Raw genomic sequence first — 57,671 nt, forward strand, 5'->3', positions numbered from 1 at the left:
CGGGGCGCTCCATTCGTTGAGTTCACAGCAACGATGGTGCCACAACCCTCGCCGCCGCCCCATAGCTTCTCTCCCCCACTTTCGTGGGGGCGAGGAACCGAGCGCCTCGAAAATGACGAACAAATCAATTTGCCTGTGGCAACACCCCCGCCTATCGTCCCACCCCATGACAACCGGAGCCATTGATGACATCTCAGGCTGAATGGCTGCGCGGAACGCTCTTGGCGCTGGCTCTCGTGATGACCGGCCCGGTTCTGGCCGACAACAAGCCGGACGACGGCAAGGTGACGAATTTCCTGCTCGACAACGGCATGGAGGTCGTCGTCATCCCCGATCACCGGGCGCCGATCGTCACTCATATGGTGTGGTACAAGATCGGCAGCGCGGATGAGCCGCCGGGCAAGTCCGGCATCGCCCATTTCTTCGAGCATCTGATGTTCAAGGCGACGACCAATCAGGCGGCCGGCGCGTTCGACCGCGCCGTCTCCGCCATCGGCGGTTCGAACAACGCTTTCACCTCTTATGACTACACCGCTTTTTACGAGACGGTGGTGCCACAGGCGCTCGAGCAGATGATGGATTTCGAGGCCGATCGCATGCCCAACCTCATCCTCAACGACAATGTCATCGCCACTGAGCGCGACGTGATCCTCGAGGAACGCAGCTCGCGCATTGACAGCAATCCGCAGGCGGTGCTCGGCGAGGAGGTCGATGCCACGCTCTGGCAGAACCAGCCCTATCGCATTCCGGTGATCGGCTGGATGCAGGAGATGGAGAAGCTGAACCGCGCCGACGCCAAGGCTTTCTACGACAAGTATTACACGCCCAACAACGCCGTGCTGGTGGTCGCCGGCGATGTCGACCCGGAGGTGGTCAAGGCGCTGGCCGAAAAGACCTATGGCAAGATTGCGCGTGGTCCGGACCTGCCGCCGCGCATCCGTCCGGTCGAACCCGAGCAGAACACCAGGCGCACGGTGACGCTCACTGACGCGCGTGTCAGCGTGCCGAACTTTTCCACGCAATGGGTGGTTCCCTCCTATCACACTGCAAAGCCGGGCGAAGCCGAAGCGCTGGACCTGCTGGCGGAGATCCTCGGTGGCGGTAGCCGCAGCCGGCTCCACCAGCAGCTTGTCGTCAAGCAGGGCATCGCCGCCGAGGCCGGCGCCTTCTTCCAGGGCACTATGCTCGATGCCACCAACTTCACCGTCTATGGCGCGCCGCGCGGCGACGCCAAGCTGGCCGATGTCCAGGCGGCGGTCGAGGTTGAGGTCGCCCGCATCGCCAGGGACGGCGTCACATCAGGCGAGTTGGAGAAGGCCAAGGATCGTTTCGTCCGCTCGATGATCTTCGCCCGCGACAAGCAGGATTCGATGGCCAACATCTACGGCGCGACGCTCGCCACCGGCGGCAGCGTCAGGGACGTCGAGGAATGGCCGGGCCGCATCCGCAAGGTCACCGCCGACGAAGTCAGGGACGTTGCCGCGCGCTATCTCAATCTCAACCATTCGACATCAGGCTATCTCTTGCCGCAGACGCAGGCAGGGAATTGATGTGATGACGAGCTTGAACGTTGGCGCTGCCCCTCACCTGCCTGCCGGCATCCTCTCCCCGTATAGTGACGGGGAGAGGGGCGCTGTCATCGACGGTTTCGCCAATCACCAGCGTTCGGAAGAAGGGCGCCGGCGTCGCGGCCAGCCCCTTCTCCCCGTCACTATACGGGGAGAAGTGCCCGGCAGGGCGGTGAGGGGCAGCGCCGACTTCGGCAATCATCCGTCTCGAACCGAAGTTAGAACCAAAAATTTGCGTGAGGGGAGTTATGCAAGGCGCATAGCCCCTTTGGCCATCCTGCTCCTCTCGCTGCTCTTCCTCGTCCTGCCGGCGCTTTCCGCTCGTGCGGCCATGAGCATCCAGGAGGTGACGTCGTCAAAGGGCATCACCGCCTGGCTGGTCGAGGACTATTCCGTGCCGCTGGTCGCCATCCGCTTCGTCTTCGACGGCGGCGCGACGCAGGATCCCGCCGGGAAGGAAGGGCTTGCCAATCTGATGAGCGGCCTGTTCGACGAGGGCGCCGGCAATCTCGACAGCGAGGCCTTCCAGATAAAGCTGGACGACGTCGGCGCCGAGTTGAGCTTCGAGGCGGCGCGCGACGGCACCTACGGCTCGATGCGCATGCTGGCCGAGCAGCGAGACGCGGCGTTCGACCTGTTGCGGCTGGCGGTCACCGAGCCGCGTTTCGACCAGGCGCCAATCGACCGCATCCGCGCACAGGTGCTATCCGGCATCATCGCCAACGAGCTTGACCCCGACACGCTCGCCCAGCGCAAATGGTTGGAGGCACTATACGGCACTCATCCCTATGCACGGCCCGAGGAAGGCACCAGGCAAAGCATCGCCACGATCACGCCGGACGATCTTATCGCCTTTCACAGGGCGAACTTCGCCCGCGATGGCCTGCATGTGGCGGTGGTCGGCGCCATCGATGCCGAGACGTTGAAGCAAAAGCTCGATATGGTCTTCGGCGGCCTGCCGCAACATCAGGCGCTCGCGCCCGTCGCCGATGTCGATCCGAAACTCAACCAGCAGCTCGAGGTCAATTACGACCAGCCCCAGACTTCGCTGCAACTGGCCTATCCCGGCATCAAGCGGAGTGCGCCGGATTTCTTCGCCGCCGTGCTGATGAACGAGATCCTCGGCGGCAGCGCCTTCACCTCGCGGCTGTTCGACGAGGTGCGCGAAAAACGCGGCCTGGCCTACAGCGCCAGCTCCGACCTGGTCGACCACGAGCACGCCAACGCCCTGGCCATCACCACAGCGACCCGCGCGGACCGGGCGGCCGAGACGTTGGCTGTCGTGCGCGAGGTGGTGAAGCGCATGGCGCAAGAGGGGCCGACCGAAGCGGAACTGGCGGCGACCAAGAAATACTTGATCGGCGCCTATGCCATCAACAATCTGAATTCCTCCGGCGCCATCGCCGCGACGCTGCTCGAACTGCAGCTCGACAAGCTCGGCATCGACTACATGCAGCGCCGCGCCGCCCTCATCAACGGGGTGACGCTGGATCAGGTCAAGGCGGCGGCGAAAAAACTGCTCTCCGCCGAGCCGGCCATCATGATCGTCGGGCCGAAGCACGGCGAGGCCAAGGAGGAATGAGCCCAAATGGGGGGCAAGGGATGAGCCCGAGCTTCGGCATCGCCTTCGGCGGCGGCGGCGCGCGCGGGCTGGCGCATATCCATGTTATCGAGGCGCTGGACGAGCTGGGTATAAGGCCGGTCGCGATATCAGGCTCATCGATCGGCGCCATCATGGGCGCCGGCATGGCTTCGGGCATGGCCGGCAGCGACATTCACGACTACATGCGCTCGATCCTCGGCCGCCGCGCCGAGGTGGCGGCGCGCATGTGGCGGGCTCGGCCAGGCACCTTTGCCGAGGCGCTGCAGGGCGGGCTGCGTGTCACCCAGTTCAATGTCGAGCGCATTCTCAAGGCATTCATGCCCGACGCCATACCCGAAAATTTCGCCGAACTGAAAATACCGCTGAAGGTGACGGCGACGGATTTCTTCGGCCATAAGCTCGCCGTGCTTAGCGACGGCGACCTGCATTCGGCGCTTGCCGCCTCTGCGGCTATTCCCGCGGTATTCCGCCCGGTGATGCGCGACGGCAGGCTGCTGATCGACGGCGGCATCTACAATCCGGTGCCGTTCGACCTGATCGAGCACGACGCCGACATCATCATCGCCGTCGACGTCGTTGGCGCGCCGACCAAAGGCGGGCGCAAATACCCGACCTCCGTCGACCTGATGTTCGGTGCCACGCAATTGATGATGCAGTCGATCATCGCCGCCAAGCTGAGGCAATGCCAGCCGGACATACTGGTCAGGCCGGCGGTGTCGAAATACCGCGTGCTCGATTTCATGAAGATCGACGCCTTGATGGCCGAAACGGTTGATATCAAAGACGAGCTGAAGCGGGAGATCGAGAAGGCGGTGGAGGCGCGCGCCAAGGTCGACACGGGCAAGCGCACCAAGCAGGTCGGGGGCGTGGCGCGGAAAGTCTGACGCCTGGCGGCCCTCAAGCGCAAGCGTCTGAACATCTGGAACATCCTCACTCCGATAAGCCCAGCAGACCTTCTGCGGCATGACTATTTCGTCGCGGCCTGAACCGTTCGCCGGTCGATCGAACGGTTGAGGATCAGCGCCCCGGCACGGCTTTCGCACGCTGTTCGCGGCTGTTGCCGCACGCCCGGGCAGATCGCCGCCAGTCCCTCCATCGTGAGCACGTCGGGTATTCTGGTGTGGCTGACGCAAAGCGCACCGCCGGCACCCCACGCCGCCTGCACGCCCCAATGACGACAATTGCCGTGCACACACGGCTCGACGACACAAAGGAAACCTTCAGCCGGCAAATCGGCAAATCCGCGCAACATCCCTGCCTCATCGGTGACGCCAGAAACGAGGAGATTTCTGGCGATGCAACCTCTGCGAAAAACCAACGACCGATCGAACGGCGAGGCGACGGCGGCGCGGACCGCACGCCTGGCGGTGCTGGCGGGCACTCCGGGGCTTCTCTTGACGGCATACGCGGCGGCGACGTCGACGTCGCTGACCATCCGCGCCGATCTCGCACTGACGCTGATGGACATGCTGGTGCTGGTCACCGTCGCGATCGTGGCTGGCGGACGCAAGGGCGAGGGCATCGGTCGCAAGCGTCAGGCGGCCTTGGCCGAGACGCTCGCCAACGCGTTCGCTGCGCTGGGCATGTGCCTTTCAATGGCTGTCGTCGCCAGCATCGCGGTCCAGCGGATCGCGGCCGGCGGTGTCGAACCCCACGGCCAAGGCGTTTTTCTCGCCATGAACCTGAACCTGGCCTATGCGGTGGTCAATTTCTGGATCCTGCGCCGATGGAAGGCCCGCAACAGGCTTGCCGCCTCCGCGCTGGCCCGCGCGCAAATCTGCCTGTTCTCGGACAAGCTCTCGTCGAACCTGCTCATCGCCGCGTCGCTCGCAACAGCCATGATTTGGCAAGGCACGATGGTTGCCCGCGTCATCGATCCGATTGCCGGGCTGTTGATCGCGACGATGACCGCGCGCTGGACCATTCCCGTCGTGCGGGACACTGTCCGAAGCCTGCGACGGGAATATCGCCGGGCGCGCAAGCCGATCGCGTAAGGCGAGGCAATGGACGGCTCTGATCCGTCCTGGCTGGAGGCCTTAGCCTCTTCTGTTCTGTTGAGATTCAGGTCGAGCCAAGGAATGGCGCGCAATCAGTCGCCGGATCGCTGCACTCCTCGGCCACTGTAACGGCATGGATCGATCCATGCTGTAACATTCGGGCGCTTCTGCGTTGAACAGTAGGGCAGCACCTCACTTGGCCCTTTTAGCCCTCACCGTCCTCAGTGAGCATCTTCTTCTAGCGGCGCCGTGCCTCATCGTAAGCGGGCTCGTAGACATAGCCTTCGCCGCGAACCGTCACCAGGACGGTCGGAGTGTCGGGTTCGGTCTCGAATTTCTTGCGCAGTCGGGTAATGCGGATGTCGATGCTTCGGTCGCCTGGCTCGAGGTCGCGGTTGTGGGCCAGCCTGCACAGCTGGTCGCGCGACAATATCTGCCGGGGATGGCGCGCGAAGACGCACAGCAGGTCGAATTCCATGGACGTCAACTGCACGTCGGCGCCGTCAGGGTCGACCATCGTGCGGCCGTCCATATCGAGGATGCAGCCGCCGAAACGGATGCGGTTTTCGGGCGTCCGCTCTTCCTCGCCCAGGCGCCGGATGACGCTCCTGACACGCGCCAGAAGTTCGCGTGGCTCGAACGGCTTGGCCATATAGTCGTCGGCGCCGGCGGCAAGACCCTCGAGCCGATGCGGCAGGTCACCGACGGCGGTCAGCATCAGGATGCCGGCGCGGCTCTGCCTGGCGATTTCGCGGGCGAGGTCATAGCCGCTTTCGCCGACGAGATTGACGTCGAGAATGACTAGGTTGGGACCAAAGCGGTCGAGTTCGGTGTGCATTCCCGCTCCATCCGCAACGGATCGGACATCGAAGCCGTGCACGAGCAGGTAATCCGACAGCATCTCGCGCAACGGCGCCTCATCATCGACGATGAGCAATTTCTGTTTTGTCACGCTTTAGCCCCTTCGATTGCGCTGGTCTCCATCGCCCTTAGGCGTTCCATCACCAGCCTGCGAAAGGTCTGTGGATCGAGCGGTTTCTCGATCACCGGCGCGCCCGTCTCGCCGATGAAGCGGTCGATCTCGGGTGCCAGTGTGTCGCCGGTCACGAATAGCAGCCGGCGAGTGAGCCCGGGGCGCAATTGTTCCAGCGCGCGGTAGAGACCGGGGCCGTCGAGGCCGGGCATGCGTATGTCGCTGATCAAAAGGTCGATCCCATCCTCGCGCACAGCCTTGAGGGCGGCATTCGCGTCGTCGGCGATTGTGACGTCGTGGCCATCGCGGCGCAGCATCTCGGCGATCATCGAGGCAATGTCGGAATCATCGTCGACCACCAGAATTCGTGCGGCTGAGGGCACAGGCGGCATCCTACCTGCAGCATCGGGCGGAGCAGCCGTCTCGGCTCGACCGCTCGGAAGCCTGATCGTAAACCGAGCACCGCCGCCCTCCGTCGAATCCAGCTTTATGCCGCCGTCGTGGGCTGTAACGATGCCCTGGCAGACAGATAGCCCGACGCCGGTGCCTTCGCCGGCCAATTTGGTCGTGTAAAAAGGCTCAAAAGCACGCGCGCGGACCGTCTCAGGCATGCCTGGACCATTGTCGGCGACAACGATCTCGACGGCATCGCCTTCTCCGGTGGTGACAATGGTCAGCCGCCGCGGGTGCGGGACCTGCAGCAAAGCCTGCTGCGCGTTCACCACCAGGTTGGTGACCACCTGATGAAGCTGGTCCCTGTCGCCCCAGATATTGGGAAGCGGTTCCGCCAGTTCGGTGCGGATCTCGATCCCGGCCGAGCGCAGGCTGTAGGCGGCAAGTTCCAGTGAAGCCACGACGACTTCATTGATGTCGACAGCGCCCCGTGTCGGCGGCTTCTTGCGGGCCATCGCTAGAAAGGTCCGGACGATGCGCGAGCATCGCTCGGCGGCCGCGTGGATCTTGTCGGCGCGTCCCACGGTCGCCTCGTCCGTCGAAAATTCCTTCAGCATCGAACTGTAGCCGATGACCACGGACAGGGGATTGTTGAGTTCATGCGCCACGCCGGCCAGCAGCGAACCGAGAGCGGCGAGTTTTTCCGACTGGTAAAGCGTCTCGCGTTGGCTTGCGATCTCCGCCTCGGCCTCGCGCTGGCGGGTAATGTCGGTGACGGCGGCAAGCATGGCCGAACGGCCAGCCTGCCTGATCAGCCGCGCCGAAACCAGCGTATCGATTCTCGACCCCTGCATATTGGTCATGCCGGCTTCGAATGCGTCGACGATTCCATCTCTCAGCAAAAGCCGCAGCAGATCGTCTCGCCGCGACAGATCTTGCCAGGTCGACGTCGCTTCGGCTCCGATCTGGCCGACCTCGATGCCGAGCACCTTGCGCGCCGGTTCGTTGACGAACAGGATTTCGGGGCCTTCGATTGCCGAGATGGTGATCGGCAGCGGCACGCCTTCGGCGATGGCGCGAAACTGCGCCTCCCTTTCGGCCAACAGCTTCTCGGCTTCCAGTCTGGCTTGCTCGGCCAGGACGCGGTCCGAGATATCGCGGCCGACGGATTGCACTTCGACAAGGCGCCCGTCGCTGTCGAAAATGCCGTGATCGTTCCAGGCGAGCCATCGCCGCGCACCATCCGGCATCGCATTGACCAGTTCCATGCTGGCATCCGGCGCCTGCGGGGTCAGGCGGGCAAGGTGGTCCAGGAACCTGCGCCTTTCGTCGGGCGGCAGCACATCGAGTTCGCACCAGGACGGGTCGAGAAGCTCTTCGCGCGTCATCCGGCATGCTCGGCAATAGGCGTCGTTGACGAAGCTCAAATGACCCTCCGGCGACATCCGGACGACGAACTCGGTCTGCAGCTCGACCACGCTGCGGTAGCGCTGCTCGCTGGCCTCGAGTGCCTGACGGGCGAGTTTCTGCTCGGCAACATCGCGTCCGATCGACTGTATTTCAATGAGCTTGCCGCTTTCGTCGAAGATGCCGCGATCGGTCCAATGGATATGGACCTCGCGGCCATCACTCAGGGCGCCGGCCTCTTCCACTTCGCAGACAGGCCTTTCGGGGGTCACGCGACCGATGATCTCGTCGAAGCTGCCGAAATCGGCGGAAAACGAGTTGAAATAGTGCCAGTCCGGGCTCAGCAACTCTTCGCGTGTCTTGCCGACAAGGCGGCAATACGCGTCATTGGCGAAGCTCATGCGCCCATCCGGCGCGACCCGGATGATATATTCCGTCTGTGCCTCGACAACATTGCGGTAGCGCTGTTCGCTGTCGGCCAGTTCGCGCAGAGCCGTGCGGTTTTCGGCAAAGATGCTCGAAGCCATGTCGATCCAGGGCTGCCAAAGTGCTGAGGTTTTGACGGTGGCCGCGGGCTCGCCGGCGGCGCCGGAGCGGATATGGTCGACGAGCGAGATCGCAGGTTCGACGATCTCTCTCAGAAGCACTCCGTGCAAAGCGAATACGCAGACAAGCGACCCGACCAAAATGAGCGCGTAAGGAACAAACGACTGCTGCAGGGCGTAGGCCTGGTAGAGGCCGATGCCGGCGACAAGCACGAGCAGCGGCAAAACGCAGGCCGCCATCAGCAACGCGTAGTGCCTGGACAGCTTCGAGGAGGTCGGCACGGCGAGATCTCCACAGACGGATGCGCCGTCACGACGGTTGCTGTTCCCGTGCGGCTAGTGGACTGAACGGCCCACGGCCTGTCAAGCCAGCCCGCCCGGCCATCTGCCCGACGTCGTTGAAAGATAGCCGGAGGATGTTTCACGATGATGCCGCACGCCCGATTTCCCGGCTTCTATTGTTTCAATTGTGTCGAACTCGCCCGAAATCGGCAGACGCGCCCGATTGACCCGGGGCAAATGCGCCCTGTAGGTTTGGGCCGTCGCTCGCCGCGGGGGAACGCATGGCCGACATCATTGTCGTGGACGACGAGACCGACGTGGCGTTCATGATCGCCGACTATTTGCAGGCGAAAGGCTACCGCATACGCATGGCATCCGGCGGCGCCGAATTGCGCGAGGAGATCGCGGCGGCGAAGGCCGATCTTGTCGTTCTCGACCTCAACATGCCGGGCGAGAACGGCTTTAGCCTGGCCCGCTGGCTGCGCGAGCATCACGACACCGGCATCCTGATGCTGACCGGTGCCGATTCAGTCTTCGACAAGGTGGCGGGCCTCGAGGTCGGCGCCGACGACTATCTGGCAAAACCGTTTTCACCGGTCGAGCTGGAAGCGCGGATCGCCGCGGTGCTGCGCAGGCGCAGGCCGAAGGGATCGGACAATGCCGACGCTTTGCCGGCCGGGCATTTCGCCTTCGGAACCTATGTGTTCGAGGCCCGCGCGAGAAACCTCATCGACGCCGACGGCGTGGCCATTCCGCTGACGCCGATGGAGCTCGATCTGGTGGCCGCCTTCGCCACCCGGGCCGGCCAGGTCATCGGGCGCGACGAATTGCTCGATCTTGCGCCGCCCAGGGGCGACGAGCCCTTCGATCGCAGCATCGACAGCCGCATCACCCGGCTGCGCCGCCGGCTCGAAAAGGACCCGGCCAAGCCGGAACTGATCAAGACGATTCGCGGTGTGGGATACCTGTATCCAAGACGGTGAATGAGTGCGGTTCAGGGACCAAGCTGCCCCGCGGGCGGAACGATCTGCATGACAAGGCGCATCAGATCGGCCTGGCGGGAGGCGCCGGTCTTCTGGAAGATATTGTCGAGATGCGTCTTGGCGGTCGCGTTGGCAATGTGAAGGCTGGCGGCGGTCTCGGCCAGGGTGTGCCCGGCCACAAGGCTGGCGAGCACGCGGGTTTCGGCCAGCGTAAGCCCAAAGGCTCGCGCCAGCATTCCGGCGGCGTCATGCTCGTCCGGTGCATTGCCGATGAACACCGCGGCTACCGCCGCGGGTTCCATGCCGGCGCGCAGGTCGCCGCCGGCCATCGGCAGCACGCGGGCGAAGACGGGCGGCAGGCCGGATTCGCTGAGGAGGACGGCAAGCCCTGTCTTGCCGATGCTGACCTCATCCTGAGCCGCAAGCATGATGGCGCTGTGAAGCTCCCTGGAAGCCGACGGGATCTTCGCCTGCAGAATGCCCCGGACATCCTGGATCGGGCCGCCGCTCCGGAGCATGTGCTTGGCCGAGCGGTTGGCGTGCAGGACGGCGCCACGTTCATTTGTCAGGACCACGGCGCATGTGAGGGCATCGAGCGCCTCGGCCGTCCGTGCGCGCTCGATCGTGCTGATGTCCAGCATGTTGCTGATCATCACCGAACGGCGCACATGCGGCAGCAACAGTCCGCCAAGCTTGATTTCACGCTCGGTGATAATGCCTTGCCGCTCATGTCGGGCAACGGCGAGGCCGGCAAGGCGGGTAGGGGTGTGGATCAGGAAGAACGACATGACGTCGATCAGGCCTTGCGGCTTCAGCCACTCCTGAAAATATCGCGAGGTCTCCCGATAGGTTTGAGGGATATCGCGCGAGGCCACATGCGGCATTTCGAGCGAAGGCCATGTCGAGAGGTCCTCGATCAGCCTGGCATGGATCTCGGGGATATGTTTCGCCTGCTGCTCCAGCCAGTATGGCTCTATTCCAACGGTCCTGTAGATCAGCAGCCGGTCGTTGGCGAGGTCGTCAAGGTGCAGGACCGCAGTCTGGGCATCGAGCGCATCCCTGATCCCAGCCAGCGCGTGCTCCCATCGCCCCGGGTCGAGTGCGCAATCGTAGATCGAGCCGATCAGCTTCGACAGTTCATGATGCGACAATGCCTTGGCCATCGACGGCCCCCCCGCATGTCGACAGCGCGCCCGACGCGGAAAGCCGCGCGCTCTCACCGGTGCTCTCGCCTCTCCAAACTTTAGCGATCGCTTAAATTCCAATTATCTCCCCCAAACAGGGGATGCGCAAGGACCCGGGCGGTGAAATACTCGCGCCCAAGAAGATAAGGTCACACTTAACTGTGACTACCAGTGGGGTTCAGCGCGTTCTCGGCTCGCGGGCCTTCGCCACTGTGATGCAGCCGGGGGCACTAATCAAGAATTTTGCCTGCGTGCGCCGACTATCACGGCGTGAGCGCCTATCGCTGAAACTTAAGCCGGGCTCGGCCCGGACAATTCGGGATGGAGCAGCATTATGAACAGGTACATTGCTTTTGCAGCACTTTGCATGGCGGCGATGCCCGCCCATGCCGGCGAGCTTGGAGCCATGAAGGCTGAAAGCATCGATCTCGCCGGCTTCCTTGGTGTCGTCTATTATACGCCCGAGGAGGACGGTTATCGGGTGGTCACCACAATCGCGCAGGGCGAGGCTGGCCTGCCTGTGCGTTTCGTGGCGATACTGACCGAGAACCAGAAGGTCGCGCTCTCCGTGCCGGGAAAACTGGGAGAGTCGGACCAGATCGTCGAGATATTGCGCGTTGGCGGCAAGCTTGTCGTCAGCCCGCATCCGATAGACGGGATCGTGGTTTCTTCTCCGAAGCCCGCCGTCGACTGATCCAAGTCGAGTGATCCAAGGTCGAGTGATCCGGGGGCATGCGCGTTGCGGCGGTCCTGGATGAGCCTGCAACGTGGGCGACAGACGATGCCCCTATGGCTCGTCCTCCCGTCTGTCGTCGTCTTTACCGTCGGCGCCGGCTTCGCCGCGTCTTCGCAAGCTGAGCTGGCCACGGGCAAGTTGGCCACGGGCAAGTTCTACGAAATTGTCGGCGGCAAGGTCGATGCGCGAACCTATAACGGCTTCCGTCGCTACCATGGCAGCTGCAATCACTGCCATGGTCCCGATGGCATGGGCTCGACGTTCGCCTCTGCCCTTGTCGACCGGCTGCCCGGCATCGAGGACTTTCGGCGCAATGTTCGCGACGGCGTGCGCAGCGGCCCTTCGGTCATGAAGGGCTTCGCCGACGACCCCAACGTCGCTCCTTACATCGACGACATCTACGCCTACCTGCAGGCCCGCGCCGACGGTGCGCTTGGCCGAGGACGGCCTGAGCGGCTTGAAAATTAGTGCCGCTGGCTGCCGCTTCACCAAACGACAGTGAGACGGTTATCGACCGCCACATGCGTGCCGAAAGGCGAGCACTCGCGCTCAAGCATGGCCGCGAGCCAGGCGGCATCTTCAGGCAAGGCGCGGTCTAGCCGGAACTTGGCGAGCTGGAACGGCACGAGGTCGAGCGAAACAAGCGTACCGTCCGGTATCGCGAGCCGCGGCAGGTACATCAGCGCAAGCTCACCGCGAAAGGTTTCGTACCCTGTTATCCCCTCATAGTCGGTGAGGAAGTCGCCGCACCCATAAAGGATCAGCCGGCCGTTGTGGACTTCTATCGGCTTGGGATGATGGGAGGAGTGCCCATGCACGACGTCGAAACCTGCAACATCGATGAGGGCATGGGCAAGCGCGCGTTCTTCCGCCGGGACTTGGTAGCCCCAGTTGCCGCCCCAGTGGATCGAGGCCACCGCAAGGTCGCCAGGCTGTTTTATCGCCTCGACGGATCGGGCGATCTGCTTGAGCGACCGGGCCGAGAGATCCGCCAGCAAATTGACGCCTGGCTTGTAGGCTCCGGCTGCCCATGAAGCTGGAATGCCGCTCGTCTCGAGCGCGAAGCCGAAGACCAGCACGCGGCCTCCACCTGCCAGTTCAATGGCGGCAGGCGCCGCCGCCTCATCCGCGTCAAGCCCGGCCCCGGCACAGGCGAGGCCGGCATGCCGCAGCGTGTCGAGGGTTTCGACGAGGCCGGGCTCATCCCAGTCGAGCACATGGTTGTTGGCGAGCACGCAGCAGTCTACCCGTGCCGCCGCCAGGCAGCCGATGTTGGCCGGGTTCATCTTGTAATTGATCCCCTTGGGCGCCAAGGACAGGCTGGTGGTGATGCTGGTCTCGAGATTGATGATCCGCGCATCGGGCGCTTCACGATCCAATTCGGCGAGCGCATCGCCCCAGACATACGCATCGTCGACCTTTCTCGGGATCGGGCCGTTGATGCGTTCGGCAAGCTCGACATAGGTCGTCGCCGATTTGACATAGCGCTCGCTAAGGTGCGGATCGCCCGGACTGGGGAGGATCTGGTCGATGCCGCGCCCGAGCATGACGTCGCCGCACAGGAACAGTTTTGCGCTGCTTCGAACGGGCCGTTCAGATCCTGCGGCGGCGTTGTTCGCGATCTGCGCCATCCCAGACCTCCTTCCCCGCCAACACCCAGTGATGCCGACGGTTCCAGCCCAATTTGCGCGGATCGGATCGCGCGCCCAGTCGTTAACGCAGGGGAACCGATGTTAACGCAGGAGAACCGACCGCCGAGGCCTGAAATGACCGACATAGCCTTCTCCTTCATCCCGCGCGCCGCGCGCTCAGCCAAGCCGCGCCAGACCGGCCTGACCGAGATTCGCGGGCCCTACTACAGCGCCTATGGGCCGCGTCATCTGGCCGACGTCCTGGAAATCATGGGCAACTGGATCGACGGCATCAAATTTGCCGGCGGATCATTCGCCCTGATGCCGCCCGAAGCGGTGAAATCGATCAACAAGCTGGCGCACGATCACGATGCCTATGTGTCGACGGGCGGCTGGATCGAGAATGTCCTCCGCTTCGGCCCCGACGCCGTCGACCGCTACATCGAAGAAGCCAAGGCGCTCGGGTTCGACGTGATCGAGATCTCCACCGGCTTCATCAGCCTGCCGACGGAGGCGCTGCTGCGCCTGGTCTACACCGTAAAAAAGGCCGGGCTCAAGGCCAAGCCGGAGCTCGGCATCCAGTTCGGGGCCGGTGGCGACACGTCGGCCAAGGAGCTCGAAGCCGAGGGCACCAGGGATGTCGGCTGGCTGGTCGCACAGGCCCGGAGGGCCCTCGATGCCGGTGCCGACATCATCATGATCGAAAGTGAAGGGATCACCGAAAACGTGACGTCCTGGCGCACCGACGTGGTGGCCCGCATCATCAACGAGCTCGGCCTGGAGGCGGTGATGTTCGAAGCGGCCGACCCGGCGGTCTTCGAATGGTACGTCAAGAATTACGGCAACGAGATCAACCTGTTCGTCGACCACAGCCAGATCGTGCAGCTCGAGGCGCTGCGCTCCGGCATCTGGGGAACCAAGAGCACCTGGGGGCGGATTCAGAATGTTGGGTGAGGGGCGTTTGAGACGACTGCGATGGCAATCGCTCCAGGTTTGCGCTGCCCCTCATCGCCCTGCGTTCCAGCGTTGGTGGTTGGCGAAAGCCGAAGCGACATCCGATCTCCCCCCTTGCGGGGGAGATGTCCGGCAGGACAGAGGGGGGTGGGAAGGATCGCTGACTTCAGCCATTCCTAACCGGGAGTCAGCGTGAGAACGTGGCTGTGACTGGTTGATAGGTCGGCGGGACAGCACCCCCTCTGCCCTACCGGGCATCTCCCCCGCAAGGGGGGAGATCGGCAGTTTCGCCGACGGCGCTTCTGCGGATCAGATCGAGATTGGCGCCCTCAGCCCCACTTCATCTCGCCGGTGGCGACCTTGGAGCCGATGTCGAGCGCGACGCCCATGCCGAGGCCGGGGAAGCGGGCTTCCATGGCGCCCTTGAGCGCGGCCGCGTCCTTGGCCTTGGCCAGCTCTTCCTCGAAGGCAATGAGATAGGCCTTGGTGTCTCGACGCCCGAAAGATCGGTGGCGGCCTGCGGCGTCATGTGGCCGGGCACGACGATTTCAGGCTTGGCGGCGGCGATCTTTTCGAGATTGGCGAGCCAGGCGGCGCGCTGTTCCTTGGTCGACGTGTCGGCGGTCCAGACATGCACGCCCGAAAAAATCATCACCCCGCCGAACACCGCATTCAGCGACGGCACCGAGAGATAGCGCCGGTTGGCAAGGCCTTCCGCGTCGACGATCTCGATGGTCTCGCCATCGACCTTGAGCGTCTTGCCGTCGAACACTTCGGGGATGACGACGTCGGCGAGCGCCTGCGGGCCGTTCACCTTAAGCTGCGGCCCCCAAACGGCGATTTTCTTGTCGACGTTGCCGTTGATGGCGGTCACCGTCTCGGCTGCGGCGATCACCCGTGCCTGCGGGAACGCGTCCTTGATCGGCTTGAGGCCGAAATAATAGTCCGGGTCGGACTGGCTGACATAGATGGTGGTGAGCGTCTTGCCGGTCGCCTTGATCGCGTCGGCCACGGCTTGGCCGTCGGAGTAGGTGAAACCGCCATCGATCAGCAGCGCCTCGGAGGCGCCGGTGATCAGCACGGGGGCGCGAAAGAAGCCGTTTTCGCCGGCAGGGAAATGTTTCCAGGAAAGGCCCGCGGCCGCATGACCAAGCCCGGCGGGAGCGAAGACGGCAGCGGCGCCGGCGGCGAGGGTGGTTTTCATGATGGCTCTCCGTGGGAACATTGATGTCTCCTGGGGCTTTAGAATGCGGAATTCGGGCGGGCGCATCTCCCGCCCAGCCGCGATGTCCGCAAGATGGCAAAGGTAGAATGCGTATTGAAGACCAACAAAATAGACGTAATGTATGTCATCGCCTGACAATGAGGCCGCACTTGCCATGAGCCGCGCATGAACCTGAACCGGCTGGCCTATTTCGCGGCGGTGGTCGATGCCGGCTCCTTCACGCGGGCCGCCGAGCGGCTGGGCATCACCAAGGCGGTCGTCAGCCAGCAGGTGGCGCGGCTGGAACGCGATGTCGGAACGACGCTGCTGATCCGCACGACGCGCCGCGTCCATCCGACCGAGGCCGGCCGGACATTCCATGCGCGGTGCCTAAAAATCCTGCAGCAGGCTGAGGATGCCTTCGACGAGCTCGCGCAGGCGGCCGCCGAGCCGACCGGCACGCTGCGCATCGCGGCGTCCAATGACTACGGCACCTCGGCGGTGGTGCCGGTGGTCGCCGCCTTCAGCACGCGCTATCCCGCCTGCCGGGTCGAGCTGACGCTGGGCGACGAGACGATCGACCTGGCTTCTGGTGGAATGGACGTGGCGATCCGCGTCGGCTGGCTGGCCGATTCCAGCCTCCAGGCGCGACGGATCGGCACCTTCCGGCAATTCATGGTGTGCGGCGCCGACTTTGCCGGCCGCCTCACGGCCGGCGAACCGCAAGACCTTGCCGGGCTGCCCTTCGTCGCCAACATGGCGCTGCGCGAACCGCTGCTATGGCAATATTCGCGCGGCGACGACGAGCACCGCGCCGTGCGCATGCAGGCAACTATCGCCATCGACGCAACGCCGGCAGTGCTGGCGGCCGTCCGCGCCGGCGCCGGCCTGTCGGTCCTGCCGGACTTTTTGGTGCGGGACGAGCTGGCCGCCGGGCGGCTCGTCCACATCCTGCCCGAGTGGCGGCTGCCCTCCGGAGGCATCTACACAGTCTACCCGGCCGCACGTTTTCGGCCGCCCAAGGTGACGAGGTTTGTCGAGATGCTGGTCGCGGCTGAGCAGGAGATGGGGTGAAGCGGGGGAGGGACGGGCCGGCGGAGATGACGCCGGAGGTCACGGAAATCCATGACCGGGCGCGCGAAAAGCTCAGCGGCATTGGAAAGGGAGGACCGAACATGGCATCTGTCGCGCGGATCGCCACATGGACGACCAGCACGAAGTGCTGTGGTGCGCTGCAAGTATGGATTTTCAGAGAGCTGCAGCGAGCGTTTCCAGTAGATTTGTGTGGTGTGCGGACATATCCTGCAACTTTAGGACCGAATGCGGGAGGACCATCATGCCAAAGAAGGACGTAAGCTTTTCTCGACGCACATTTCTCGGCGGCAGCGCCCTGGCGCTTGCCAGCGGCACGATTTCGATGCCGTTCGTGCGGATCGCGCGCGCCCAGGCGGCGACTTTCAAGGCCGGCGTCATCACGTCTCTGTCGGGCGAGAATATTTCGGGCGGCAATTTGACCAAGAACGGTTACGATCTCTGGGCCGACGCGGCCAACGAGAAGGGCGGCGTCGAGGTCGGCGGCGAGCGTTTCATGGTCGAGATGTTCTATGGCGACGACCAGAGCAATCCGGCTACCGGCGCCGACGCCGCCGAACGGCTGATCGTGCAGAACGAGGTCGATTTCCTGCTCGGCCCCTACACCAGTGGCTCGACAATCGCCGTTCAGCCGATCTGCCAGAAATACCAGGTGCCGATGATTTCGGGCTCGGCCGAGTCGCCCAATGTCTGGTTGGCCAAGCCCGAATTCAATTTCGGCATCATCCCTTCCGTCGACACGACATCCGGCCAGTCGCTGGGCGTGCTGGCGGCGCTGTCAAACCCGAAGGCGAAGACGATCGCGGTGATCGGGGTCAACGAACCCTTTTCGAAGGAGACCGGCGAAGGCTTCCAGCGCGGCGCCAAGGAAGCGGGGCTCGAAGTCGTCGCCTACGAGCTCGTTCCGGCTTCCGGCGATCTCACCCCGGTAATGTCCAAGATCGCCGCCCTCAACCCTGACATCGTCGCGGTGGGCGGGCATGAAGAGCCGCTGATAAATGTGATCAAGACGTCGAAATCGCTGAATTATCGGCCGAAGGCCTTGATCATGCATTACGGCGTGACCAATCCGGCCTTCGCCGAAGCGCTCGGCGCTGATGCGAACGGCACCTCCGGTGTCGCCGTATGGCTGCCTACGGTGCCCTACAAGGACGACCTGTTCGGCACCGCACAGGACTATGTCGCGCGGGCCCAGGCTAAGTTCGGCCATGAGCCCGACTACACGGAAGCCGCCTGCTCGGCCAGCGGCCTCGTCTTCGCCGACGCGGCCAAGCGACTGGGCAAGAAGCCTTCGCTCACCCCCGAGGATCGCGTCGCTCTCAAGGATGCCATCGCCGACACCGACATCACGACTTTTTACGGACCGATCAAGTTCGAGAAGGAAGGCGACCACTATCACGACAACATCCAGCCGGTGCCAGTCGTGATCCAGATCCAGGATGGAAAGACCGTCGCTGTCGGCCCGAAGGAAGCGGCCGCGGCCGAGTTCATCTACCCGTTGCCGTCCTGGAAATAATCGCGACTTGAGGCGGGCGGAGGCGCTATTCGCCGTTGCCTGCTACGGCAGCGGCAGCATGATGGCGGCCGGCTCTTCCAAAGGCCGGGCTGTAGGTTGGGCTTTATACTGCGGGCGTCAATTCGCACTCGCGCCAAAAGCATGTTGCGGATTTCTTGGACTGACGGACAGGTTTGCCATTGGATCTTTTTCTTCAAACCCTGCTCAACGGCCTGCTGATAGGCGGTGTCATCGCCACGTTTTCGATCGCCTTCCAACTGACCTTCGGCGTGCTCCATGTCATCGACTTTGCGGTCGGCGCGTGGGTCGTGCTCGGCGGCTACTTCGCCTACTACATGGCGGCCCTTCTCGGCATAGACGGGTTCCTCGCCATGCCGATGGCCTTCGTCCTGTTCGGCGCGATCGGCTATCTCATGGGGCCGATGATCTACAATGTTCGAAACAGCCGCACGGCGCGACCCGAACTGATGGCGCTCGCGCTGACCTTCGGCATCTTCACCTTGCTGCGCGGCGGAATGCTGACCGTCTGGGGTTTCAATACGCATAGCGTGCCGACGGCGCTCAGCGGTCACAGCATCATGATCGGCCCGGTCACTGTGCCCCTGATCCGGGTGGCGGCGGCGGCGTTTGCGGTACTCATCGCCGGCGGGCTGTTTTTCTTTCTCTTTCGCACGCGCTACGGGCTGGCGATCCGAGCGACGGCCGAAAACCGCCAGAACGCGGCCTTGATGGGGGTCAACATCCGGCGTCTCAGCGCCAATGTTTACGGGCTCTACGCGGGGATCACGGCGATGTCGGGCGTTCTGATGGGAGGCATCTATTCGGTCAATCCGGAGATCGGCCTGCGCTATACGCTGTTCGCCTTCTTCGTCGCCGTGCTGGCAGGGCTGGGCTCGCTGGGCGGCGCGCTTGTGGCTGCCCTGCTTCTGGGCGTCATCGAAGCCTTTGTCGCGACGTATGGCGGAGCCAGCTACTCGCATCTCGCGATCTTCGCAACGCTCTTCCTTGTCCTGTTGGTTTCCCCGCGCGGCATCCTGCGGCGCGGACTGTGAGATGGCCCAGACCATGAAAAATCGTTGGGCCGGCCTGCTTCTCCTCGTCGTCATCCTCGTCGTGCTGGCGTTGCTGCCGGTGCTGGTCAACAATTACTGGCTGCGCATCGCCACCGGCGCGCTGATGTGGGCGGGGCTCGCCTGTTCCTGGAACATGCTAGGCGGCTATGCCGGCTACATCAATTTCGGCCATTCGGCCTTCTTCGGCATCGGCGCCTACGCCACCGCCCTCCTGATGGGCGCGGATTTCGCTGTGCCGTTCCTCGCCACCATTCCCATCGGCATGATCGTCACAGCCCTGTTTGCGGTCGTCATCGGCGCGCCGACATTGCGGCTGCGCGGCGCTTATTTCGCCATCGCCACCTGGGCCTTCGCCGAAGTGCTCATGCAGTTCGCCACCGTCGTCGACTTCACCGGCGGAACCGGCGGTATCGGCCTGCCTCCCTTCCTCAACGAGCGCTTCTTCTATTTCGCCATGTTCGCGGCCGCCGTCCTGACCTATTTCCTCACCTGGTTGCTGTTCGAGCGCTCCCGCTTCGGCTTGAAGGTCAAGGCCTTACGGGACCACGAACCGGCGGCCGAAGCCATGGGCATCAACACCTCGCTGGTCAAGTTGCAGACCTTCATGCTCAGCGCCGTCGTCGCCTCCGTGTTCGGCAGTATTTTCGCCTACTGGGTGACCTTCATCAATCCAAAGAGCGTGTTCGGCGGCGACATCACCGACCAGATGGTCGTCATGGTCCTGCTCGGCGGGCTCGGCAGCCTGTGGGGGCCGGCCATCGGCGGCGTCGCGCTGTTCTTCGTCAACCGGCTTATTTGGATGTACTATGGCGATACCGCCTTCTATATCGCCATTCTCGGCGCCGCCATCATCCTGGTGGTGCTGTTCCTGCCCAACGGCATCGCCGGCCTGTTTGCGCGGCGAAGCGGGAAATCAGGCAGCGTGCTCGACACGGTGCTCGGACGCCTGCTCGGCTCCCGCCAGGGAGGACGCTCGTGAGCATGACGGCGCAAGCGCCCGCGCCAGGCGACCAGCCCATCCTCTTCGTTCGCGACGTGCACAAGCATTTCGGCGGCATCCAGGCAGCCGCCGGCGTCGACCTGGAGGTCGGACGCGGCGAGATCGCCGGCCTCATCGGCCCCAACGGCTCGGGCAAATCGACCCTGTTCAACCTCGTGGCCGGCATGGAGACGCCCGATCGCGGGCAGATCCTGTTCGACGGCCATGAGATCGGCGGCAAAAAGGCCTATACGATAGCCCGCCTCGGCCTCGCGCGCACCTTTCAGATCCCGGCGTTGTTCGAGAACATGACAGTCAGTGGGAACCTTCTGGCCGCTGCTGCCGAGGGTCATTGGCATGGCGCGCACCAGCGGGCGGACGAGACGCTGTCGCTGCTGCATCTCGAACCGGTCGCCAACAACCGCGCGTCCGACTTGTCCGGCGGCCAGCAGAAACTGCTCGAATTCGGCCGCGTGATCATGCGCCAGGCGTCCCTCATCCTGCTCGACGAGGTGACGGCCGGCGTCCACCCCAACATCCGCAAGATCATCTTGGAAGCGATCGCCAGGCTGCGCGAGCAGGGAACCAGCTTCTTCGTCATCGAGCATGACATGGAAATGGTGCGCAATGTCTGCGACCGCATCATCGTCATGGATTCGGGGCGGGTGGTGACCAGCGGCGCGTTCGAGGACATCGTGCAAAATTCCGAAGTCATGCAGACCTATCTAGGGCGTCCGCAATGAGCACGTTGGTCGCAGACAGCGTCGTTGCGGGCTACGGCAAGCAGGAGATCGTCCATGGCGTCTCCCTTGTCGCGGAAGCCGGCAAGATCACTTGCATCTTCGGCCCCAATGGCTGCGGCAAGTCGACCTTGCTGAAAGCGATCGCCGGCGCGCTGCCGGTATGGGGCGGTACAATCGGGCTCGGCGGCGAAACGATCAGCAATTTGCCGGTCCATGAAGTCGTGCGCCAGGGCCTTGTGCTGATGCCGCAGGGCGGCGGCGTGTTTCCACGGCTGACGGTGATGGAAAATCTGCGCATGGGCGGCTACGCCATTGCCGACCGGAAGCTGGTGGACAGGCGCATCGAGGTTCTGGTCGACCAATATCCATCGCTGGCGCGGCGGCGCAAGACCACGGCCGGAGCCCTTTCGGGCGGCGAACAGGCGATGCTGGCGCTGGCGCGCGCGCTGGTGTCGGAACCGCGTTTCATCCTGCTCGACGAACCGTCCGCCGGCCTTTCGCCGGCCATGGTGAGCGAGACGCTGGAGCGCATCAAGGTGCTGACCGCGCGCGGCATCGGCATTCTCATGGTCGAGCAGAACATTCGCGAGGCCATGCCGATCGCCGACCGGCTCTATATCCTGGCCGCCGGAGAAAAGCGCTTCGAAGGCACGCCCGGAGATGTCCGCAACGACCGACAGATCATGGACATCTATATGGGCGGCGCCTGATGCGGCCGTCCGCGCCGGCGCAGTAAGGTTGGGACGAAGCGCTGATGGCCGAAACGGGCGAGCTTGAAGCGCCGAGGCCGAAGCTGCCAATCTCCCCCCTTGAGGGGGAGATGGCCGGCAGGCCAGAGCCGACGGCGCCGGGATAGCTGAGGAGCCTGATGCGGTCGACCAGGCCGTGGCGCAGCAGCTGCTGGGCAATGCTCAGGCTGCCATGCACATAGATGTTGCCGCCGCTGCCTTGCGTCAGTTCCCTGACCGCTTCCGGCAAGGCGCCCTTCAGCAGCTCGGCCGGTTTCCAGTCGAGCACCTTCAAGCTCGACGAGGCGACATATTTCGGCAGCGCGTTGAACCGGTCGGCGAAGTCTCCGGTTTCCTCAGGCCAGGAGCCGGCAAAGATCTCATAGGTCGTGCGCCCCAACGCATGGCGCCGCTGTCGGCAAGCTCGTCCTCCTTGAACCTTTGCATTTCATCGTTCCAGGTCACGCCGGGCAGCTTCTCGACCTCGGCGATGCCATCGACGCTGATGAATTCGGTGACGATAAGTTTTCGCATGGGGTTCTCCTTCTGTCGGAGGACGGGTCGCGAGGGCCTTTTGCGACAGGCTCCGTGAAAAAGAGCGCGGTCGCTTGTTAGGGGCTTTCCCTACCAGTTTCCTGGGGCGGATTCAGAATATTGTGTGAGGGTCGGGCCGGGCCAATTTTTTGAATTGCCGTGACGGGCCACGCGTCATATCCAATTTAGTTTTTTATACTGTAGTCTCGGTCTACCATCGATCATGTGCCGAGATGATGTTCTCAGCACCATGGATTTCGCGAGATAGCATAAGATCAATTGTGTCGAGTATCTTCCTCCTAGCGTCGGGACTCCTCTCGGACGAAACATATTCTCGTTTCAACATGTCCTGTAGTTGGTGTAGGTCAGTGCCACGCCTACCATTTCGATCATTATCAGTCAGGTCAGTCGTCGCACGTTCAGCAGCCTCGACGACCAGATCAAGAACGTCACATGTTGCACCCGCTAGCATATGTAATACAGCAAAGCCGCTATCTGCGAAGGCCGGGGATCTCAGGAACTCCAGAGTCAGGCTATGATAACGTTCAACCTCATTCGGTTTGACTTGCCTGAATGCATTCGCTGCTTGGTTCCGAACATCTTTATCGTCGTCGAAAAAAAAGACTTTTAATAAGTCTTCTGCGCGATTCGAATTCTCAGCCCATGTCAGAGCATCGCCAGCAACATCTGCCAAAAGCTGTCGATGGTCGATGCTCAAGTTGCTTAGCCGATCTGCTTCATCAACAAGTTCCGAATGACGGAAGCTTTCACCGAAAACAAACCACGCAGCTATCAACTCTTTGGTTCGATCGCCGCTGCAAAGAAGCTGGTCAATGAGCTCTCTTCCGAACCCGGGCAACCAATGCAGAATGTATGGAAACAGATGGACCCCTGTGTGGCTGACCAACGGAGAAAGCCTGTTGGAATGGGACTCGACTGGCGAGCCTGGCGCCATCCCGAGGAGTTGTCTGAGTAAAATTTCGAACCGCTTTTTGTCTCTATTGAAGAGCGGCGTAAGTGGTTTCATCATGCAGCATCGCACGCTGATCAACTTCTCTCGTTCAACCGCGAGACTCAGTGCCGCCCAGATGGAAGCTTCCGCCTCCGGTAATCTCCACAAAACTGATCCCAGTGCTTCCCAAGACCATCCCCGGACGCCATTAACTCCCCGAATATGAAGGCCGCCCCCTCGCTGGATCAAATGCTCGATCGTCAATGTCTCGCGGCTGGTGCTGCTTTCATCGGCTTCTTCATTCTCGTTTGCCTCGCCGTACACAGCATACCAAATCAATGCATCTGCAATGTCAGGCGTGGAGGCAAGATGCGGGTGCCGTTCAACAAGCCGAGCAATCTCCTTCCCAAATGGCCTGTTCACGAACTGATGAGAATGTCGAATGGCGCTGATGACGGTTTCGGCTAAGGCATCCTCGGCCTCGGCCAATCCCCACAGTATGTGCTCAATATAGGTTGTGTGAGCTGCGGCTGGAATTCGCCGCAGCAGCGCCGAAAATCGCTGAGGATCCTTCTTGGTTGCCTCCTGAAGCTCACCCGCTAGTTGCCTGGCTCCACCGTCGATAAATCCTGGCCCCCGTCGCCTATCTTCATCATTGTCATAGCGTTCAATCGCCGAAAGCCAATGCTGGTCGGACATACGCTCGCATTGTTGTCGCTTGATCGGAGAACCCACCCAGTGGGCTTCGATCTCGGTTGGGTTTTCAATTTTCCATCCGAGAAATTTCCTTCTAAGTTGGAAGAGATGGGACCTTGCGGTTTTGCTGAGGCGATCCTCGCCGATCGTCTCCAAAATGCACCACTGTTTGTGGCCAGAACGGCCGAGTGCACGTACTTCGCTTTTTTTTGTCCAGAAAGGACCAACCTGGCCATCCTCCTTGATACGCCGCAACAGAAGCGAGGCATACTCGATTTCCTCGTTCTGCCGGAAGATGCGACCTTCAATCAAGGATTTTTGATCGGTGGAGAGGTAAGGAAAACATTCACGACAGGCAGCCGCGAATGACATCCAATCCGCTCCCTCCCAGCCGGATTCAAATGCAAGGTCGCCGACTGCAAGGGCTTGAAGGCGCCCTGCCATGGCGCGAGGATTCGCCTGAATAGTTTCCAAATGAATATGCATGAAGCACTCATGCATAGTTGGATCCAACTTGGCGAGAAATTCACCTGCGCTGACCGGCTCCTTTTCAGCGACTTTTTTTGAGGGCTGCAATGTATGTACCGAGGAATTGATCAAAGCCGAAACGGTGACCTGAATAGCTTCTGTGATTAAAGAAGTACCAGTTCGGCCCTTCGCGACCTCGCGCAATTACCTGGTCCACAGCGCGAACCAAAGCGTCTGTCACGCCGAGCACGAGCGCTTTCGGAGCTTTTTTCAACAATTCGTCTAGCGAATGTCCATCGATCACTTTTTCGCCGTCGCGATCAAATGGGTTGTGGCCAGGATGCAGGGCGTACCAGGCATCGAAAATGGCCTTGAGGACGTGTCCGCATTTCTCGGGTGATTTTTCTCCCCAGGTGTGCAGCATCATCATGATGCGATCGCTCCCGCGGTCCTTGAACAGTTCAAGGGGCTGAGATTCGATGACGTCGCAACATAGCTTTAGTAGATCATCGTCTTCGTGCTTTCGTCTTACAAATCCGAACCAACTGACCAGTTGCTCCGCTTTCGCCGGATCGCCAGCCCACCATTTGCGGAGCAACTCTGCGGTTTCACGAGGCCTTTCTCCAGCGATGGCGGACAACCACCAGAGAAGAGAATCGGTATGTTTCTCTGATCCACGATCGAGTTGCGACTGTATCCACTTCTTGTGATACAGGAAGTCGAACCAGCCGTAGTTTGACAAAATGGCACGACGAAAAAGCTGGCTGTACCGTCCAGCGGAATCGTCCAGCTTTTCAACAATCTCGAATTCACTATCTCTAGGGTCTTCTATAGTTGCCAGCCACTGGCAAATCGCGAACTTTATGTGAAAGCGTATTTTCTTACTGGCCAACAGAGATGACAATTCGTCCGTATATCGCAAGAAATCGTTCTGCCGCAGTGAATCAAGAATTTGTCGCACTTGGGTTCGTCTGAATAGATGTTGCTCAGTTTCAAGAAGTAAAGAAGTCAATCGTTGATCTTGTAAAATAAACGACCTCGCAAAGACATGATCGAAAAAGCTCTCGTGGAAGAAGTTTACTCGATTGCGCGATAGGACAATGAGTCCTTCTGAGCTTAGAGTGTCCGCTGCTCCGGGGAATGGGTCAAAGACCGAGATCGGCGCGTCGAGCTGCTGACGCTTGCTCATCCATTCGCACATTGCTGCCAGAGCTTGAACGACCGTCCATGAAGGGTTCAACGTTCTGGAAATGACCCGTTGTTTCTTTTCTATCAGTTTTTCATGCAAGCTCGATCGTGACTGGAAAACCAACGCGCTCTCATCGATCTCCAGGAAGATCGCAAGATTGATTGGAAGCACCAAAAGTCGACGTTGATGATCGGTCAGACGATCAACTGGAACGCTCTTTCTAGCTAATATAGGCTTCACATCAATGCTCCAATCGAGCAGTGGAACATCAATCTGCTTGGCTCGTTTTATTTCCTTAAGGCGCTTCAGTCGTTGATCACTTTTCAAGGTCGAAAGTTCTACAGACCACTACAACTTTGATGCCCTGAAAATTGTGAGCGTCGTTAATCAGCTGAAATATAACTTCCCTGACCGCTCCGTCTCGACCAGAGACTTCGCTGACTGCATCGACTTGATCAATTACCAGAACGGATTCTGTGAGCGGAAAGGTGCCCTTCAATGTGCTTGTCGGACCTTCCTCACGACCAAGGAGGTGTTTACCGAGCTCTTTCCTAGTGCCGCAGTTAAGGCATTGATCCACTCGAAATGCCAAATGCGGAACATGGCGCGACCTTAACTCCGATATCGCTGAGCGGACGATTCCGGACTTTCCTGAACCCGCCACCCCTGTCAGCAATATCAACTCTGCGCCGTCATGATTGAGGATTTCGTTCATCAACAGCTGAGTCTCGCGTCGATGGATCGTTTCGCCGCCTGCGCCGAAAGGAATATAAGTGCCTAAGTATTCTTCTGTTTTTTCTCTAAGTCTGTCTCCGATCGTTGGGTCAAGCGCCCAATCCTTGATCGTCAGCGCCCTTTTTGCCTTTATTGATGAGCGCAGAGACGCGCTTGTAAGTGGCGTATTAAAATTCTCCTCGGCAATGTCTCGTAAGTTTGCATAAACTCCAGCGCCACCATTCAAAAAATACAAGTCGCCAAACGACTGGATCATCCATTCCAGGGCCGATTCTGAAATTGTTGCGATGTGGCTTCTTTGTAGCCAGTTATGTGCTATCTCTGGAGATATTGCCCACCTTGCCAAAATCTGTTGAAAAGCGTCGTTTTGTTCTTCTGAGAGAATATCTATGAACTGCGCCGGGCTGATTGCAATGCGAGCCTTTTCCGCAAGCCTATGAAATTGACTGGCATTGTCTTGAGAAACAAAATGGCAGTGAGCCTCGGGGTCCTTCGAAAAACGGGTCGCAAAGGCGCTCAGTACGCCTTCGCGAGCAAGCGCACCGATTGTCCAATTTCCTCCTGGGGATGACACCTTCGTCTGATGCCATTCAATCAAATTGTTTCGTTGTATGCTGAACTCAAAACCCTGGAATTGAGTTTCTACGCTCTCGAACTGAAGCCATTCGGCATTGCCGGCAAGCACATCCAGCAGAGTGAAAAAGAGCCACTTTGCTTCGTATCGATTTCCGAGCTTATCAGCGATGCCGCCGGGTATCATATGTCTGCAACCACAAGGGCGTCTGTACTGTAAATGTTATGTAAAACATAGAATCAGAGACATCCCTGGAATGGTAGTCATCCTTATCGAGAAATGTCCATGCAGCGGAACGGGCTGCAAGTCTAAATGTGAATAGCCTGTTTATCTTCTCCCGGCCGAATGACCGCTTTGCGATCCGCCGAATCGTCGGTCCTGCAAAACCCGGCCACCTCAGCACATACGCGAGACCTGCTCGACCCTGACGCTGGAACGGCGAAACACGCCGATCACGGGCATCGCGCCCATCCAACTACCAAACCCGCTTGCATATCCCGCATCTTCGTCCTAATCTTCCCTTGAGAAAACCTTTTCCCAAGCTTTCCACCCGCCGTCGACCACCAGATCGACACGCTACCGCTCCCTAAGAGAAAAGCTTTTCCCAAACTGAAGGACCGCACCCGAATCATGGCTTCCGACGCGCAGCCAGTCTTCACCAAGCCAGTCACCCTGCGTGAGGTGGCCGCGCTTGCCGGCGTCAGTGTCGCCACGGCCTCGAAAGCGCTGAACGGGCAGGGGCGGATGACTGCCGAGACGCGCGAGCGCATTCGCGAGACGGCGCAGCGGCTGGGCTTTCGGCCGAACAGCCTGGCGCAGAGCCTGTTGCGGCGGCGCTCCTTCACCGTCGGGCTGTTGACCAACGACACTTATGGGCGCTTTTCTCTGCCGGTCATGTCGGGCATCTCGGATGCGCTGGTCGACAAGGGCGTCTCGGTGTTTCTCTGCAATGTCGAGGACGACCAGCGCCTTGGCCAGCTGCATGTCGACGCCATGCTCGACAAGCGCGTGGACGGCATCATCGCCACCGGCAAGCGCATCGACCGCCATCTGCCGGTCGATCTGTCCAATCTCGGCGTTCCCGTGATCTATGCCTTCACCCAGCCCGATCTCGGCGCCATCGCCTTCGTGTCGGACGACGCCGGCGGCGCGCGCCTAGCGGTCGAGCACTTTTGGCGGCTGGGGCGGCGGCGCATCGCCCATGTCACCGGACCGGCGAGTTTTGCCGTGGTGCACGCGCGGGCCCAGGCCTATCGTGACGTGCTGACCGAGAAAGGCCTGCCGGTCATGGAACCATTGCTCGGATCGTGGTCGGAAGCGTGGGGTCACGAGGCGGTGAAGAAGCTCTTCGACGGCAAGCTGTCGAAGAGTGGGGACGAAAAACCCGATGCCGTCTTTTGCGGCAACGACCAGATCGCGCGCGGCGTCATCGATGCGCTGCGCGAGCGCGGGCTTGGCGTGCCGGACGATGTCGGCGTCATCGGTTTCGACAATTGGCAGATCGTGGCCGAGGCGACCCGCCCGCCGCTGACCTCCGTCGACATGAACCTGGCGGCACTCGGGCGCGAGGCCGGTCTTACCTTGCTTTCGCTCGTCGGCGGCGAACCCGCCGAGCCGGGCATCAGAAAACTGCCGTGCCGGCTGGTGGTGCGTCAGTCATGCGGTCGTCCGCCGGGCGGCTGAGACTATGCATGTCGCCCAAAAGTGCGCAGCGGTTTTGGGATAACGACATGCATCAAAGCGAAAGGTCGCGCGCGCCTGCAGGGCAGCGCGGCCGAATGAGGAGAAAAACATGAGGAGGAGAACCATGAGAACTATGATTACCGGGCTCGCCTTTGCCGCGAGCATCTTTTCCACACTGGCAACACTCGGGCCGGCGGCCGCCGCCGAGACCGCCAACATCTGGGTTCGCGCCGACGGCTCGAACTTCATGCCGCGCATCGTCGATGCCTTCAACAAGGGACATGAGAACCAGGTCAAGCTGGACATCATCCCCAATGCCGAAATCATCCCGAAATATGGCGCCGCTGCCGCCGGCGGCACAGCACCCGACGCGCTCTCGCTCGACCTGATCTACACGCCGTCCTTCGCTGCCGCCGGCCAGCTGGAAGACATCACCGACTGGGCAAAATCGCTGCCTTATTTCAACAGCCTGTCACCGGCGCACGTCAAAACCGGCACCTACAAGGACCGTATCTACGGGCTGCCGTTCTCCGCCGATAGTTCGGTGCTGATCTGGAACAAGAAGCTGTTCAAGCAGGCCGGCCTCGACCCTGAAAAAGGCCCGACCAACTGGGCCGAGATCGAAGCCTATGCCGAGAAGGTCGACGCGCTTGGCGGCGACACCAAGGGCTTCTATTTCTCTGGCAATTGCGGCGGCTGCAACATCTTCACCTTCACGCCGCTGATCTGGGCCTCGGGCGGCGACATCCTCACCGAGGACGGCTCGAAGGCGACGCTCGACAGCCCGCAGCTGCGCGGCGCGATCGACCTCTACCGCTCGATGGTCAAGAAGGACCTCGTGCCGGCAGGCGCGCAGACTGACACCGGCTCCAACTTCTTTGCCGCCTTCGCCGCCGGCAATATCGGCATCTCGCCGTCCGGAGCCTTCGCCATCGGTGCGCTGAACACGCAATACCCAGACATCGACTACGGCGTCACCTTCCTGCCTGGCAAGGATGGCGGCTGGTCGTCCTTTGCCGGCGGCGACAATTTCGTCGTCACCAAGGGCACCACCAAGATCGCGGTGGTGAAGGAGTTCCTCGACTTCGCCTACTCGCTCGAAGGCCAGACCATCCTGGCGAAATACGGCAGCCTTCCGGTGCGCGGCGACATCGCCAATGAGGCGCTGAAAGACCTCGACCCGCGCTACAAGATCGCCGCCGAGGCCATGGCCAAAGGCCGCACGCCCTATTCGGTGGTGTTCAACGACCTGATCAACTCCGCCAACGGTCCGTGGAACCAGATGGTCAACGAGGTTCTCTTTGGCGAAGACGTCGACGGCGCCATCGCCAACGCGCAGGAAACCATGCAGTCGATTATAGATTCGGCGCCGCAGCAGTAGGCGCCGGCTTTAACCTCCCCCTTGAGGGGAGGTCGGACCGCAGGTCCGGGTGGGGTCGTTGCGGCAGTGCTCGACGTTCTTTTGCGTCGGCGCGCTGCACAGGCGACCCCACCCCCGGCCTTTGGCCGGACCCTCCCCTCGAGGGGGAGGGGGACGTCACGCTAACAGCAAGGCTATCGCATTGAGAAAAGACCCCCTCATCCAGCCGCTTCGCGGCCACCTTCTCCCCGCTGGGGAGAAGAGGCTGGCGTCAACGCTGGCGACCTCCTCTCCACTCGGGGAGAGGTCGAATTGCCCCGAATTGCCCTTTGCAATTCGGTTGGCAATCCGGGTGAGGGGGTCTTTTGCCGTTGCGGTTGCCCTGAACCCAGTGAGCGGCCAGGCATGACCTCCATCGCAGCAACCTCCGCACCCGCCCGCCGCCGCAAACTGGTCGGCGCCGGCCGTCGGCAGTGGATCGGCCTGCTCTATGTCGCGCCGGCCGTCGCCCTTGTCGTCGTCTTCTTCATCATCCCGCTTTGCATGACGGCGTGGATGTCGCTGCACAACTGGCCGCTGATGGGCGCGCACTCCTTCATTGGCCTCGACAATTACTGGGCGATCCTGCGCGATACCAGGTTCTGGAACGCACTGCGTTTCACCGGCTACTACACGGTGATCGTCACCATCGCGATCTTCGCCGTCGCCTTTCCGCTGGCGCTGTTCATCGAAAGGCCGCGGCCGCTGACCGGGTTCTACCGGACGTCCTTCTTCATGCCGGCCGTCATCGGGTTCGCCTCGACCAGCCTGCTGTGGTCGTGGCTGCTCAATGTCGATTCCGGCCTGTTCAGCCCGGCCGCCTTCGAACTCGGCCTGACCGAAAGGAAGGTCAATCTGCTGGCGACGTTCCAGCCGGCGTTCTGGTCGATCATCGCCATGGTCGTCTGGAAGGTGGCGGGCTTCACCATGATCATCCTGATGACCGGCCTGCAATCGATCCCGCCGGATCTGCAGGAGGCGGCAATGATCGACGGGGCAGGGCCGCTGGCGCGGTTTCGCGCCATCACCCTGCCGCTGATGCGCCGCACCCTGGCGCTGGCGCTGATCCTGTCGGTTGCCGGCTCGGTGCTCGCCTTCGACCAGTTCTACATCATCCTGCGCGGCGGGCCGCGCAATCAGACGCTGACCGCCGTCTACTGGATTTTCAACCAGTCGTTCGTGTCGTTCAAGCTCGGCTACGGCGCCGCACTGTCGATGTTCCTGCTGGTCATCCTGGTCGCGCTCAGCCTCATCCAGCTGCGGCTGCTGCGCCAACCCGAGGGAATTGAATGATGGCGCAGGCACGCAGCCGCAAAAGACGCATCGGCATGCAGATTGCCGAGCACGCGACGGGCATCATCGCTTCGTTGCTGTTCCTGGCGCCGATCGTCTGGACCGTGCTTTCGGCGTTCAAGCCGGCGCAGGAGTCGCGCCAGCCGCCGCTGCCGCCCTGGCCGACGACGGGTTTTTCGGTCGAGAACTATGCCACGCTCAACACCTTCGGCGACGGCCTGTGGCTGCCGGCGCAAAACAGCATCTATGTCTCAGTGATGACGGTGGTGCTGTCGGTGATCGTCAGCGTGCTGGCCGGCTACGGTTTCTCGCGCTTCCGTTTTCCGCTGAAGAACCTGCTCTTCGTCCTCATCCTGTCGACGATCATGATCCCGTTCCAGTCGATCCTGACGCCGATCTTCCTGGTGCTGACCAAAATCGGTCTGCACAACACGCTGACCGGGCTGGTCTGCGTCTATGTCACGCTGCAGCTGCCGTTCTCGATCTTCATGATGCGCAACGCCTTCGACGCGGTTCCGCGCGAGATCGAAGAAGCCGCCCGTATGGACGGCGCCAACAATGTCACCATGCTCTTGAGGGTGATGCTGCCGCTGGTCTGGCCGGGCATCGTCACCATCGCGCTGTTCGCGTTCCTCGGCGCCTGGAACGAGTTTTTGGCGGCGCTGGTGCTGATGACGGACCAGTCCAAATTCACGCTGCCGATCATGATGACGGCGCTTCAGTCCGGCCGCTTCGGCGCCATCGACTGGGGCGCGGTGCAGGCGGGCGTTACCGTGATGATGGTGCCATGCCTGGTGCTCTTCCTGCTGCTGCAGCGCTTCTACATCCGCGGCCTCATGGCAGGGGCCGTGAAGTGACCAATCGAACGGAGTAAATTCATGACCGCATCGCAATCGGCCCTTCAGGGCACCACGCCAGGCAAGCCGAAACTCGCCTTCCGTCCGCTGCCGGTGCCGCAGGTCGATGTGCGCGGCTTCTGGGGCGACCGCGTCGATGCCGTCGCCACCAGGACCGCCGGCATCCTGTATGACCGCTGCGTCGAGGCGCGCATGCTGGAGCAGATCGATCCGGACCGGCCATCGCCCGGCGTCGTCATTCCGTTCCACTCACCCTCGCCGGACGAGGCCGCCACCGCCGGCAACGAGTTCACCGGATCGACGGTGACGACCCAGATGTTCTGGGACAGCGACTGGGGCAAGACGATCGAGACCGCCGCCTACTCGCTCTACCGTCGCCGCAACGACGAACTGGAGAAGAAGATCGACGCCGTCGTCGACATGTACGGCAGACTGCAGCAGCCCGACGGTTATCTGTCGAGCTGGTACCAGCGCATCCAGCCTGGCTTGCGCTGGACCAATCTGCGCGATTGCCACGAGCTCTATTGCGCCGGCCATCTGATCGAAGGCGCGGTCGCCTACTTCCAGGCGACGGGAAAACGCAAGCTGCTCGACATCATGTGCCGCTATGCCGACCATATCGCCGAGACGTTCGGTCCCGAGCCCGGCAAGAGGAAGGGCTATTGCGGCCATGAGGAGATCGAGCTGGCGCTGGTCAAGCTCGCGCGCGTGACCGGCGAGCAGAAATACATGGACCTGGCAAAATACTTCATCGACCAGCGCGGACAGCAACCGCATTATTTCGACGAGGAGGCGCGTGCCCGCGGTGCCGACCCGAAGGCCTATCATTTCAAGACCTACGAATACAGCCAGTCGCACAAGCCGGTGCGCGAACAGGACAAGGTCGTCGGCCATGCGGTCAGGGCGATGTATCTCTATTCGGGCATGGCCGATATCGCGACCGAATATGGCGACGACTCGCTGCGGGTGGCGCTCGACCGGCTGTGGGACGATCTCACCACCAAGAACCTCTACATCACCGGCGGCATTGGACCGTCGTCGCACAATGAGGGTTTTACCGCCGACTACGATCTGCCCAATGAAACCGCCTATGCCGAGACCTGCGCTTCGGTCGGACTGGTGTTCTGGGCGAGCCGCATGCTCGGCATGGGCCCCAATGCGCGCTATGCCGACATGATGGAGCGAGCGCTCTACAACGGCTCGATCTCCGGCCTGTCGCTCGACGGCTCGCTGTTCTTCTATGAAAATCCGCTGGAAAGCCGGGGGAAGCACAACCGCTGGAAATGGCATCGCTGCCCGTGCTGCCCGCCCAATATCGGCCGCATGGTCGCTTCGATCGGCAGTTATTTCTACGGCCTGTCGGACGATGCATTGGCGGTCCATCTCTATGGAAACAGCACGGCTCGTTTCGATATCGCAGGGACGCAAATAGAGCTGACCCAGGCCAGCAACTATCCATGGGACGGGACAGTCTCGATCGGCGTCGAACCCGAGGCGCCGACGACATTCACCTTGCACCTGCGCCTGCCGGCCTGGTGCCGCAAGGCGGCGCTCAAGGTGAACGGGGAGGCGGTCGATCTGGATGATGTCACCAGCGACGGCTATGCCGCGATCCGGCGCGAATGGCACAAGGGCGACCAGGTCGAGCTCGACCTGGAAATGGCCGTCGACCGGCTCTATGCCAATCCGGAGGTGCGGCAGGACATCGGCCGCGTCGCGCTTGCCCGCGGCCCGCTGATCTATTGCGTCGAGGAGACCGACAATGCCGGCCAGCTGCACCGCATCGCCTTGCCACGCACGGCAAACATCGAGGCGCATAAGCAGCCGAACCTATTGGGCGGCGTCGTGACGCTTTCGGCTCTGGCCAGGAAAGAGGCGTTTGAGAGCTGGGACAACGGCCTCTACCGCACCGAACCGCCGGCGGTTGAGGAAGCAAAAGTCTCCGCCGTTCCCTATTTCGCCTGGGACAACCGCGATCCCGGCGAGATGCTGGTCTGGCTGAGAGACTCGTGATCCGGGGACGAAGATGATGCCGCCGACGAAAGGGGTGTCTTGAATTTGCCCCGGCGGCGCTAATTTTAGAGGGGGAGAGTGGCGCCAGCCACTCGAATGGGTGGAGGCAGAGTTGGCGCTCGAAGATGTCGCGCGTCCGAGCGCTGGCGCTCGCGCCATTGTCCTGACCGTCGCAGCGGTGCCGTTGCTGTTCGTGCTCAGCGGTCTGGCCATTCGCTATGCGGCATTTGCTTCGGTGTCGGAGGAACCAGGTTTCGCGGCCTATGCCCGCGCGCTTTGCCGGTGGGATTGCGCCTGGTATATCGGCATCAGCGAACAGGGTTACGAGCGCTTTCCCATTCCAGACCACAGCAATGTCGGTCGCTGGGGCTTCTTCCCGCTCTATCCGATGCTGGTGGCGGCGATCCGGTCTGTTTTCCCTTTCCCTACGATACTGGTCGCCACCATCACTTCCATTGTCTGCAGCTACGCCGCCTGTCTGGTCGCATGGCCGCTGCTCGAGAAAAACATGCGGGCCTATGTGCTGTATTGCGCATTTCTGCTCAGTGGCCCGTTCTCCTTTCACTTCACGACCTTCCTGAGCGAACCGCTTTTCGTGCTCCTGACCTCGTGCGTTTTTCTGGCGCTCAAACGCTCCAGCTATCTCGCCGCGGGCGTTTCATCTGCGCTCCTGTCGGCGACCAGGCTCGTCGGGGTCTTCGTCGTATTTGCGACCGTCATTCAAATGTTCAGGGAGCACCGCCAGCAGGGCGGATCGACGCTGTCTTTCCCGCGTTGGGTGCTTGGCCGGCCGGATCTGCTGGTCGCTGTCCTCATCTCGCCCGCCGGTTTGTTCGCTTACATCCTGTTTCTTTACCTTACGGTCGGGGACGGCTTTGCGTTCCTGCATGTCCAGCGCGCGTTCGGACGGGTGGCCGGCAATCCCCTGGTCTTTCTATGGGACGGGCTCTCAGCGGTTCCGACCACCGGATGGCTGCCCACGGCGCCGCAATGGAGCGCGCTCGCCGCGATCACCGGATTGGCGCTGTCGGCCGTTCTGGCGGCTCGAAGGCAATATGGCGCGGCACTCTTCTGCGCGCTCGGTATTATCCTGCCGCTGATTACCAACCTGGCCTCGATGGTCAGATATGTCGTTGGGCTTGCACCTCTGACAATGATGCTCGTCGTCCTGTTGTCGGCGTCGAAGCTCATTTGGCTCGCGGCTTTGGTTCTCTTCCTGGGCGCCTGCTATTTCATGACTGTGGCGTGGATCGGAGGCTACCTTGCCCTGGTCTGACATTTGGGAGCCTTTCAGACGCGCCGCCTCGATCGGCGGCTACGCACTTGTGGCAGTTCTGGCCGGGTCCGAGACCGTCATCCTTGCGTTTGCTCTCAATCCAAACGTCAATGCCGATTATCGCGCCTATTACATCGATCGGACGACCACCTGTCTCAATCGCGATGCCGTCGGCAGCTACACACTTGGCCAGACGATATCGTTCCGGAACGACGGCGCCAAACTGGCAGCCAGCATAAAGGTCTGCGGCTGGTCGGGACCCGTTGCCGACGGCACCCATTCCGTGGGCGAGACCTCCCGGCTTCGCGTGAAGATACCGCCGCTGCGCAACGGGCTGATGGCCACGCTGCAAATGGCCGCCGTCATTCGTCCACCGCAGATCACGCAAAGGGTGGTGATCTCGGTGAACGGGTTTCGGGTGCATGCGGAGACGCTGTCTGGCAAAGAACCACGAACGGTCTCGTTCGTCGTTCCACCGCCGGCTCTTGGCAAGGCCGATACACTCGAAATCGCCTTCGACTATCTCGACGGCATTCCGCCAACGCCGGCCGCCAGCAACATCTACAAGCGATCCATCAAGCTGGTGTCGTTCCGGCTCGATGCGATTGACACGGATTAGGTGGAGCGGTTGCCGTGCCGGTCGGGTCTTCGCTGCGCAAAAACCCATCGGTCGAGCATGAGAAGATTGACCGCCGGAATAAGCAGGCATGTAACCAGAATGGCAATGATGGGCGGCAGCCCGAGTTTCGCCGTCAAAAGCGCCGGCGCCGCGTAAGCCACGGCGAAGCCTGTCGCCGTCAGCAGCAGAAAACGCGCAGCTTCCGATCGGTGCGATCCGTTCGACATGAAGGTTACTGATTTGTGGGCGAAATACGAAAACACGGCAGCAATGGCGTAAGCCGCAAGCGACGCCTGGACAGGCGAGAAGCCGATCCATTTCGATTCGACCAAAGCGACAGCCAGGACGGCATACAGGATCGTCGCGGCGATGCCGACCAAGCCGAAGCGCGCCAGCAGCTTCAGCCCGGCGCCGGCGGTCGAACGGTCCTCAGACATGCGCGCTGCACGCATACTGGGCTCCGAGCGGTAGGGGCGCGAGCAGGCGCTCGAGTCTTCTGGCAAAAGGCCTGGCCGACGGCAGCAGCAGGAAGTGCTCGGATCGGATATCCCTGAAGCCCGTCTCCTGAAAGAGGGACCTTGCCTTGGCAGCGTTGAGCAGGACCGCATCCTGGTCGAACGGACACCTGAACACCGCAAGACGCGTCAGCGGATTATGGGGATTGTGCTCGATGATACAGGCGACGCCGCACGGCCGCACAACGCGCCGCATTTCCCGGAAGAAATCGAGCCAGGAGGCGGGCGGAACATGATGGACGACGCAACTGGCGAAAGCCAGATCGAACGCGCCGTCCTCATAAGGCAGGCTCGGCGTGGTGCAGGCTCTGTAGCTCACTCGTGGATTGTCCTGGCCGGCGCGCAGGATCGATTCTTCCGAGACGTCGCAGCCATCCAGGCTCTCGAAGACGCCTTCGAGATAAGGGTGGAGCGATCCGACGCCGCAGCCGACATCCAGTGCCCGCACACCGGCACCATCCTGCCGAAGCCTTCGCTCGACGACAAGACGCTGCAGCAGGTCGGCTTTGGCGATAAGAAAGAAGTCGTGCCTGAGGCCGGAAAACCGGATGGATCCTGCGACCGCCTCGCCATAATTTGATTTATAGCTGTCGAAGAGTTCGGCCATCAGCCGAGGCTCCGTTCCTGGGTTTTCGAAACGATCGACGGCTCTCACCCGGGGTGGTTGCACGCACTGCCCTGTCGAAGCCGGCGACCCTGTCGATCACGTAAAGCGGACGGCGTTTGACCTCGGCGTGGATACCGCCGACATAGAGCCCGACCACGCCGGTCATGAAAAGATTGATGCCGCAAAGGAGCGACACGATCACCACGGTGGATGTCCAGCCGGCAATGATGCCGCTTTCAAAGATCCAGGCGAAGATAGCGTAAGCACCGAACACCACCGCAAGCGCGGAGATGGCCAATCCGCCCCACAACGCAATGCGCAGCGGCTTCTCGGAGAAGCTGACGATGCCGTGAACGGCAAGGTGCATCATCTTCCAGAATGGGTATTTGGTCTGGCCAAGGGTCCGCGCGGGACGTTCGAAAGGCACCGCCGTCTGCTTGAACCCCATCCAGGCGAACATGCCCCTGACGAAACGGTCGTGTTCGGGCATTTGCTTGAAGGTTTCCAAAGCCTTGCGCCCGACCAGGCGAAAATCGCCGACGTCGCGCGGGATGTCGACCGACGTCATCTTCTCCAGCAGGCGGTAGAAGAGACTCGCCGTAAAGCGCTTGAACCAGGATTCGCCCTCACGCTTGACACGGCGGGCATAGACGATCTCGAAGCCTTCCTTCCACTTCGCAACCAGATCGAGAACCACCTCCGGTGGGTCTTGCAGGTCGGCATCCATGACGATGACGGCATCACCCGCAGCAGCGTCCATGCCGGCCGTGATCGCGACCTGGTGGCCGAAATTGCGGGAAAGCTCGATCAGCCGGAAGCGCGGCTCGACGGCGACCACGTTCCGAAGGTATTCGACGCTTCCATCGAGGCTTCCGTCGTCGACGAAGATCGCCTCAGCCTCTCCGTCCAACCTGCAGATCAGCGAGCTGATCCGCTCGATCAGTCGCGGCAGCACCTGCTCTTCATTGTATATGGGAAGGACCAGCGAGTACCGCGGCGGCGACTCGTTCACCGCAGTCCTGATGCCTTGGATCACAGAGTCTCGCATGCCGTTGAAAATGGAACGCAAGCTACAAAGTTCCAAGGACACACAAGAAATCGCTAAATTTAGCGGTTTCGGGCAGGTGCCGATCATGCGTGGAAAAGAACATAGGCGTTCCCGCAATCGAACGTCCGCATGTGATCGAGACACGGCATCAAAGAGGTTGTCGACCAGTCCAAACCTGGCGCGAAGCAGCCTTTGACGCACCGTTTCGATCATGCCGCCTAACGCCGATCTCTGCTGGCCGATCTATCCTGCTTGCGACTTCTGCCATTGCACAAGCCACATCGGAGCAATAGATGGTGCGGAACGGCCGCCCTTTTATGTCAGGCGGAAAAACAGGAACATGCGCATGACCGATACGCTCGACTCAGCGAAATTGACCGACCGGGTCGCGGCCCTGGTCGAGGCTGCCAAACGGGCCGGCGCCGACGCCGCCGACGCGGTTGCGGTGCGCGGCCGTTCGACCGGCGTGTCGGTGCGGCTTGGCAAGGTCGAGGGCACCGAGGCGTCCGAGAGCGAGGATGTCTCGCTGCGCGTCTTCGTCGGCAAGCGTGTGGCGAGCGTCGCGGCAACCGCAGCCTCCGACCCCAAAGCGCTAGCCGAGCGCGCCGTGGCGATGGCGAAAGTCTCGCCGGAAGATCCCTATCAGGGCCTCGCCGACCCAGCCTTGCTGGTCAAGAAGCCGCGCGACCTCGATCTGTTCGACGCGACGGAAGTCTCGGCCGACCAGTTGAAGGAAGCGGCGCTGGCCGCGGAAGCGGCGGCCCTTGCCGTCAAGGGCGTTACCAATTCGGCCGGCAGCGGCGCCAGCGCCGGGCTTGGCGGGCTGGTGCTCGCCACGTCGCACGGCTTTGTCGGCCACTATGTCGCCTCGCGTTTTTCGCGCTCGACCAGCGTCATCGCCGGCGAGGGCACCGGCATGGAGCGCGATTATGAATTCTCCTCGCGCCAGCATTTCTCCGATCTCGACGCACCCGAAGACATCGGCCGCAAGGCCGGCGAACGCGCCGCGCGGCGCATCGGCGCGCGCAAGGCCGCGACCGGGCCGGTCGATGTGGTGTTCGACCCGCGCGTCGCCCGCGGCATCGCCGGCCATCTCGCCGGCGCCATCAATGGCGCGTCGGTCGCGCGCAAGACCAGCTTTCTGCGCGACATGATGGGCAAGCAGGTGGCGGCCGCCGCAATCACCGTCACCGACGAGCCGCTCCGGCGCCGTGGCCAGGCGTCGCGCCCGTTCGACGGCGAAGGCATCGAGGGCGAAAAGCTGCTCATGGTCGAGAAGGGCGTTTTGAACCACTGGTTCCTGTCGACCTCTGCGGCGCGGGAATTGGGGCTGACCACCAACGGGCGCGGATCGCGCAACGGCTCCTCCGTCTCGCCGTCATCGACCAACCTCGCTATCGAGCCGGGCGAGCGGACGCCCGAGGACCTCATCAAGTCGCTCAAATCAGGCTTTTACGTCACCGAAGTGTTCGGCCAGGGCGTCGACATGGTGACCGGCGAGTATAGTCGCGGCGCTTCCGGTTTTTGGATCGAGGATGGCGAGCTCGCCTATCCGGTCGCGGAAGTGACCATTGCCTCGAATCTGAAGACCATGTTCCTCAACATGGTTCCTGCGAGCGATCTCGATCGCAATTTCGGCACCGCCGCACCAACGCTTCTGATCGAAGGCATGACCCTTGCCGGAGCTTGACCAGGTCACTTCCGCCGGGGCTCGCGAGGATCTGCCGCTGCTGCGCGACGCTGCCCGCGAGGCGGGCGCCATCGCCATGCGCTATTTCGGCAACAATCCGCAAGTGTGGATGAAGGGCGGCACCTCGCCGGTGAGCGAGGCCGATCACGCCGCCGACGCCTATCTGCGCGAAACCTTGCTTGCAGCGCGGCCGGACTATGGCTGGCTGTCGGAGGAAACGGCCGACGGTCCGGCAAGGCTTGTCGCCCGCCGCACCTTCGTCGTCGATCCGATAGACGGCACGCGCGGCTTCCTCGAAGGCCTGCGCTCCTGGTGCGTCAGCGTCGCGGTGGTCGAGGACGGCCGCACGCTTGCCGGCGTGCTCGAATGTCCGGCCACGGAGGAGACCTACTGGGCGCTGCCCGGTGAGGGGGCATTCCTGAATGGCCGTCGCATTGCCGTGCGCCGCCCGGCAGCAATGGTCGAAATTGGCGGGCCGAAGCCGTTGATTGGGCTGATGCCGGCGGAATGGCAGGGCCGGCTGAGCCGCGTGCCCTATATTCCCTCGCTCGCCTACCGGCTGGCGATGGTCGCCAATGGCAGGCTCGACGCGACGTTCGTCAAACCCAATGCACATGACTGGGACATCGCCGCGGCGGATCTCATCCTGCGCGAGGCCGGCGGCGCATTGCTCGACCAGAAGGGCCGCGCACCGCGCTATGCCGGTGAAGTGATCCACCACGGCGCGCTGGTCGCCGGCAGCGGCGAACTGCTCGCCGTGCTCTCCGGCATCATCGCAGGGCTGGACAGTTGAACACATCATCAATGGTTCCAAAGTCGGCGGCTTTGGTCTAGACCTGTCACAAACTCACGATATGTGAAGGACCGACATGACCGCGGAAGACGGAAAGAAGCAGCTTTTGCACCTGGTGTTCGGCGGCGAACTGAAGACGCTGGGCGGGACGGAATTCCGTGATCTCGACGCGCTCGATATCGTCGGCATCTATCCGGATTATCAATCCGCGCAAACGGCGTGGAAGGCCAAGGCCCAGGCCAGCGTGGACAACGCCCACATGCGTTATTTCGTCGTTCACCTGCACCGGTTGCTTGACCCCGACAACAAGGCCGCCGGTTGACATTTGATGGATCATGAAGCCGTGAAAGGGCCGGCCACGAGGTCCGCGGTCAGAGGGCGCCGCGGTGGCACCTCGAAGACATTCTGGCGCAAGATACGCGAACCGCTGGCGCAATCGCGATTCGTCAAGAACGCCATCGCCAGCCTGTTTGCTCAGTTCGTTCGCCTCGTCCGCCTGACCAACCGTGTCGTCGACGGATCGGCGCAGATGTCGGGCGGCGCCTACTCGGAGTTCGAGCCCGGCATCATCGCGCTGTGGCACGGCCAGCATCTTCTGACTCCGGCCTACTATCCCAGGGGACGGCCGCTGGTCGCCATGGTATCGCGTAGTGCCGATGCCGAGCTCAACGCACTGATGATCGAGAAGTTCGGCATCGAGGCGGTGCGCGGCTCGGGCGGACGCGAAAGCTCGAAGCGTCGCGACAAGGGCGGCGCCAAAGCGCTGATCGCCCTGAAAAAGTCACTCGCCACCGGCAAGAACGTCGCCATGATCGCTGACATTCCGCATGGCACGCCGCGCGACGCGGGGCTTGGCATCGTTCTCCTGGCGCGGCTTTCGGGCCGCCCGATCCTGCCTGCCGCCATCGCCACCAGCCGCCGCAAGGTGCTGGAGCGCAGCTGGGACAAGACCACGATCAACCTGCCGTTCGGCCGCTCCTCGATCGTTCTGGGAACGCCGGTTTTCGTTCCGGCCAATGCCGATGAGGCCGAAATGGAACGCAAGCGCCAGGAGGTCACGGCCGCGCTCAACGCCGCGACTGCCGAGGCCTACCGCCTCGTGGATGGCTCGAAATGAGCGAGCGCTGGGCGCGCACCTTCCTGACGGCGTATCGTTTCGCTGGCGCAGCCGCCTACCCGCTGATCGGGCCGTATGTCGCCTGGCGCACCTCCAGGGGCAAGGAAGACCGAATTCGCCGGCGCGAGCGCTATGGCATCGCCGGGCGCGAGCGCCCCGACGGGCCGGTGATCTGGATCCATGCGGCGAGCGTCGGCGAGACGATCGCCGTCGTGCCGCTGGTCGAGAGCATTCTCGACTACGGCGTCAACATCGTGCTGACGACGGGGACTGTCACCTCCGCTCAGGTTGCCGACGAACGGCTCGGCGACCGCATCATCCACCAATATGTGCCGCTCGACCTTAAGCCGGCGGTCAGCCGCTTCCTCGACCATTGGCGGCCGGACCTGGCGATCATCGCCGAATCGGAGATCTGGCCGATGACCATCCTGGAGCTCGGCGCGCGCCGTGTGCCGCAGGTGCTGGTCAATGGCAGGCTGTCCGACCGTTCGTTCAAATCCTGGAAGAAGCGCGCCAACATCGCCGAGGCGCTGTTCGAGAATCTCGCTCATGTCGTCGCCCAGTCGGATGTCGACGGCGAGCGCTTCCTCTCGCTCGGCGCCCGGCCGGTCACCGTATCCGGCAATCTCAAGGTCGACACCACGCCACCGCCGGCCGATGAAAGGGCGCTGTACACGCTGAAGCGCCAGCTCGGCGCCCGCCCGACCTGGGCGGCGATCTCGACCCATGACGGCGAGGAGGTGGTCGCTGCCGAGGTTCACGCGATGCTGCACAAGCGTCACCACGGTCTTTTGACGATCGTCGTGCCGCGCCATCCCGATCGCGCTGAAGCGCTTGCCGCGCAGATTTCCGGCATGGGCCTGAAAGTCGCGCGGCGCAGCAAGGGCGACCGGATCACCGCCGATACGGACATTCTGCTCGGCGACACGGTGGGCGAGATGGGGCTTTATCTCCGGCTGACAGAGATCGCCTTCGTTGGCCGTTCGCTCACCTCGGAGGGCGGCCAGAACCCGCTGGAGCCGGCCATGCTCGACACGGCGGTGCTGGCCGGCCGCAATGTCCAGAATTTTCGCGAGACCTATCAGCGCCTGCTCGACAGCGGCGGCGCCAAGCTGGTGCGCGACCGAGACATGCTGGCCGGCGCCGTCAATTTCCTGTTGAGCAATGAGGTGGCCCGCCATGAGATGATGGCGGCCGGCGCGGCGACCGTCGACGAGATGCGCGGCGCGCTGGCGCTCACCTTGAAGTCGCTCGAACCCTACATTCAGCCGTTGGTCGTCAAGTCGCGCCTCAAGGGCGCCAACGGCCGCTAAGATGGCCAGCGAAGCGCCCCCCTTCTGGTGGGAAGAACCGGACTGGCGGGCGCTGGCGCTGGCGCCGCTGTCCGCGATCTATGCCCTCGTTGCCGGCCGCCGCATGCGCTCGGCAGCGCGCGAAAAGGTCGAGGCGCCGGTGCTGTGCGTCGGCAACTTCACCGTCGGCGGCACTGGCAAGACGCCGGTGGCGATCGCCCTGGCCCGGCAGGCCAGGCGCATGCAGCTCAATCCCGGTTTCCTGTCGCGCGGCCATGGCGGCTCCTTCGCGCAGCCGCATGTCGTCGATCCGCATCACGACGCCGCCAGGCATGTCGGCGACGAGCCGCTGCTTTTGGCCGAGCACGCGCCGGTCGCAGTGACGCCGAACCGTGCCGCCGGCGCGCGCCTTCTGCTGGAAAAGCATGGCTGTGATTTCCTGATCATGGATGACGGTTTCCAGAGCGCCCGCATCCATATCGACTATGCGCTGGTCGTCGTTGATGCACGCTACGGCGTCGGCAACGGCCACGTCATTCCTGGCGGTCCGCTCAGGGCTGATATCGTCGACCAACTGGTTTTCACCAGCGCGCTGCTGAAGATGGGCGAGGGCCTTGCTGCCGATGCGGTCGTCCGCCAGGCGGCGCGTGCCGGCCGGCCGATCTTCGAGGCGCGTACACGGCCAAGCGGCAAGGCGGGGCTGGCCGGCAAGCGATTTCTCGCCTTTGCCGGCATCGGCCATCCCGACAAATTCTTCGACACGGTCCGTGAGGCCGGCGGCGAGGTTGCGCTGACCCGGTCGTTTCCGGACCATCATTTCTATGGCGAGGACGAGCTTGCCGAACTGGCAACGACAGCGCGAGGTGCCGGACTTGGGCTCATCACCACCGCCAAGGACGCCGCCCGGCTGCGCCACGATGCCGCGTCCGCCGATTTCCTCGGACAGCTCGATGTTCTGGAGATCGACACCGTGTTCGATCCCGCCCACGTGCCCGAACGCATCATCGACGAGACGCTGGATGCCTGGCGGCAGCGCAAGCTGCAGGGCTGAAAGGCCTTCGGCGTCGCGACGGCAGAACCTTTTGCGGAATGCTGGCGGGACAGGATCGCTACAGATCGGGTCTCATTCTGCGTAACCGGTTTAGCGCCGGCTGCGCATTTCGGGATGTGCCTCGATCTCGCGGCGCAGCGAGGCCGCGGCACTCACATAGGGCTCCTGCCTGGCGACGCTCCAGTATTTGAGCTCATCGAGCGGGATGCTTTCGCCGGTGACCGCGCAGCGCACGAAGGCGCCGGGGCTGGTCACCTGAAAGTCGCCGTCCAGGTAGCGGATACGGGCTTCCTTGCCGCCGGGGCCTTCGAAGCGGTTCATCATGACATGGAGCCAAGGTTCATGACGATGTCATCGCCACAAAATGCCGGCAAGGTCAAGCTTGGAGCGAGACAAGATTGGCTCTGGTCGGCTCTGTTTCAGACGACAACCAGCCGACCAAGCCGGCAAAGTGGCTGTCCGGCATCCTACTGCTCGGCTACGATGAACTCCTCGATCTTTTCCGCCGCCAGCCCGGCCTGGGCCGCGATGCGCCGGGCAAGCTCGGCGGCGGCGGCGCGCGGTCGCCCTGTAGGCCGATCGAGCCAGTAGGATATCGGGCTGAGAACGATGCGGTCGTCCACAGCGACGATGCGGCCTGACTTCAGTTGATGCTCGGTCATCGGCGGCCGCGCCAGCGCGATGCCGAGGCCATGGGCTGCGGCGTCGAGCACCAGATTGTAGTCCTCGAAGCGGCGGTCCTGCGGACGCGGGCGATAGTCCATGTCCTGCGCGGCAAACCAGGCGCGCCAGGCCGAGGCGTCGGAATCGTTGATCAGCGGGAATTTGAGCAGCCGGGCAGGGTCGCCACGGCCGATCTCGCGGGCGAGGTCCGGCGAGGCGACCGGAAACACATGTTCCTCGAACAGCTGCACCGAGACGCGGCCGGGGATGCGGCCGCGACCACAGCGGATCGACAGATCGATACCGTCATCGGCAAGGTCCGCCTGGCGGATGTCGACGTCGAGCACGATGCGCAGCCTGGACGGATTGTTTTCCAGCGCCGCCATGCGCGGCATCAGCCACAGCCCGCTGACCGAAGGGATCGAGGTCAGCCGCACCACGGCGGTGCCGCGCGGTTCGACCCAGCGGTCCGAATTGCTGGATATCAGCGCGAAGGCCTCAGTGGTGCGCAGATGCAGGCGGTTGCCTTCGATCGTCAGCGACACCCCACGCGCGCCGCGATCGAACACTTTCAGCCCGAGCCAGTCCTCGAGCTTGGCGATCTGCCGGCTGACAGCGCCATGGGTGATGTTGAGTTTTTCGGCAGCCGCCGAAAAGCTGCCCGTCCGCGCCGCGGCGTCGAAGGCGCGCAGGGTTTCGAGCGGCAGTATTGCGTCCGAGCTGTGATCCATAGTCACAGATGACCCTCGATTTGGTCGTTTGTCAACCGATCAGGAAAGGCGTTTTGTGTGTTTGAGGACATGAAACGCGGGAATAATGACATGAACGCCTGTACCGGCACGTTGAATACGACACAGTGGATAGATACCACGGCGGCCATTGCGGTGGCGCTGACAGTGGTCGGCTGGGCCTCCGCCTTCCCGGCGATCCGCGCCGGCCTCGTCGCTTTCGGACCGCTGGAACTCGGCGCGCTGCGCTTCGCCATCGCCGCGGTGCCGGCGGCGATCTTCCTCGCCGTCAAGCGGCCGGCGCTGCCCCGGCTGGATGAATTGTGGCGCTTCGGGTTCGGCGGCGCCGTCTTCGTTGCGCTGTACACGGCAATGCTCAATTTCGGCGAACTGACCGTTTCGGCGGGTGCTGCCGGCTTCATCATCAACGTCAGCCCGATCTTCACCGCGATCATGGCGATGGCGCTGCTCGGCGAACGCTTCTCAGGCCTGGCCTGGGCCGGAACATTGCTGTCCTTCGCCGGCATCGGCATCATCGCCATGGGCGAGGGGCAAGGGTTGTATTTCAACAATGGCGCACTGCTGGTCCTCGGCTCGGCGCTGTGCTCGGCCGTCAACACCATCGTGCAAAAGCCGTTGTTTGCCAGCCATCATCCGCTGACCATTTCGGCCTCGAACATGGTGCTCGGCGCGCTCTGCCTGTTGCCTTTCCTGCCGAGCGGCCTGGCGCAGGCGGCGGTTGCCGATACCGCCGGGCTTAGCGCCGTCGTCTTTCTCGGCATCGTGCCGAGCCTCATCGCCTACGCCGCCTGGGCGACAGCGCTTTCGCGGCTGCCGGCGGCGCGCGCCTCGAACTTCCTCTATCTGGTTTCGCCTGTGGCGACGCTGATCGGCTTCTTCTGGCTGGGCGAGGTGCCGACGCTGCTCGGCATTCTCGGTGGCGCACTGGCGCTGGGCGGCGTGATCGTGGTGAATTTGAAGAGGTGAATCAGAGGCTCGAAGGTTTGCTTGAATCATAGAGATCTGTCTCGAACGGCTCTTTATGATTTCCCCTCTCCGGTTTGCTTCGCAAACCACCTCTCCCCACCTCGTGGGCGAGGAACCCAAGTTTTCCGGGGTCGCGGCCTTGGCGATTGGTGTTTCCTCGCCCCCATTTTAATGGGGGAGAGGTGGCCGCGAAGCGGCCGGAGAGGGGACTGCGCCGTCAGAACTGACAAGCTCAGTCCCTTCACCGCCGCCCGAACAGCCGCTCGATATCAGCAAGCTTGAGCTCGATATAGGTCGGCCGGCCGTGGTTGCAGGTGCCGGACCCCGGCGTTGCTTCCATCTGGCGCAGCAGTGCGTTCATCTCCTCTGCCTTGAGCAGACGGCCGGAACGCACCGAGCCGTGGCAGGCCATGGTCGCGGCTATCCTGTCCAGCCGCTCTTTCAGCGTGTCGACCGTGTCGTTGTCGGCGATCTCGTCGGCAAGGTCGCGCACCAGCTGCGGGACATTGGTTTCGCCGAGCATCGACGGCGTCTCGCGCACGGCGACAGCACCCGGGCCGAAACGCTCTATGCCGAGGCCGAAGCGAGCCAGCGTTTCGGAATGCAAGGCAAGCCGCTCGGCGTCCTCTTCCGGCAGATCGACGATCTCGGGCAAAAGCAGCATCTGCGACGGCACGGCGCGCGCATGCAGCGCGTTCTTCAGCGCCTCGTAGACCAGCCGCTCATGCGCCGCATGCTGGTCGACGATGACCAGCGAATCCCTGGTCTGCGCGACAATGTAGTTCTCATGCACCTGCGCGCGTGCGGCACCCAGCGCCATGCCGAGCAGCGCATCCGCCGCCTCAGTCTGTCCGGCACGCGCGTCGGCGCTGTGAAGCGGTCCGGCGTCGAACGCCACCTGATCGTTTTCGCCGAAGCCGCCGTTTCCTGGTTCCGTGTCCTCAAATCCCCCGCCTTCCAAGCCCATGTCCAGCGGCCGCTGCGGCGAGCGGGCCGGATCGAAACCGGCGAAGCCGGAGGCACGGTAGGCGGCCTCATAGCTGCGATGGCCGTTGGCTGGACCGGCATGCGCATAGGACGCTGCGCCCGGCCGGAACGCCGCCATCATGCCGGCCGCCCCTGATGTGGCGGCACGGATGCCGGCATTGGCCAGCGCCTCGCGGATGGCGCCGACGATCAGTCCGCGCACCAGCCCCGGATCGCGGAAGCGGACATCGGCCTTGGCCGGATGGACATTGACGTCGACGATGGCCGGATCGAGCGTCAGGAACAGCACCGTCACCGCATGGCGATCGCGCGGCAGCACGTCGGCGAAGGCGCCGCGGATGGCGCCGGCGATCAATTTGTCGCGCACCGGCCGGCCGTTGACATAGGCGTATTGCTGCAGCGCATTGGCGCGGCTGAAGGACGGGATCGAGACGTGGCCGGCGAGATGCACACCGTCACGCACGGCGTCGATAGCGATGGCATTGGCCGGAAAGTCGGCGCCCATCACTTGCGCAACGCGGCGCAGCCGGCCTTCCGCACTGTCGTCGGTCGCCGGCAGTTCCAGCGTTGAGCGGTCGGAACCGGCCAGCGTGAAGCGCACGGCGGGGAAGGCGATGGCGATGCGCTTGATCACGTCGCTGGTCGCCGAGCTTTCGGCGCGCTCGCCCTTCATGAATTTGAGCCGCGCCGGCGTGGCGAAGAACAGGTCGCGCACCTCGACCGTTGTGCCGCGATTGGCGGCCGCCGGCTTGACGGCAGATACGCGGCCGCCTTCGATGCCGATCTCGGCGGCGCTGTCGCCGTTGGCCGTGCGCGAGCGGATCGACAGCCGCGCCACCGAGCCGATCGACGGCAGCGCCTCGCCGCGAAAGCCGAGCGAGCGGATGTCGTGGATGTTGTCGGCGAGCTTCGAGGTGCAGTGGCGCGCGATCGCCAGCGCCAGTTCCTTCTCCGGGATGCCCGAGCCGTCATCGGTGACGCGGATCAGGTTGAGCCCGCCGCCGGCGGTGACGATCTCTATTCTGGCAGCGCCGGCGTCGAGCGCGTTTTCGACCAGTTCCTTGACCACGCTTGCCGGACGCTCGATGACTTCGCCGGCGGCGATCTGGTTGATCATCGTTTCGGAGAGCTGGCGGATGAGCATGGGGGTATTATACGCGGATTCGTCGCCCATGCGGGAGGGGCGAATTCAGGAATCCGCGCCGTACTCCTGCATTTCACGTCATCATTCTGGGCAGTGCCGCTGCCAGCGCGTCGACGGCAAGGCGGACCTTCAGCGGCAAGTGAGGCGTCTGCAGCCAGAGCGCATAAGCGTCGTAAAGAAATCCCGGCTGGTCCGATAACAGCGGGCCAAGTGCGCCGGCCTGAATGCGCTCACGGACCAGCCAGTATGGCAGCCAGGCAAGCCCCATGCCGGCTGCCGCGGCATCGGCGATCGCAGCGAGGTCGTCGAACCGCAACCGGCTGACCGGCATGACTTCCAGCGCAGACTGGCCGTGGCGCGGGAACAACCACGGTTGAACGACACGGCCCGAACGGCGGTAGATGATGGTCCGGTGGCTGCCGAGATCCTCTATCTGCCGTGGCAACCCATGCATCTCGAGATTAGGATGGCGACGCGCAGACGACCATGCGCTGGCGCGCGACGCGACGCGCCATCACGCCGGCCTGATCCTCCAGATTGCCGGTCCGGATGGCAAGATCGCAGCCATCCTCTGCAAGATCGGCGATGGGATCGCTGAACGACAGGTCGAGTTCCAGAGCGGGATATCGCTGCGCAAGCTCCAGCAGGATCGGGGCAACGCAGCGCCGGCCGAAGTGCACGGGCATGATGACGCGCAGCTTTCCGCGTGGTTCGGAAAGTTGATCGGCCGCGAGTGCATCCGCAGCTTCGGCTTCAGCGAGTACCAGCCGGCAGCGCTCATAGTAGGCGCGCCCGAAGTCGGTCAGGCTCTGGCGGCGTGTGGTCCGGTTGATGAGGCGCACGCCCAGACGCTCCTCGAGAAACCGGATATGCTTGCCGACCATCGGTCCGGACAGGTCGAGAGCGGCTGCAGTCGCCGCGAACGAGCCGAGATCGACGGTTTTGACGAACACGGCCATGCTCGTAAGGCGATCCATATTCAAAACTCCCAGTTTCTACTGTCTTGCCCAAGCAACCATTTATCCGCCGGATGGCCGCTGGCATAGCGTATTCGGTTCAAAATATTTTGGAGTTATGACCGCATGGCACGTGTGGTTCGTTTTTATGAGCATGGTGGTCCCGAGGTTCTGCGCATCGAGAATGTCGATATTCAAGCGCCAGGTCGGGGCGAGATTCAGATCTGGGTCAAGGCATTGGGTCTCAACCGGGCCGAGGCGCTGCTGCGTTCGGGCACTTATATCCAGACGCCGCCGTTGCCTTCCGGTCTTGGCCTTGAGGCAGCGGGTGTCGTCGAAGCGGTCGGCGAAGCCGTGCACGGATTTGCGCCAGGTGACGCCGTCAGCGTCGTGCCGCCATTATCGATGGCCCGCTGGCCCGCCTATGGTGAGATTGCCACATATCCCGCCGAGCTCGTGGTCAAACATCCGCCATCGCTCAGCTGGGAAGAGGCGGCAGCCGTCTGGATGCAATATCTCACCGCCTATGGCGCACTGATCGACATTGCCAAGCTCAGCAGAGACGACTTTGTCGTCATTACCGCGGCATCGAGCAGTGTCGGACTTGCCGCGATCCAGATTGCCAACATCGTTGGTGCGACCGCGATCGCGGTCACGCGGACATCTGCCAAGAGAGAGGCCCTGCTCAAGTTCGGCGCGGCCCATGTCGTCGCTTCAGCGGACGAAGATCTGGAAGCCCGGCTGAAGGAAATCGCCAGTCCGGACAACATCCGAGTGGTGTTCGACGCGGTCGGCGGCCCGATTTTCGCGCCTCTGACGGCGGCGATGGCACGGGGTGGCATTCTCATTGAATATGGCGGCTTGAGCCGCGAGCCGACGCCGCTCCCGTTGTTCGCCGTGCTGGCCAAGACGCTGACGCTGCGCGGCTATCTCGTCCACGAGATCACTGGCGATCCGGTGAAGTTGGAAGCTGCCAAGGCGTTCATCCTCGACGGATTGATGTCAGGTTCGCTAAAGCCGGCAATCGCCAAAACCTTTCCATTCGAGCAGATCGTCGAAGCGCATCGCTTTCTCGAGTCGAACGAGCAATTCGGCAAGGTCGTCGTGAGGGTTTGACAGGGGCACTATTGGAATAGCCTCACGCCTGCGCGGCCAGCCAGTCTCGCACCTTGCGAGCATTGTCGCTGAGCTCCCGGTTTCTCGACCAGATGACATGAAAGCCCTTGCCGGTCGTCATTGTGTGGTCGGTGACGCGCACGAGCAGTCCCGACGCCAGCAGGCGCTCGGCGAGGTGACCCCAGCCGAGCGCAATGCCTTGCCCTTCCATCACCGCCTGGATCACCAAGGCATAATCATTGATGCGCAAGCCGCGCCCGGCATCGGTGATGTTGACCCCGGCCGAGGCGAACCACTCGTCCCAACTCGCGGCCTCGCGAAACGGTTCTTCGAGATGGATGAGCCGGTGTGATGGAAGATCCTCGACGGTTTCCGGCAGCCCGAACCGTGCCACATAGCTCACGCCGGCGACGGGGAATATCTCCTCGTCGGCCAGTGGCAGTGAATGATAGTCCGGCCATTCCCGGGGCTCGCCACCGCGCACAGCGAGCGGGATGCCCTCGGCGATGATGTCGAGATCGCGGTCGGCGGTCTGGATGCGCAGATCAATGCCCGGCAGTTCGTCGCGGAACTGCTGCAGGCGCGGCATCATCCAGAAGGAACCGAAAGCGGTCGACGCGGCAAGCGTCACATGGCCGCCGGTCGCCTGTAGGCGCAAATCCTCCGCCGATTTGCGGATGTGCGACAGGCCAAGCGAGACGTCGGCGTGAAAGCGGTCACCGGCTTCGGTCAGGCTGACTTGTCGATGGCGACGCTGGAAGAGTTTCGCGCCGAGGTGCTCTTCAAGCCCGCGGATCGCGTAGGACACGGCAGCCTGCGTCATGCCAAGCTCTCGCCCGGCGGCGGTAAAACTCGACAGCCGCCCGGCGGCTTCGAAAACGATCAGGCTGCCGGCGGACGGCAGCAGGTGGCGCAGGCTTCGCATAAGCTGAACTTATACAAGAGATCAGGATTTTCCAGCGTCACAGCTGTATTTTGTCTCGCTAAGTTGACTGGCTCTGGGAGGATGGAGTTGCCATGAACGTACCGGCCGCTGAAGTGACCGAACACGCCAACCGTCGAGCGGGTGGCCGCCTGGGGCGCAAGGCGCTGCGGGGAACGCCCATAGCGTCGTTTCCGACCCTGGTCCGTAAGATTCCGGTATATCAGATGGTCCCGGACGAGGCGGTGGAACTGATCCACCAGGAGTCGCTCAGCATCCTGGAAGAGGTGGGATGCGAGTTCCGCGACGACGAGGCCATTGCAATGTGGAAGGCCGCGGGAGCCGATGTCTCAGACACAAGAGTCCGCATCGATCGCGCCCTCCTGATGGAGCTCTTATCGAAGGTCCCTTCGGAGTTTACTCTCAATGCGAGGAATCCGCAGCGGTCGGTGCGCGTGGGCGGAGACAACTCCATCTTCGTGCCGATGTATGGCGCGCCTTACGTGCGCGACCTCGACAACGTCAGGCGCTATGGCACGCTCGCCGACCTGCAGAATTTCCACAAGCTCGCCTACATGGCCCCAGCGCTGCACTCGTCGAGCTCGATCATCTGCGAGCCGATGGAAATCCCGGTCCCGAAGCGTCACCTCCACATCATCCATTCAGCGCTGAAGCATTCCGACAAGCCGTTCATGGGCATCGTGACGTCCAAGGATCGAGCCGAAGACACGATGGCGATGGCAGGCATCGTTTTCGGCGAGGACTATGTCCGTGACAACCCTGTCCTGGTGGCGATCACCAACTGCAATTCGCCGCTCGTGTGGGATGCCACCATGTTGGACGCGATGAAGGTCTATGCGCGCCACAACCAGCCACTGATCCTTGCGCCCTTCGCTCTCTGCGGCGCCTCGACTTCCGCCTCTGCCGTGGGAGCGGTCGCTCAGGTCAATGCGGAAGCGCTGGCGGGCGTCGCGTTCACACAGCTGCTGCGTCCGGGTTCGCCGCAGATCTACGGACAGTTCATGGTCACGGTGGACATGAAGACCGGTGCACCCATGGGCGGCACGCCTGAGGCGGCCCAGATGATGTATCTGATGGGGGCGCTGGCGCGGAAATACCGGCTGCCGTGGCGCACGTCGGGCTTCCATGTCGGATCGAAGCTGAATGACGCCCAGGCGGGCTACGAGGCGAACATGCTGATGCATGCCGCTATCCTTGCCGGCGCCAACTACATCTGGCACTCCGCCGGATGGCTCGAGGCCGGTCTGACCTGCGGCTATTCAAAATTCGCGACGGACTGCGAACAGCTTGTTGGCTGGTACAAATACGCAGGCGGGCTCTCCTTCGACGATTTCAAGGACGCGATGGCGGCGGTCCGCGAAATAGGCCCTGCCGGCCATTTCCTCGGCACCCAACACACGCTCGAACATTTCGAGTCGGCCTTCTTCATGCCCAGCGTCATGGACTTCAATTCGTACGAACAGTGGAAGGCTGAAGGGGCAAAGGACCACGATACCCGCGGCCGCGAGAAAGCGCGCAACATGCTCGCGGATTATGAGGAGCCGAAGCTCGACGAAGGCATCGCCGATGGTCTCAAAGATTTGATCGCGCTGCGCGAGGAAAAGCTGCCGGACAGCGTTAGTTAACAGGACAGGCGAAGACCTGACGGGAACCAGACGGGAGGAAAAAATGACATTCTTCAGAAGCAAAGGCGATCGCGTGCCGGGCGCCATCGAGGTGATGGCGGAAGAGACGCGTGCGGGTCGCATGGACCGGCGCGAGTTTCTGGCGCTGGCAAGCGCCTTCGGCGCATCGACGGCCCTTGCCTACGGCATGATCGGTCTTGCCGTGCCGGAACGGGCCTTGGCCGAAGAGCCGAAGAAAGGCGGAACGCTGCACGTTTCGATGGCGGTGAAGGGACAAAAGGATCCGCGCACTTACGACTGGGTGGAGATGGCAAACATCACCCGCACCTGGCTGGAACCGCTTGTCCGCTACACGCGCGAATTCACATTCGAGCCGGTCCTGCTTGAAAGCTGGGACGTCAACGACGACGCCACCGAATACGTGCTGCATCTGCGCAAGGGCGTCACCTGGAACAACGGCGATGCTTTCAATGCCGAAGATGTGGTCTATAATCTAACGCGCTGGTGCGAGAAGGGTGCCGCTGGCAATTCCATGGCCGCACGAGTCGGCGCGCTGATCGACGCCGCATCCGGCAAGGCCAGGGAAGGCGCAATCACCAAGGTCGACGACAACACGGTCAAGCTGAAGCTGAATGAACCGGACATTTCGCTGATCCCGAACTTTACCGACTATCCGGCGCTCGTCGTCCATCGCAAATTCGATGCCGACGGCGCCGATCCTATCAAAAAGCCGATTGGCACCGGGCCGTTCGAACTCGTGTCTTATTCGGTCGGCGAGAAAGCGGTCGTCAAGCGTCGTGAGAATGGCAAGTGGTGGGGTGGTGAAGCGCCGCTCGACAGTGTCGAATTCATCGACTACGGCACCGACTTCAATGCTTCGGTGAATGCCTTCGAATCCGGCGAAATCGACGTCAATTTCGAGACACCCGCCGACTTCATCGACATCCTCGACCAGATGGATCTGGTGAAATCGGAGGTCGCGACAGCGACCACGCTCGTTGCCCGGACCAATATCACGCACAAGCCTTATGATGACCAACGGGTGCGCAACGCCCTGCAAATGGCCGTCGACAACAATGCGGTGCTCGAACTCGGCTACGCCGGGCGCGGGACCGTCGGTGAAAACCACCATGTCAGCCCGATCCATCCGGAATACTACCCGCTGCCCAAGAAGACACGCGACGCGGCGGCGGCCAAGACGCTGATGGCCGAGGCCGGACAGGCCGACTTCGAGCATGAACTGATCACCGTCGAGGACGATTGGCAAAAGAACACCGGCGACGCGATTGCCGGCCAGCTGCGCGATGCCGGGATCAAGGTGAAGCGCACGGTGCTGCCGGGGTCGACCTTCTGGAACGACTGGACGAAATACCCCTATTCCATGACCATCTGGTACATGCGCCCGCTCGGCGTTCAGGTGCTGGCGCTTGGCTATCGCACCGGCGAGGCCTGGAATGAAACGGCGTATTCGAATCCCGATTTCGATGCCAAGCTCAAGCAGGCTCTCTCGCTCATCGACGTGGAGAAGCGCCGCGAGGTCATGAAGGACGTTGAGCAGATCCTGCAGGATTCGGGCGTCATCGTTCAGCCATTTTGGCAGAAGCTGTTCAGCCATATGGACAAGAAGGTGAAGAATTACGCTGTCCACCAGACCTTCGAGATGGATCTCCAGAACGTCTGGCTGGACGCCTGAGTGAACGCCCAAGGGCGCCTGAGTTAACGCCCAAAGGGATTTCATGGGCTGCAAAAAAGCCGGGATGCAGGATTCGTGGTATTGAACGGTTCCCACCACGAAAGCCTGGAGATTATCGGATGAGACTGACTGTGCTTGCCGCCGCTCTCTCGATCGCAGCGCCTGCGGCCGCCTTGGCCGGGCCGGCATCCAATGCGGTGAAGTTCTTCTACATGCCAGAGGTCAAATTCGAGGCCGACGCGAAATACCGCGACCGTTTCACCGAGCCGGTGACCAAGCTGTTCGACCTCAACGACCTGGCGCAGAAGAACAAGCCGGATGAGGTGCCTTGCATCGATTTCGCCCCCGGTCTCGACGCGCAGGACTATGACGAGAAGACAGTCGCCAAGACGCTGAAGCTGTCGGAAGCGGTGGATGGCGATAGCGCCAGCGTGACGGTGACCTTCAATCTTTTCCCGGAAGGCGAAGATTCTAAACGCGAAATGGTCTGGTCGCTCAAGAAGATCGACGGCCGGTGGAAGATCGCCGACATCACCTCGAAGACCAGCGGCTGGACGCTGAGTGCGCTCGAATGCCTGGCTGGCCAGACTCCGGAGTGATGCCATGGCCCGCTGCCGGTCCCTAGCGACTGTGTGCCTGCTGGCGGCGGGGTTGAGCAGCACCGCCGCTCAGGGACTGTTCAGCGCGCCGCCCGCAAATGCGCCGGCCGATAATGCGGCGCCTGCAACTCCACCGGCTGCACCGCCGCCGGCAGAAAATCAACGGGCAGCGCCGGCGCAGCCGGGTTCGCCGACGGCGGTGGTGAAACCGTTCTACGAGCATGTCGGGCTCGAGCTCGAACCGGCCCTGCGCAGCCACTTCGCCGATCCGGCGAAGTCGGTGCTCGACAAGAGCGATGCACTGCGGAAATCGGGGCAGGGCGAGTGCCTCGATCCCAACATGGCGCTCGACAATGCGGCGTATGACAGGGCCGAGATCGATAAGAGCCTGAAGACCATTGAAGCGGTCAAGGGCGACGAGGCCAAGGTCGTCGTCGCCTTCGTCGTCGCCGACAATCCGCACCGGCTGGAGTGGAAATTCAGGAAAGTCGACGGCGATTGGAAGATCACGGACCTTTTGTCGGTGACCGGCGAATGGGCGCTCAGCCAATATCAGTGTGAGTGAGAAGGGAACCGATGAAGATCACCAATATCCGCGTCACCCATGTCAACGTTCCGTTAGACGCCCCATTCTGGTGGACGGCCGGGCTTTATGGCGGCGCCTCGAAATCGATCATAGAAGTCGAGACGGACGAAGGCGTAGTCGGACTGGGCGAGGCGCCTTGGTGGCATTTCGGCGAGGTGATCAAGGCCGAGATCGCGCCGGCGCTGATCGGCGCCGATCCGCTCGACATCGCTGACTGCGAGGCGCGCAGCGTGCCGCCCTGGCAGATCACCGCCAACACCGGTGAGAATGCCGCCTCCGTGGCCTTCGGCGCCGTCGAGCTGGCGCTGTGGGACATCAGAGGCAAGGTCTTCGGCATGCCGCTCTACAAAGTCCTCGGCGGCGCGGTGCGCAAGGACATTCCGTTTTCGGAATATTTCTCGTTTCGCGCCGCGCAGGGCGGAGCGGGTGGCGAAATGACGTCCGAAGCGATCGTCGAATACTGCCTAAAGATGCGCGAGGAGCATAGCTCGACCATCTTCGAGGGCAAGCTGATCATGGGCGATCCCGAGCTCGAGATCAGGACCGTGCGCATGCTGCGCGAGGCGCTTGGCGACAAGGCGCAGATCAAACTCGATTCCAACATGCAGTGGTCGCTGACCACCGCGCGCTGGGTGCTGCGCGAGATCGAGCCGTTCAACATCCGCAACTACGAAGATCCGGTCGCGACCTTCGAGGAGATGGCGGCGCTGCGCCAGCATTCGCGCATTCCGTTCTCCACGCACATCCCCGATCTCAGACGTGCGGTCGCGCTTGGTGCGCCGGATTACTTCGTCTGCAATTTCGCAGCACTCGGCGGACTGTCGAAAACCCTGAAATTCATCGCCGCCTGTGAGGCGATGGGCAAGGGGTTCTGGTGTTATTCAAACGATCTCGGCATCATGACATCAGCCTATCTGCATGTCGTGGCGGCGACGCCATGGATCACGGAAGCGTCGCAATCGCTGTTTCGCTGGCAGATCGGCGACGTCATCAAGGACGGTCCGTTCCGGCAGACCGGCAACACGGTGCGTGTGCCGGAGGGCCACGGACTGGGCGTCGAGCTCGACCCCGCTGCAATGAAGCGCTGGGCCGGGCACTTCGCCGAACAAGGGCCGATGGGCCATTTCAGCGACCCGAACAACCCTGGCCGCTACCGGCGGCTGCCGCTCAACTGATGCAACGTGCGTTCCTTAGAAACTCAGGCTCAGCCGCGCCCGCGATAGGGTGCGACGCCGGTGTCGGGCAGCCAGGCGCCTTCCGGCGGCACACCGGTCTGCCAGAACACGTCGATGGGAATGCCGCCGCGCGGATACCAATAGCCGCCAATGCGCAACCACAGTGGTTTGGTCGCGGCGATGATGCGGCGGCCGATCATGACGGTGCATTCTTCATGGAAGGCGCCATGGTTGCGAAACGAGGTCATGAACAGCTTGAGCGACTTCGATTCCACCAGCAGCGTATCGGGCGCATAGTCGATGACGATATGGGCGAAATCCGGCTGGCCGGTGACCGGGCAGAGCGAGGTGAATTCCGGGCAGGTGAAGCGAACGATGGCCGGCGGCCCGTCGCCGCGCGAAAACGGCACGGTTTCCAGGACTGCCGCTTCAGGGCTCTGTGGCGCCTCGACGTTGGTGCCGAGCTGGGTAAGGTTT

The 57,671-nt window shown here is 62.4% G+C and carries 50 protein-coding genes and 2 pseudogenes (1 of these 52 running past the window's edge); 34 read left to right on the top strand and 18 right to left on the bottom strand.

The features are described from left to right. The first annotated feature begins 185 nt into the window (after positions 1-185). The 3 genes from AC0L3N_RS28775 to AC0L3N_RS28785 all read left to right on the top strand — a co-directional run bounded on the left by AC0L3N_RS28775 (position 186) and on the right by AC0L3N_RS28785 (position 4,055). Entirely contained in the window at positions 186-1,550 is a 1,365-nt protein-coding gene (locus tag AC0L3N_RS28775) for a M16 family metallopeptidase (protein ID WP_473550900.1), read from the top strand. A 277-nt stretch (positions 1,551-1,827) separates the two neighbouring features. Further along, complete coding sequence (locus AC0L3N_RS28780) at positions 1,828-3,150, top strand: M16 family metallopeptidase (protein ID WP_473550964.1); 1,323 nt, start codon at positions 1,828-1,830, stop codon at positions 3,148-3,150. 20 nt (positions 3,151-3,170) lie between these two features. Continuing rightward, entirely contained in the window at positions 3,171-4,055 is an 885-nt protein-coding gene (locus AC0L3N_RS28785; protein ID WP_258118009.1) for a patatin-like phospholipase family protein, read from the top strand. Positions 4,056-4,138: 83 nt separating this feature from the next. Here AC0L3N_RS28785 and AC0L3N_RS28790 read toward each other — a convergent pair whose 3' ends face one another. Further along, positions 4,139-4,423 carry a hypothetical protein gene (locus AC0L3N_RS28790; protein ID WP_473550902.1) on the bottom strand — a complete coding sequence of 95 codons (285 nt, stop codon included), beginning with the start codon at positions 4,421-4,423 and terminating at the stop codon, positions 4,139-4,141. 43 nt (positions 4,424-4,466) lie between these two features. Between AC0L3N_RS28790 and AC0L3N_RS28795 the strand changes: the two genes are divergently transcribed. Next, on the top strand, positions 4,467-5,165 hold the full coding sequence (locus AC0L3N_RS28795) for a cation diffusion facilitator family transporter (RefSeq protein ID WP_473550903.1): 699 nt from the start codon (positions 4,467-4,469) through the stop codon (positions 5,163-5,165). A 241-nt stretch (positions 5,166-5,406) separates the two neighbouring features. Here AC0L3N_RS28795 and AC0L3N_RS28800 read toward each other — a convergent pair whose 3' ends face one another. Then, positions 5,407-6,120, bottom strand: a complete 714-nt coding sequence (locus AC0L3N_RS28800; RefSeq protein WP_473550904.1) for a response regulator — start codon at positions 6,118-6,120, stop codon at positions 5,407-5,409. Beyond that, a complete protein-coding gene (locus AC0L3N_RS28805) occupies positions 6,117-8,768 on the bottom strand; it encodes a hybrid sensor histidine kinase/response regulator (RefSeq protein ID WP_473550906.1) in 2,652 nt (883 codons plus the stop codon). Before AC0L3N_RS28805 ends, AC0L3N_RS28800 begins: the two co-directional genes overlap by 4 nt. A 281-nt stretch (positions 8,769-9,049) precedes the next feature. On the opposite strand from AC0L3N_RS28805, the gene AC0L3N_RS28810 reads away from it, so the two are divergent. Beyond that, positions 9,050-9,751 (top strand): response regulator transcription factor, encoded by a 702-nt coding sequence (locus tag AC0L3N_RS28810; protein ID WP_473550907.1) that lies wholly within the window; start codon positions 9,050-9,052, stop codon positions 9,749-9,751. A gap of 11 nt (positions 9,752-9,762) precedes the next feature. Here AC0L3N_RS28810 and AC0L3N_RS28815 read toward each other — a convergent pair whose 3' ends face one another. Further along, the gene (locus AC0L3N_RS28815) at positions 9,763-10,914 is read right to left on the bottom strand and encodes a helix-turn-helix transcriptional regulator (protein WP_473550908.1); all 1,152 of its coding nucleotides are present in this window, start codon (positions 10,912-10,914) and stop codon (positions 9,763-9,765) included. 355 nt (positions 10,915-11,269) lie between these two features. On the opposite strand from AC0L3N_RS28815, the gene AC0L3N_RS28820 reads away from it, so the two are divergent. Both AC0L3N_RS28820 and AC0L3N_RS28825 read left to right on the top strand, forming a co-directional pair. Then, positions 11,270-11,629, top strand: a complete 360-nt coding sequence (locus AC0L3N_RS28820) for a hypothetical protein (protein WP_123151614.1) — start codon at positions 11,270-11,272, stop codon at positions 11,627-11,629. 87 nt (positions 11,630-11,716) lie between these two features. Then, entirely contained in the window at positions 11,717-12,139 is a 423-nt protein-coding gene (locus AC0L3N_RS28825; RefSeq protein WP_473550910.1) for a c-type cytochrome, read from the top strand. Between the two features lie 17 nt (positions 12,140-12,156). On the opposite strand, the gene AC0L3N_RS28830 is transcribed toward AC0L3N_RS28825, so the two are convergent. Continuing rightward, positions 12,157-13,302: a CapA family protein gene (locus AC0L3N_RS28830; RefSeq protein ID WP_473550911.1), complete on the bottom strand. Its 1,146-nt coding sequence runs from the start codon at positions 13,300-13,302 to the stop codon at positions 12,157-12,159. Positions 13,303-13,437: 135 nt separating this feature from the next. Here AC0L3N_RS28830 and AC0L3N_RS28835 point away from each other — a divergent pair, with 135 nt between their 5' ends. Next, a complete protein-coding gene (locus AC0L3N_RS28835; protein WP_473550912.1) occupies positions 13,438-14,256 on the top strand; it encodes a phosphosulfolactate synthase in 819 nt (272 codons plus the stop codon). 329 nt (positions 14,257-14,585) lie between these two features. On the opposite strand, the pseudogene AC0L3N_RS28840 reads toward AC0L3N_RS28835, so the two are convergent. Then, positions 14,586-15,481: pseudogene (locus AC0L3N_RS28840) on the bottom strand (MBL fold metallo-hydrolase). Positions 15,482-15,646: 165 nt separating this feature from the next. Here AC0L3N_RS28840 and AC0L3N_RS28845 point away from each other — a divergent pair. From AC0L3N_RS28845 to AC0L3N_RS28870, 6 genes are all read left to right on the top strand, one after another. Then, positions 15,647-16,534, top strand: coding sequence for a LysR family transcriptional regulator (locus AC0L3N_RS28845; RefSeq protein ID WP_473550914.1), 888 nt, complete (start codon positions 15,647-15,649; stop codon positions 16,532-16,534). 262 nt (positions 16,535-16,796) lie between these two features. Then, a complete protein-coding gene (locus tag AC0L3N_RS28850) occupies positions 16,797-18,068 on the top strand; it encodes an amino acid ABC transporter substrate-binding protein (protein ID WP_473550915.1) in 1,272 nt (423 codons plus the stop codon). 179 nt (positions 18,069-18,247) lie between these two features. Next, positions 18,248-19,120 (top strand): branched-chain amino acid ABC transporter permease, encoded by an 873-nt coding sequence (locus AC0L3N_RS28855; RefSeq protein WP_473489868.1) that lies wholly within the window; start codon positions 18,248-18,250, stop codon positions 19,118-19,120. A 13-nt stretch (positions 19,121-19,133) separates the two neighbouring features. Beyond that, positions 19,134-20,120, top strand: coding sequence for a branched-chain amino acid ABC transporter permease (locus tag AC0L3N_RS28860; protein WP_473550917.1), 987 nt, complete (start codon positions 19,134-19,136; stop codon positions 20,118-20,120). A 2-nt stretch (positions 20,121-20,122) separates the two neighbouring features. After that, entirely contained in the window at positions 20,123-20,863 is a 741-nt protein-coding gene (locus AC0L3N_RS28865; RefSeq protein ID WP_473550965.1) for an ABC transporter ATP-binding protein, read from the top strand. Beyond that, positions 20,860-21,573: an ABC transporter ATP-binding protein gene (locus AC0L3N_RS28870; protein WP_473550919.1), complete on the top strand. Its 714-nt coding sequence runs from the start codon at positions 20,860-20,862 to the stop codon at positions 21,571-21,573. The genes AC0L3N_RS28865 and AC0L3N_RS28870 overlap by 4 nt, the downstream gene beginning before the upstream one ends. On the opposite strand, the gene AC0L3N_RS28875 is transcribed toward AC0L3N_RS28870, so the two are convergent. The 3 genes from AC0L3N_RS28875 to AC0L3N_RS28885 form a co-directional block, all read right to left on the bottom strand. Further along, on the bottom strand, positions 21,545-21,991 hold the full coding sequence (locus tag AC0L3N_RS28875) for a dihydrofolate reductase family protein (RefSeq protein WP_473550921.1): 447 nt from the start codon (positions 21,989-21,991) through the stop codon (positions 21,545-21,547). The two genes, AC0L3N_RS28870 and AC0L3N_RS28875, sit on opposite strands and share 29 nt — an antisense overlap. 345 nt (positions 21,992-22,336) lie before the next feature. Then, positions 22,337-24,445, bottom strand: a complete 2,109-nt coding sequence (locus tag AC0L3N_RS28880; RefSeq protein WP_473550922.1) for a hypothetical protein — start codon at positions 24,443-24,445, stop codon at positions 22,337-22,339. A gap of 1,301 nt (positions 24,446-25,746) precedes the next feature. Continuing rightward, entirely contained in the window at positions 25,747-26,925 is a 1,179-nt protein-coding gene (locus AC0L3N_RS28885; protein WP_473550924.1) for an AAA family ATPase, read from the bottom strand. A 444-nt stretch (positions 26,926-27,369) separates the two neighbouring features. On the opposite strand from AC0L3N_RS28885, the gene AC0L3N_RS28890 reads away from it, so the two are divergent. The 7 genes from AC0L3N_RS28890 to AC0L3N_RS28920 all read left to right on the top strand — a co-directional run bounded on the left by AC0L3N_RS28890 (position 27,370) and on the right by AC0L3N_RS28920 (position 35,879). Next, on the top strand, positions 27,370-28,422 hold the full coding sequence (locus AC0L3N_RS28890) for a LacI family DNA-binding transcriptional regulator (RefSeq protein WP_473550926.1): 1,053 nt from the start codon (positions 27,370-27,372) through the stop codon (positions 28,420-28,422). A gap of 124 nt (positions 28,423-28,546) precedes the next feature. Next, complete coding sequence (locus AC0L3N_RS28895) at positions 28,547-29,803, top strand: ABC transporter substrate-binding protein (protein WP_473550927.1); 1,257 nt, start codon at positions 28,547-28,549, stop codon at positions 29,801-29,803. A 384-nt stretch (positions 29,804-30,187) separates the two neighbouring features. Further along, a complete protein-coding gene (locus AC0L3N_RS28900) occupies positions 30,188-31,114 on the top strand; it encodes a carbohydrate ABC transporter permease (protein WP_473550928.1) in 927 nt (308 codons plus the stop codon). Continuing rightward, entirely contained in the window at positions 31,114-31,971 is an 858-nt protein-coding gene (locus AC0L3N_RS28905; protein WP_023802294.1) for a carbohydrate ABC transporter permease, read from the top strand. The genes AC0L3N_RS28900 and AC0L3N_RS28905 overlap by 1 nt, the downstream gene beginning before the upstream one ends. A gap of 21 nt (positions 31,972-31,992) precedes the next feature. Continuing rightward, entirely contained in the window at positions 31,993-33,984 is a 1,992-nt protein-coding gene (locus AC0L3N_RS28910; RefSeq protein ID WP_473550930.1) for a glycoside hydrolase family 127 protein, read from the top strand. Positions 33,985-34,096: 112 nt separating this feature from the next. Next, a complete protein-coding gene (locus tag AC0L3N_RS28915; RefSeq protein ID WP_473550931.1) occupies positions 34,097-35,260 on the top strand; it encodes a hypothetical protein in 1,164 nt (387 codons plus the stop codon). Continuing rightward, on the top strand, positions 35,247-35,879 hold the full coding sequence (locus AC0L3N_RS28920; RefSeq protein ID WP_473550933.1) for a hypothetical protein: 633 nt from the start codon (positions 35,247-35,249) through the stop codon (positions 35,877-35,879). Before AC0L3N_RS28915 ends, AC0L3N_RS28920 begins: the two co-directional genes overlap by 14 nt. On the opposite strand, the gene AC0L3N_RS28925 is transcribed toward AC0L3N_RS28920, so the two are convergent. From AC0L3N_RS28925 to AC0L3N_RS28935, 3 genes are read right to left on the bottom strand one after another with little or no spacing between them, the layout of a single operon-like run. Beyond that, positions 35,876-36,331: a GtrA family protein gene (locus AC0L3N_RS28925; protein ID WP_473550934.1), complete on the bottom strand. Its 456-nt coding sequence runs from the start codon at positions 36,329-36,331 to the stop codon at positions 35,876-35,878. The genes AC0L3N_RS28920 and AC0L3N_RS28925 overlap by 4 nt on opposite strands. Then, positions 36,309-37,001 (bottom strand): class I SAM-dependent methyltransferase, encoded by a 693-nt coding sequence (locus AC0L3N_RS28930; RefSeq protein WP_473550936.1) that lies wholly within the window; start codon positions 36,999-37,001, stop codon positions 36,309-36,311. Before AC0L3N_RS28930 ends, AC0L3N_RS28925 begins: the two co-directional genes overlap by 23 nt. Then, positions 36,976-38,262 carry a glycosyltransferase family 2 protein gene (locus AC0L3N_RS28935; RefSeq protein ID WP_473550937.1) on the bottom strand — a complete coding sequence of 429 codons (1,287 nt, stop codon included), beginning with the start codon at positions 38,260-38,262 and terminating at the stop codon, positions 36,976-36,978. The genes AC0L3N_RS28930 and AC0L3N_RS28935 overlap by 26 nt, the downstream gene beginning before the upstream one ends. A gap of 133 nt (positions 38,263-38,395) precedes the next feature. On the opposite strand from AC0L3N_RS28935, the gene AC0L3N_RS28940 reads away from it, so the two are divergent. From AC0L3N_RS28940 to lpxK, 6 genes are all read left to right on the top strand, one after another. Next, positions 38,396-39,739: a TldD/PmbA family protein gene (locus AC0L3N_RS28940; RefSeq protein WP_473550939.1), complete on the top strand. Its 1,344-nt coding sequence runs from the start codon at positions 38,396-38,398 to the stop codon at positions 39,737-39,739. Further along, entirely contained in the window at positions 39,726-40,532 is an 807-nt protein-coding gene (locus AC0L3N_RS28945) for a 3'(2'),5'-bisphosphate nucleotidase CysQ (RefSeq protein ID WP_473550940.1), read from the top strand. The genes AC0L3N_RS28940 and AC0L3N_RS28945 overlap by 14 nt, the downstream gene beginning before the upstream one ends. A gap of 76 nt (positions 40,533-40,608) precedes the next feature. Then, a complete protein-coding gene (locus tag AC0L3N_RS28950) occupies positions 40,609-40,854 on the top strand; it encodes a DUF4170 domain-containing protein (protein WP_029354097.1) in 246 nt (81 codons plus the stop codon). 6 nt (positions 40,855-40,860) lie between these two features. Next, the gene (locus AC0L3N_RS28955) at positions 40,861-41,649 is read left to right on the top strand and encodes a lysophospholipid acyltransferase family protein (RefSeq protein WP_123151589.1); all 789 of its coding nucleotides are present in this window, start codon (positions 40,861-40,863) and stop codon (positions 41,647-41,649) included. Further along, positions 41,646-42,962: a lipid IV(A) 3-deoxy-D-manno-octulosonic acid transferase gene (waaA, locus tag AC0L3N_RS28960; protein ID WP_473550941.1), complete on the top strand. Its 1,317-nt coding sequence runs from the start codon at positions 41,646-41,648 to the stop codon at positions 42,960-42,962. Before AC0L3N_RS28955 ends, waaA begins: the two co-directional genes overlap by 4 nt. Before the next feature lies 1 nt (position 42,963). Then, complete coding sequence (lpxK, locus tag AC0L3N_RS28965; protein ID WP_473550942.1) at positions 42,964-43,992, top strand: tetraacyldisaccharide 4'-kinase; 1,029 nt, start codon at positions 42,964-42,966, stop codon at positions 43,990-43,992. Between the two features lie 90 nt (positions 43,993-44,082). Here the strand turns inward: lpxK and AC0L3N_RS28970 are convergent, their stop codons facing one another. Together AC0L3N_RS28970 and AC0L3N_RS28975 are read right to left on the bottom strand one after the other, a co-directional pair. Further along, positions 44,083-44,316: a DUF2093 domain-containing protein gene (locus tag AC0L3N_RS28970; RefSeq protein WP_095496171.1), complete on the bottom strand. Its 234-nt coding sequence runs from the start codon at positions 44,314-44,316 to the stop codon at positions 44,083-44,085. 143 nt (positions 44,317-44,459) lie between these two features. Beyond that, positions 44,460-45,386, bottom strand: a complete 927-nt coding sequence (locus tag AC0L3N_RS28975) for a LysR substrate-binding domain-containing protein (protein WP_123151592.1) — start codon at positions 45,384-45,386, stop codon at positions 44,460-44,462. Positions 45,387-45,476: 90 nt separating this feature from the next. Here AC0L3N_RS28975 and AC0L3N_RS28980 point away from each other — a divergent pair, with 90 nt between their 5' ends. Continuing rightward, the gene (locus tag AC0L3N_RS28980; RefSeq protein WP_473550944.1) at positions 45,477-46,370 is read left to right on the top strand and encodes a DMT family transporter; all 894 of its coding nucleotides are present in this window, start codon (positions 45,477-45,479) and stop codon (positions 46,368-46,370) included. A 241-nt stretch (positions 46,371-46,611) separates the two neighbouring features. Here the strand turns inward: AC0L3N_RS28980 and mutL are convergent, their stop codons facing one another. Then, a complete protein-coding gene (gene mutL, locus AC0L3N_RS28985) occupies positions 46,612-48,501 on the bottom strand; it encodes a DNA mismatch repair endonuclease MutL (RefSeq protein ID WP_473550945.1) in 1,890 nt (629 codons plus the stop codon). A 73-nt stretch (positions 48,502-48,574) separates the two neighbouring features. Beyond that, positions 48,575-49,478: pseudogene (locus AC0L3N_RS28990) on the bottom strand (LysR family transcriptional regulator). 105 nt (positions 49,479-49,583) lie between these two features. Here AC0L3N_RS28990 and AC0L3N_RS28995 point away from each other — a divergent pair. Next, a complete protein-coding gene (locus AC0L3N_RS28995; RefSeq protein WP_473550948.1) occupies positions 49,584-50,573 on the top strand; it encodes a zinc-dependent alcohol dehydrogenase family protein in 990 nt (329 codons plus the stop codon). A 22-nt stretch (positions 50,574-50,595) separates the two neighbouring features. On the opposite strand, the gene AC0L3N_RS29000 is transcribed toward AC0L3N_RS28995, so the two are convergent. Next, positions 50,596-51,498 (bottom strand): LysR substrate-binding domain-containing protein, encoded by a 903-nt coding sequence (locus AC0L3N_RS29000; protein ID WP_473550949.1) that lies wholly within the window; start codon positions 51,496-51,498, stop codon positions 50,596-50,598. A gap of 92 nt (positions 51,499-51,590) precedes the next feature. Here AC0L3N_RS29000 and AC0L3N_RS29005 point away from each other — a divergent pair, with 92 nt between their 5' ends. From AC0L3N_RS29005 to AC0L3N_RS29025, 5 genes are all read left to right on the top strand, one after another. After that, complete coding sequence (locus tag AC0L3N_RS29005) at positions 51,591-53,141, top strand: trimethylamine methyltransferase family protein (protein WP_473550950.1); 1,551 nt, start codon at positions 51,591-51,593, stop codon at positions 53,139-53,141. 43 nt (positions 53,142-53,184) lie between these two features. Beyond that, positions 53,185-54,834, top strand: a complete 1,650-nt coding sequence (locus tag AC0L3N_RS29010; protein ID WP_473550952.1) for an ABC transporter substrate-binding protein — start codon at positions 53,185-53,187, stop codon at positions 54,832-54,834. 119 nt (positions 54,835-54,953) lie between these two features. Further along, entirely contained in the window at positions 54,954-55,433 is a 480-nt protein-coding gene (locus AC0L3N_RS29015; RefSeq protein ID WP_473550953.1) for a DUF3828 domain-containing protein, read from the top strand. A 4-nt stretch (positions 55,434-55,437) separates the two neighbouring features. Then, positions 55,438-55,998 carry a hypothetical protein gene (locus tag AC0L3N_RS29020; RefSeq protein ID WP_473550954.1) on the top strand — a complete coding sequence of 187 codons (561 nt, stop codon included), beginning with the start codon at positions 55,438-55,440 and terminating at the stop codon, positions 55,996-55,998. Between the two features lie 11 nt (positions 55,999-56,009). Next, positions 56,010-57,194: a mandelate racemase/muconate lactonizing enzyme family protein gene (locus AC0L3N_RS29025; protein WP_473550956.1), complete on the top strand. Its 1,185-nt coding sequence runs from the start codon at positions 56,010-56,012 to the stop codon at positions 57,192-57,194. Positions 57,195-57,223: 29 nt separating this feature from the next. On the opposite strand, the gene queF is transcribed toward AC0L3N_RS29025, so the two are convergent. Then, positions 57,224-57,671: the 3' portion of a preQ(1) synthase gene (queF, locus tag AC0L3N_RS29030; protein WP_258117954.1), read on the bottom strand. It continues 14 nt past the right edge of the window; 448 of the gene's 462 nt are visible here — the last part of the coding sequence; the start codon falls outside the window, past its right edge — the gene reads right to left on this strand; its stop codon occupies positions 57,224-57,226.

The sequence above is a fragment of the Mesorhizobium sp. WSM4807 genome (assembly GCF_055811615.1).

Coding starts and splice junctions, on each gene's coding strand:
- AC0L3N_RS28775 (WP_473550900.1), top strand. CDS start 186: ATGACATCTCAGGCTGAATGGCTGCGCGGAACGCTCTTGGCGCTGGCT.
- AC0L3N_RS28785 (WP_258118009.1), top strand. CDS start 3,171: ATGAGCCCGAGCTTCGGCATCGCCTTCGGCGGCGGCGGCGCGCGCGGG.
- AC0L3N_RS28790 (WP_473550902.1), bottom strand. CDS start 4,423: ATGTTGCGCGGATTTGCCGATTTGCCGGCTGAAGGTTTCCTTTGTGTC.
- AC0L3N_RS28795 (WP_473550903.1), top strand. CDS start 4,467: ATGCAACCTCTGCGAAAAACCAACGACCGATCGAACGGCGAGGCGACG.
- AC0L3N_RS28810 (WP_473550907.1), top strand. CDS start 9,050: ATGGCCGACATCATTGTCGTGGACGACGAGACCGACGTGGCGTTCATG.
- AC0L3N_RS28815 (WP_473550908.1), bottom strand. CDS start 10,914: ATGGCCAAGGCATTGTCGCATCATGAACTGTCGAAGCTGATCGGCTCG.
- AC0L3N_RS28820 (WP_123151614.1), top strand. CDS start 11,270: ATGAACAGGTACATTGCTTTTGCAGCACTTTGCATGGCGGCGATGCCC.
- AC0L3N_RS28825 (WP_473550910.1), top strand. CDS start 11,717: ATGCCCCTATGGCTCGTCCTCCCGTCTGTCGTCGTCTTTACCGTCGGC.
- AC0L3N_RS28830 (WP_473550911.1), bottom strand. CDS start 13,302: ATGGCGCAGATCGCGAACAACGCCGCCGCAGGATCTGAACGGCCCGTT.
- AC0L3N_RS28835 (WP_473550912.1), top strand. CDS start 13,438: ATGACCGACATAGCCTTCTCCTTCATCCCGCGCGCCGCGCGCTCAGCC.
- AC0L3N_RS28845 (WP_473550914.1), top strand. CDS start 15,647: ATGAACCTGAACCGGCTGGCCTATTTCGCGGCGGTGGTCGATGCCGGC.
- AC0L3N_RS28850 (WP_473550915.1), top strand. CDS start 16,797: ATGCCAAAGAAGGACGTAAGCTTTTCTCGACGCACATTTCTCGGCGGC.
- AC0L3N_RS28860 (WP_473550917.1), top strand. CDS start 19,134: ATGAAAAATCGTTGGGCCGGCCTGCTTCTCCTCGTCGTCATCCTCGTC.
- AC0L3N_RS28865 (WP_473550965.1), top strand. CDS start 20,123: ATGACGGCGCAAGCGCCCGCGCCAGGCGACCAGCCCATCCTCTTCGTT.
- AC0L3N_RS28870 (WP_473550919.1), top strand. CDS start 20,860: ATGAGCACGTTGGTCGCAGACAGCGTCGTTGCGGGCTACGGCAAGCAG.
- AC0L3N_RS28885 (WP_473550924.1), bottom strand. CDS start 26,925: ATGATACCCGGCGGCATCGCTGATAAGCTCGGAAATCGATACGAAGCA.
- AC0L3N_RS28890 (WP_473550926.1), top strand. CDS start 27,370: ATGGCTTCCGACGCGCAGCCAGTCTTCACCAAGCCAGTCACCCTGCGT.
- AC0L3N_RS28895 (WP_473550927.1), top strand. CDS start 28,547: ATGAGAACTATGATTACCGGGCTCGCCTTTGCCGCGAGCATCTTTTCC.
- AC0L3N_RS28900 (WP_473550928.1), top strand. CDS start 30,188: ATGACCTCCATCGCAGCAACCTCCGCACCCGCCCGCCGCCGCAAACTG.
- AC0L3N_RS28905 (WP_023802294.1), top strand. CDS start 31,114: ATGGCGCAGGCACGCAGCCGCAAAAGACGCATCGGCATGCAGATTGCC.
- AC0L3N_RS28910 (WP_473550930.1), top strand. CDS start 31,993: ATGACCGCATCGCAATCGGCCCTTCAGGGCACCACGCCAGGCAAGCCG.
- AC0L3N_RS28925 (WP_473550934.1), bottom strand. CDS start 36,331: ATGCGTGCAGCGCGCATGTCTGAGGACCGTTCGACCGCCGGCGCCGGG.
- AC0L3N_RS28930 (WP_473550936.1), bottom strand. CDS start 37,001: ATGGCCGAACTCTTCGACAGCTATAAATCAAATTATGGCGAGGCGGTC.
- AC0L3N_RS28935 (WP_473550937.1), bottom strand. CDS start 38,262: ATGATCGAAACGGTGCGTCAAAGGCTGCTTCGCGCCAGGTTTGGACTG.
- AC0L3N_RS28940 (WP_473550939.1), top strand. CDS start 38,396: ATGACCGATACGCTCGACTCAGCGAAATTGACCGACCGGGTCGCGGCC.
- AC0L3N_RS28950 (WP_029354097.1), top strand. CDS start 40,609: ATGACCGCGGAAGACGGAAAGAAGCAGCTTTTGCACCTGGTGTTCGGC.
- AC0L3N_RS28955 (WP_123151589.1), top strand. CDS start 40,861: ATGGATCATGAAGCCGTGAAAGGGCCGGCCACGAGGTCCGCGGTCAGA.
- waaA (WP_473550941.1), top strand. CDS start 41,646: ATGAGCGAGCGCTGGGCGCGCACCTTCCTGACGGCGTATCGTTTCGCT.
- lpxK (WP_473550942.1), top strand. CDS start 42,964: ATGGCCAGCGAAGCGCCCCCCTTCTGGTGGGAAGAACCGGACTGGCGG.
- AC0L3N_RS28970 (WP_095496171.1), bottom strand. CDS start 44,316: ATGATGAACCGCTTCGAAGGCCCCGGCGGCAAGGAAGCCCGTATCCGC.
- AC0L3N_RS28975 (WP_123151592.1), bottom strand. CDS start 45,386: ATGGATCACAGCTCGGACGCAATACTGCCGCTCGAAACCCTGCGCGCC.
- AC0L3N_RS28980 (WP_473550944.1), top strand. CDS start 45,477: ATGAACGCCTGTACCGGCACGTTGAATACGACACAGTGGATAGATACC.
- mutL (WP_473550945.1), bottom strand. CDS start 48,501: ATGCTCATCCGCCAGCTCTCCGAAACGATGATCAACCAGATCGCCGCC.
- AC0L3N_RS28995 (WP_473550948.1), top strand. CDS start 49,584: ATGGCACGTGTGGTTCGTTTTTATGAGCATGGTGGTCCCGAGGTTCTG.
- AC0L3N_RS29000 (WP_473550949.1), bottom strand. CDS start 51,498: ATGCGAAGCCTGCGCCACCTGCTGCCGTCCGCCGGCAGCCTGATCGTT.
- AC0L3N_RS29005 (WP_473550950.1), top strand. CDS start 51,591: ATGAACGTACCGGCCGCTGAAGTGACCGAACACGCCAACCGTCGAGCG.
- AC0L3N_RS29010 (WP_473550952.1), top strand. CDS start 53,185: ATGACATTCTTCAGAAGCAAAGGCGATCGCGTGCCGGGCGCCATCGAG.
- AC0L3N_RS29015 (WP_473550953.1), top strand. CDS start 54,954: ATGAGACTGACTGTGCTTGCCGCCGCTCTCTCGATCGCAGCGCCTGCG.
- AC0L3N_RS29020 (WP_473550954.1), top strand. CDS start 55,438: ATGGCCCGCTGCCGGTCCCTAGCGACTGTGTGCCTGCTGGCGGCGGGG.
- AC0L3N_RS29025 (WP_473550956.1), top strand. CDS start 56,010: ATGAAGATCACCAATATCCGCGTCACCCATGTCAACGTTCCGTTAGAC.